49 protein-coding genes and 1 pseudogene (2 of these 50 running past the window's edge) are annotated in these 57,671 nt (G+C 49.2%); 11 read left to right on the top strand and 39 right to left on the bottom strand.

Features of this window, described 5'->3' with window-relative positions; translation table 11 throughout:
• The 3 genes in view from AR688_RS06475 to imuA are tightly spaced (at most 11 nt apart) and all read right to left on the bottom strand, a layout consistent with a single transcriptional unit that may run on beyond the window.
• Positions 1–1,780 carry the 5' portion of an error-prone DNA polymerase gene (locus AR688_RS06475; RefSeq protein ID WP_068230687.1) on the bottom strand. The gene continues 1,310 nt to the left of window position 1, outside the view, so the window shows 1,780 of its 3,090 coding nt (coding positions 1–1,780); its start codon is at positions 1,778–1,780; its stop codon lies beyond the left edge, outside the window.
• 11 nt (positions 1,781–1,791) lie between these two features.
• On the bottom strand, positions 1,792–3,189 hold the full coding sequence (locus tag AR688_RS06470) for a Y-family DNA polymerase (protein WP_068230684.1): 1,398 nt from the start codon (positions 3,187–3,189) through the stop codon (positions 1,792–1,794).
• A 1-nt stretch (position 3,190) separates the two neighbouring features.
• A complete protein-coding gene (imuA, locus tag AR688_RS06465) occupies positions 3,191–3,859 on the bottom strand; it encodes a translesion DNA synthesis-associated protein ImuA (protein WP_068230682.1) in 669 nt (222 codons plus the stop codon).
• A 139-nt stretch (positions 3,860–3,998) separates the two neighbouring features.
• On the opposite strand from imuA, the gene AR688_RS06460 reads away from it, so the two are divergent.
• Complete coding sequence (locus AR688_RS06460) at positions 3,999–4,310, top strand: hypothetical protein (RefSeq protein WP_068230679.1); 312 nt, start codon at positions 3,999–4,001, stop codon at positions 4,308–4,310.
• Here the strand turns inward: AR688_RS06460 and rlmC are convergent.
• The 3 genes from rlmC to AR688_RS06445 all read right to left on the bottom strand — a co-directional run bounded on the left by rlmC (position 4,307) and on the right by AR688_RS06445 (position 13,702).
• Positions 4,307–5,452, bottom strand: a complete 1,146-nt coding sequence (gene rlmC / locus AR688_RS06455; RefSeq protein WP_068230676.1) for a 23S rRNA (uracil(747)-C(5))-methyltransferase RlmC — start codon at positions 5,450–5,452, stop codon at positions 4,307–4,309. The two genes, AR688_RS06460 and rlmC, sit on opposite strands and share 4 nt — an antisense overlap.
• 63 nt (positions 5,453–5,515) lie before the next feature.
• Complete coding sequence (pbpC, locus tag AR688_RS06450; protein ID WP_231731978.1) at positions 5,516–7,804, bottom strand: penicillin-binding protein 1C; 2,289 nt, start codon at positions 7,802–7,804, stop codon at positions 5,516–5,518.
• 63 nt (positions 7,805–7,867) lie between these two features.
• Positions 7,868–13,702: an MG2 domain-containing protein gene (locus AR688_RS06445; RefSeq protein WP_068230674.1), complete on the bottom strand. Its 5,835-nt coding sequence runs from the start codon at positions 13,700–13,702 to the stop codon at positions 7,868–7,870.
• A 202-nt stretch (positions 13,703–13,904) separates the two neighbouring features.
• Here AR688_RS06445 and AR688_RS06440 point away from each other — a divergent pair, with 202 nt between their 5' ends.
• Positions 13,905–14,450 carry a GNAT family N-acetyltransferase gene (locus AR688_RS06440; RefSeq protein ID WP_068230673.1) on the top strand — a complete coding sequence of 182 codons (546 nt, stop codon included), beginning with the start codon at positions 13,905–13,907 and terminating at the stop codon, positions 14,448–14,450.
• Here the strand turns inward: AR688_RS06440 and thpR are convergent.
• On the bottom strand, positions 14,431–14,958 hold the full coding sequence (thpR, locus tag AR688_RS06435) for an RNA 2',3'-cyclic phosphodiesterase (RefSeq protein ID WP_068230671.1): 528 nt from the start codon (positions 14,956–14,958) through the stop codon (positions 14,431–14,433). The genes AR688_RS06440 and thpR overlap by 20 nt on opposite strands.
• Positions 14,959–15,061: 103 nt before the next feature.
• Here thpR and AR688_RS20595 point away from each other — a divergent pair.
• Positions 15,062–16,732 (top strand): annotated as a pseudogene (locus AR688_RS20595) (methyl-accepting chemotaxis protein); the annotation flags it as partial.
• 88 nt (positions 16,733–16,820) lie between these two features.
• Here the strand turns inward: AR688_RS20595 and AR688_RS06425 are convergent.
• The 11 genes from AR688_RS06425 to AR688_RS06375 all read right to left on the bottom strand — a co-directional run bounded on the left by AR688_RS06425 (position 16,821) and on the right by AR688_RS06375 (position 27,312).
• Entirely contained in the window at positions 16,821–19,052 is a 2,232-nt protein-coding gene (locus tag AR688_RS06425; protein WP_068230666.1) for a YgiQ family radical SAM protein, read from the bottom strand.
• 181 nt (positions 19,053–19,233) lie between these two features.
• Positions 19,234–19,887: a hypothetical protein gene (locus AR688_RS06420; protein WP_068230663.1), complete on the bottom strand. Its 654-nt coding sequence runs from the start codon at positions 19,885–19,887 to the stop codon at positions 19,234–19,236.
• Between the two features lie 205 nt (positions 19,888–20,092).
• Positions 20,093–20,971, bottom strand: a complete 879-nt coding sequence (locus AR688_RS06415; protein WP_068230660.1) for an SDR family NAD(P)-dependent oxidoreductase — start codon at positions 20,969–20,971, stop codon at positions 20,093–20,095.
• Positions 20,972–21,132: 161 nt separating this feature from the next.
• Entirely contained in the window at positions 21,133–21,879 is a 747-nt protein-coding gene (locus AR688_RS06410) for an esterase/lipase family protein (RefSeq protein WP_068230658.1), read from the bottom strand.
• Between the two features lie 86 nt (positions 21,880–21,965).
• Positions 21,966–22,898, bottom strand: coding sequence for a hypothetical protein (locus AR688_RS06405; protein ID WP_197412128.1), 933 nt, complete (start codon positions 22,896–22,898; stop codon positions 21,966–21,968).
• A 182-nt stretch (positions 22,899–23,080) separates the two neighbouring features.
• Complete coding sequence (locus AR688_RS06400) at positions 23,081–23,686, bottom strand: hypothetical protein (RefSeq protein WP_068230654.1); 606 nt, start codon at positions 23,684–23,686, stop codon at positions 23,081–23,083.
• Positions 23,677–24,594 carry a hypothetical protein gene (locus AR688_RS06395; RefSeq protein ID WP_068230651.1) on the bottom strand — a complete coding sequence of 306 codons (918 nt, stop codon included), beginning with the start codon at positions 24,592–24,594 and terminating at the stop codon, positions 23,677–23,679. Before AR688_RS06395 ends, AR688_RS06400 begins: the two co-directional genes overlap by 10 nt.
• A gap of 206 nt (positions 24,595–24,800) precedes the next feature.
• On the bottom strand, positions 24,801–25,382 hold the full coding sequence (locus AR688_RS06390; protein ID WP_068230649.1) for a HutD/Ves family protein: 582 nt from the start codon (positions 25,380–25,382) through the stop codon (positions 24,801–24,803).
• Positions 25,383–25,539: 157 nt separating this feature from the next.
• Entirely contained in the window at positions 25,540–25,734 is a 195-nt protein-coding gene (locus AR688_RS06385) for a hypothetical protein (RefSeq protein WP_068230646.1), read from the bottom strand.
• Between the two features lie 80 nt (positions 25,735–25,814).
• Positions 25,815–26,339 (bottom strand): cytochrome b, encoded by a 525-nt coding sequence (locus AR688_RS06380; protein WP_068230643.1) that lies wholly within the window; start codon positions 26,337–26,339, stop codon positions 25,815–25,817.
• On the bottom strand, positions 26,332–27,312 hold the full coding sequence (locus AR688_RS06375) for a catalase family peroxidase (protein ID WP_068230640.1): 981 nt from the start codon (positions 27,310–27,312) through the stop codon (positions 26,332–26,334). The genes AR688_RS06380 and AR688_RS06375 overlap by 8 nt, the downstream gene beginning before the upstream one ends.
• Positions 27,313–27,678: 366 nt before the next feature.
• On the opposite strand from AR688_RS06375, the gene AR688_RS06370 reads away from it, so the two are divergent.
• Complete coding sequence (locus tag AR688_RS06370) at positions 27,679–28,023, top strand: YajD family HNH nuclease (RefSeq protein WP_068230637.1); 345 nt, start codon at positions 27,679–27,681, stop codon at positions 28,021–28,023.
• 23 nt (positions 28,024–28,046) lie between these two features.
• Here AR688_RS06370 and AR688_RS06365 read toward each other — a convergent pair whose 3' ends face one another.
• The 5 genes from AR688_RS06365 to AR688_RS06345 all read right to left on the bottom strand — a co-directional run bounded on the left by AR688_RS06365 (position 28,047) and on the right by AR688_RS06345 (position 31,332).
• Positions 28,047–28,262, bottom strand: a complete 216-nt coding sequence (locus tag AR688_RS06365) for a hypothetical protein (RefSeq protein WP_068230634.1) — start codon at positions 28,260–28,262, stop codon at positions 28,047–28,049.
• Complete coding sequence (locus AR688_RS06360; RefSeq protein WP_068230633.1) at positions 28,256–28,798, bottom strand: RNA polymerase sigma factor; 543 nt, start codon at positions 28,796–28,798, stop codon at positions 28,256–28,258. Before AR688_RS06360 ends, AR688_RS06365 begins: the two co-directional genes overlap by 7 nt.
• A gap of 9 nt (positions 28,799–28,807) precedes the next feature.
• Positions 28,808–29,200: a DUF6249 domain-containing protein gene (locus tag AR688_RS06355; protein ID WP_068230632.1), complete on the bottom strand. Its 393-nt coding sequence runs from the start codon at positions 29,198–29,200 to the stop codon at positions 28,808–28,810.
• 10 nt (positions 29,201–29,210) lie between these two features.
• Positions 29,211–30,257: a serine hydrolase domain-containing protein gene (locus AR688_RS06350; protein WP_068230631.1), complete on the bottom strand. Its 1,047-nt coding sequence runs from the start codon at positions 30,255–30,257 to the stop codon at positions 29,211–29,213.
• A gap of 124 nt (positions 30,258–30,381) precedes the next feature.
• Complete coding sequence (locus AR688_RS06345) at positions 30,382–31,332, bottom strand: helix-turn-helix transcriptional regulator (RefSeq protein ID WP_068230629.1); 951 nt, start codon at positions 31,330–31,332, stop codon at positions 30,382–30,384.
• 173 nt (positions 31,333–31,505) lie between these two features.
• Here AR688_RS06345 and AR688_RS06340 point away from each other — a divergent pair, with 173 nt between their 5' ends.
• Positions 31,506–32,129 carry a glutathione S-transferase family protein gene (locus AR688_RS06340; RefSeq protein ID WP_068230626.1) on the top strand — a complete coding sequence of 208 codons (624 nt, stop codon included), beginning with the start codon at positions 31,506–31,508 and terminating at the stop codon, positions 32,127–32,129.
• Here AR688_RS06340 and AR688_RS06335 read toward each other — a convergent pair whose 3' ends face one another.
• Together AR688_RS06335 and AR688_RS06330 are read right to left on the bottom strand one after the other, a co-directional pair.
• Positions 32,130–32,504 carry a DUF1622 domain-containing protein gene (locus AR688_RS06335; RefSeq protein ID WP_068230624.1) on the bottom strand — a complete coding sequence of 125 codons (375 nt, stop codon included), beginning with the start codon at positions 32,502–32,504 and terminating at the stop codon, positions 32,130–32,132. It lies immediately after the preceding gene.
• Positions 32,505–32,543: 39 nt separating this feature from the next.
• Positions 32,544–33,023, bottom strand: coding sequence for an NYN domain-containing protein (locus AR688_RS06330; RefSeq protein WP_068230622.1), 480 nt, complete (start codon positions 33,021–33,023; stop codon positions 32,544–32,546).
• Positions 33,024–33,309: 286 nt separating this feature from the next.
• Between AR688_RS06330 and katG the strand changes: the two genes are divergently transcribed.
• The gene (gene katG / locus AR688_RS06325) at positions 33,310–35,535 is read left to right on the top strand and encodes a catalase/peroxidase HPI (RefSeq protein ID WP_068230617.1); all 2,226 of its coding nucleotides are present in this window, start codon (positions 33,310–33,312) and stop codon (positions 35,533–35,535) included.
• Between the two features lie 95 nt (positions 35,536–35,630).
• Here katG and AR688_RS06320 read toward each other — a convergent pair whose 3' ends face one another.
• Complete coding sequence (locus tag AR688_RS06320; protein ID WP_068230616.1) at positions 35,631–36,440, bottom strand: TlpA family protein disulfide reductase; 810 nt, start codon at positions 36,438–36,440, stop codon at positions 35,631–35,633.
• A 19-nt stretch (positions 36,441–36,459) separates the two neighbouring features.
• Positions 36,460–36,930: a Cys-tRNA(Pro) deacylase gene (ybaK, locus tag AR688_RS06315; RefSeq protein ID WP_068230615.1), complete on the bottom strand. Its 471-nt coding sequence runs from the start codon at positions 36,928–36,930 to the stop codon at positions 36,460–36,462.
• Between the two features lie 131 nt (positions 36,931–37,061).
• Between ybaK and AR688_RS06310 the strand changes: the two genes are divergently transcribed.
• On the top strand, positions 37,062–37,862 hold the full coding sequence (locus tag AR688_RS06310) for a DODA-type extradiol aromatic ring-opening family dioxygenase (protein ID WP_068230611.1): 801 nt from the start codon (positions 37,062–37,064) through the stop codon (positions 37,860–37,862).
• Here AR688_RS06310 and AR688_RS06305 read toward each other — a convergent pair.
• From AR688_RS06305 to AR688_RS06280, 6 genes are all read right to left on the bottom strand, one after another.
• Positions 37,816–38,706: a S1 family peptidase gene (locus AR688_RS06305; protein WP_068230609.1), complete on the bottom strand. Its 891-nt coding sequence runs from the start codon at positions 38,704–38,706 to the stop codon at positions 37,816–37,818. The two genes, AR688_RS06310 and AR688_RS06305, sit on opposite strands and share 47 nt — an antisense overlap.
• A gap of 236 nt (positions 38,707–38,942) precedes the next feature.
• The gene (locus AR688_RS06300; RefSeq protein WP_068230606.1) at positions 38,943–39,815 is read right to left on the bottom strand and encodes a PD40 domain-containing protein; all 873 of its coding nucleotides are present in this window, start codon (positions 39,813–39,815) and stop codon (positions 38,943–38,945) included.
• 42 nt (positions 39,816–39,857) lie between these two features.
• Complete coding sequence (locus tag AR688_RS06295) at positions 39,858–41,210, bottom strand: serine hydrolase domain-containing protein (RefSeq protein WP_156420218.1); 1,353 nt, start codon at positions 41,208–41,210, stop codon at positions 39,858–39,860.
• Between the two features lie 67 nt (positions 41,211–41,277).
• On the bottom strand, positions 41,278–42,489 hold the full coding sequence (locus AR688_RS06290) for a TonB family protein (RefSeq protein WP_068230601.1): 1,212 nt from the start codon (positions 42,487–42,489) through the stop codon (positions 41,278–41,280).
• The gene (locus AR688_RS06285; protein WP_068230598.1) at positions 42,482–42,856 is read right to left on the bottom strand and encodes a BlaI/MecI/CopY family transcriptional regulator; all 375 of its coding nucleotides are present in this window, start codon (positions 42,854–42,856) and stop codon (positions 42,482–42,484) included. Before AR688_RS06285 ends, AR688_RS06290 begins: the two co-directional genes overlap by 8 nt.
• Before the next feature lie 86 nt (positions 42,857–42,942).
• Positions 42,943–43,968: a GlxA family transcriptional regulator gene (locus AR688_RS06280; protein WP_068230595.1), complete on the bottom strand. Its 1,026-nt coding sequence runs from the start codon at positions 43,966–43,968 to the stop codon at positions 42,943–42,945.
• 122 nt (positions 43,969–44,090) lie between these two features.
• On the opposite strand from AR688_RS06280, the gene AR688_RS06275 reads away from it, so the two are divergent.
• Together AR688_RS06275 and AR688_RS06270 are read left to right on the top strand one after the other, a co-directional pair.
• A complete protein-coding gene (locus AR688_RS06275) occupies positions 44,091–44,282 on the top strand; it encodes a hypothetical protein (RefSeq protein ID WP_156420217.1) in 192 nt (63 codons plus the stop codon).
• Between the two features lie 53 nt (positions 44,283–44,335).
• A complete protein-coding gene (locus tag AR688_RS06270) occupies positions 44,336–44,983 on the top strand; it encodes an energy-coupling factor ABC transporter permease (RefSeq protein ID WP_068230590.1) in 648 nt (215 codons plus the stop codon).
• A 51-nt stretch (positions 44,984–45,034) separates the two neighbouring features.
• On the opposite strand, the gene AR688_RS06265 is transcribed toward AR688_RS06270, so the two are convergent.
• The 5 genes from AR688_RS06265 to AR688_RS06245 form a co-directional block, all read right to left on the bottom strand.
• Positions 45,035–45,385, bottom strand: a complete 351-nt coding sequence (locus tag AR688_RS06265) for a DUF4870 family protein (RefSeq protein ID WP_068230587.1) — start codon at positions 45,383–45,385, stop codon at positions 45,035–45,037.
• 141 nt (positions 45,386–45,526) lie between these two features.
• Complete coding sequence (locus tag AR688_RS06260; RefSeq protein WP_068230584.1) at positions 45,527–46,105, bottom strand: TMEM165/GDT1 family protein; 579 nt, start codon at positions 46,103–46,105, stop codon at positions 45,527–45,529.
• A 289-nt stretch (positions 46,106–46,394) separates the two neighbouring features.
• On the bottom strand, positions 46,395–49,448 hold the full coding sequence (locus AR688_RS06255; RefSeq protein WP_068230581.1) for an efflux RND transporter permease subunit: 3,054 nt from the start codon (positions 49,446–49,448) through the stop codon (positions 46,395–46,397).
• Positions 49,445–52,708 carry an efflux RND transporter permease subunit gene (locus AR688_RS06250; RefSeq protein ID WP_068230579.1) on the bottom strand — a complete coding sequence of 1,088 codons (3,264 nt, stop codon included), beginning with the start codon at positions 52,706–52,708 and terminating at the stop codon, positions 49,445–49,447. The genes AR688_RS06255 and AR688_RS06250 overlap by 4 nt, the downstream gene beginning before the upstream one ends.
• A gap of 220 nt (positions 52,709–52,928) precedes the next feature.
• Complete coding sequence (locus AR688_RS06245) at positions 52,929–53,999, bottom strand: efflux RND transporter periplasmic adaptor subunit (RefSeq protein WP_068230578.1); 1,071 nt, start codon at positions 53,997–53,999, stop codon at positions 52,929–52,931.
• Positions 54,000–54,283: 284 nt separating this feature from the next.
• Here AR688_RS06245 and AR688_RS06240 point away from each other — a divergent pair, with 284 nt between their 5' ends.
• On the top strand, positions 54,284–55,753 hold the full coding sequence (locus AR688_RS06240; protein ID WP_068230577.1) for an OmpP1/FadL family transporter: 1,470 nt from the start codon (positions 54,284–54,286) through the stop codon (positions 55,751–55,753).
• Positions 55,754–55,830: 77 nt separating this feature from the next.
• Here the strand turns inward: AR688_RS06240 and AR688_RS06235 are convergent, their stop codons facing one another.
• The gene (locus AR688_RS06235; RefSeq protein ID WP_068230574.1) at positions 55,831–57,144 is read right to left on the bottom strand and encodes a DUF4397 domain-containing protein; all 1,314 of its coding nucleotides are present in this window, start codon (positions 57,142–57,144) and stop codon (positions 55,831–55,833) included.
• Between the two features lie 236 nt (positions 57,145–57,380).
• Between AR688_RS06235 and AR688_RS06230 the strand changes: the two genes are divergently transcribed.
• A protein-coding gene (locus tag AR688_RS06230; RefSeq protein WP_068230571.1) for an alkaline phosphatase family protein crosses the window boundary here: on the top strand, positions 57,381–57,671 show its beginning. 966 nt of this gene lie beyond the right edge of the window; 291 of the gene's 1,257 nt are visible here — the first part of the coding sequence; its start codon is at positions 57,381–57,383; its stop codon lies off the right edge, out of view.

Here is a 57,671-nt window from a genome sequence, read left to right as displayed (position 1 = left end):
CGTAGTAACAGGCCGGGCGCAACCGCGGCAGCATGCTCATCTGGGCGCGCGACTCTATCTGAAACAGCCCGATAGTGTCGGCTTTTTGCATCATCTGATACACCGCCGCATCATCGCCCCGGGCGCTGATACCGGCAATACTTAACTCCTGTTGTTCATGCTGTTTTAGCAGCATAAAACACTTACGAATCGCGGTTAACATCCCCAGAGCCAGCACATCTACTTTTAACAGTTCCAGCGTTTCCAGATCGTCTTTATCCCACTGGATCACCGTTCTGTCGGCCATGGCGGCGTTTTCTACCGGCACCAGCTCGTACAAAGGCCCTTGCGAGATAACAAAGCCGCCGACATGCTGCGATAAATGCCTTGGGGTGCCACGCAGCTGCTCTACCAGTGTAACCAGTTGCTGTGTAGTTTGGCTGTTGCTATCCAGCCCCAGCGCCGCTAACTGTTGCTGCCAGCTTAAGTTTGGGTCACGCCGCTGAATATTTTTTATTAAAAAATCCAGCTGGCTCAGCGGTAACCCCAATGCCTTCCCTACATCACGCAGCGCACTTTTAAAGCGGTAGCTAATTACGGTGGCAGCCAGTGCAGCACGTTCACGGCCGTATTTCTGATACAGATACTGGATCACTTCTTCGCGGCGTTCATGTTCAAAATCAACGTCTATATCGGGCGGCTCTTTGCGTTCGCGCGATAAAAAACGCTCAAACAATACCTGAATTTTATCAGGATCAACGGCGGTTATCTCCAGGCAATAACACACTACCGAGTTAGCCGCCGAGCCACGGCCCTGATATAAAATGGCCTTACTTTTGGCAAACTGCACCAGATCGTAAATGGTCAGAAAAAAGTATTCGTAGTTAAGCTCAGTGATAAGCAGCATTTCTTTATCAATAATGGCCTGCACCCGCTTTGGCACCCCGGCAGGAAAACGCAATTTACTGCCCTGCACTACCAGCCTGGCTAAATAACCGGCCGCTGTTTCGCCTGCCGGCACCAGCTCGCTGGGGTACTGATATTTCAGCTCATCCAGTGAAAAGGTGCAGCGCGCGGCAATAACACAGCTTTGCTGTAATAAAGCGGCGCTAAAGAGTTTTTCCAGTTTGGCCAATGGCCGCAGCGCACGCTCGGCGTTACTTAATAATTGCCGGCCCAGTTCTGCAATTGGCTTACCGGCTTTAATGGCGCTAACACAGTGTTGCAGCGCCAGCCGCTGTGGCACATGCATTAACACGGCGCCACAGCACACCGCATTTAGCTGATATTGCCGCGCTAATTGCTGGCAATACGCCGTAAAGGCGGCTTCGTTATGACTAAGCTGACGCCGCATAGCCAGCCAAAGCCTGTCGCTGTGATATTTTTGCAGCCAATTGGCCCAGTAGCTATCACTTTCGCTATCATCCGCCGGTAACCACAACAGCAGGCAATGCTTTAATGACATTAAATCCCACTCGGTTAAGCAATATTCACCCTTACGGCTACGCCGTCGGGCATTAGTAATAATACGGCACAGCTCGGCGTAAGCGGCTTTATCCGGACACAGTAATACCAGCTCCAGTTTATCTAACTGAAAGTAACTACCGACAATCAGCTTAATATTCAGCGCTTGATCTTTAATCTGCCGGTAGGCCCGCACTATACCAGCCACCGAGCATTCATCCGTCAGGGCCAGCGCGTCATAACCCAGCGCAGCGGCTTGCTGCACCAGCTCCTCTGGGCTGGAGGCGCCGTGCAAAAAACTAAAATGGCTTTGGCAAAAAAGTTCGGCATAATTCATCGGCGCGCCCGTCAGCTAAAAATACCCTGCACAAACCACTGCTGCTGTGCCGTGCGGTACAACCACAACCACTGGCCTTTGCTGTTGCGGCCAATAAAGTAATCACGTTGGGCTTCCAGCGCCCAGCCGTCGGGGCATAGCCGCTCCGGGCCATGGTTTATTTCTACCGTTTCGGTTAACCGTTGTGGTTTTGCCAGTAAAAATGCAGGCCGAAGCGCTAAGGCTGTCACCGCTGTTTTGCCTGTCAGCAAAGGGAGTGGCCGCTGGCTGGCCTGCTCTGGCAGATGCTGGTTTTGTAATGTCAGGCCGCTGACGCAGTGATAACCTAAGCGGGCCTGTAGCAGTGAAACCAGCTGCAATGGCGATACCGCACCCGGCACCGGCTGAAACAGATCATCACTTTGGCTTTGTTGCGGTACAAAAGCAGTGACCTCCAGTTGCAGGCCTGACACCGGTTCAGTCAGTTTTAGTTTATCCAACTGTAACTGACATAATTTTAGCCAGTTAGCCGCGCGATACTCGCCCTGTACCGAGCCAATACTTAACCGGTGTGCTGGCATAGCACGAAACAACAAACTCAGCTGCAACTGATGGCAAGCCGCATTTATCCGCTGTAGTTGCTGCTCCAGCTGTTGCAACAGGGCATGCAGCGGCTTGCTAAGCACCTCGGTATCTATAATGTCGTACAGCAGTTCGACATAACGGCTAAAGCTGTGCTCTGGCTTGATATAGTGCAAGGCATGATAAAAGCTACCGCGTAAACGCCCCAGATAGCTGAGTAAACTGCTGTCAAAACGGCGGGCCAGCTCAGCCTGCGCTAGCGCCAGCAACTGGCCAAGCGTATTAATACCTAAACGCTGCAATTGCTGCTGGTTGTCAGTATCGAGCTCAGTAAAGCGAAGCGGGCTGTGATTTAGGGCCGTGGCAAGTGCATCTGGCTCCCCGGTCAGTAAATTTAACTGTTGCCGGGCCAGGCATTTGGCAGCAAAAGGGGTAGCGCCGCTGGCGTAATAATAACGATAAGGTAATAACTTCAGCTCCTGGCTCAGGGCCTGCCAGTAACCGGCTAAACCCTGATACAGCTGCAGCATATTGCACAGCCGGATATACAAGCCATCGGGCGGGTCCAGCGCTATATCAGCCGTTACCTGATACAACTGCTGCGCCACGTTTTGTAAAATGTTCAGCTGCAACTGCGGCTGATACGGCAACAACTGCAGGTTAGGACACAGCGCTGCAGCGGTACCCAGCGCCATATTCAGTGTAATACCACTCTGCCCCGCCACAGCGTTAAGCTGCACAATGCAATGTTGTTCATTCACCACTGCCACTGGCAGCTGTTGGGCTGCTGCACAGCCCAGGCTGTCGGGTTGCAGGGCCGGAAACTGTAAGTACAGATACAGCGCCATACTAGCTGGCCTTACGCCTGGCCTGCCAGTGTTGCTCAGTGGTAAAGCACAGCCCGGGCCAGCGGTTTTGCATATCTACCAGAAAAGGCGCAGCAGGCCAGCCGCCTTTGCGTTTTTGCACACTTAGCAGTACGCCCTGGCGGTGCGGTTGCAGTTTAACGCTTAAATTTACCGGTAAACTTAGCCCGTCCATTGGCCGGCGTATTAATATCACACTGGCAGCACCCTGCTCGGCCGCCAGTTGCAACCGCCTGGCCTGTGCCAGTTTCAGCGGTACCTGCCACAGCAATACCGAAGCACAGCAGCCGCTTTGCAGGCACTGCTCTGCTGCCCACAATGCATCTTTACTGGTTTTTGGTGTAACAATTACTAACTGTGACAACACTATACCGGCAGCACACAGCATATCGGCGCAGGGCTCAGCCGGAGGCGAAATAAGCACTAACAAGCGGCCACTGCTTTGTTGTTGCTGCAAATACGGTAACAGCAAACGCAGCTCACCAATGCCCTGCCCGGTTTGAATATCAATTAAGCCACTGGCCGGAAAGCCACCGGCCAATTGCTGATCTAACTCTGCATAACCAGACGACACCGCCTGATAGGCAGTGTGCTGGCTATTGCCCTGCCACAGCAACTGGCGACGGGTTAATTGTTCTAATAACGCTGACATAAGCCACCCAAACACTGTATTTAAATACAGTATATATTATCAAAAGCAGGAAGCAAGCACTGCCAAAGCAGCGGCTAGTTAAGCTGGCATTAAGCCGGGCCTGTTACAAAGGCAGCAAGCAAATAACGAGGTAGTTAACATGAAAACAGCCATTTTTGTTTTGTGCAGCGCCGCATTACTGTTTAGCCAGCTAGCGCATGCCAAGCCGGATCAGGATAAAGGCTTGCCACCAGGCCTGGCAAAGAAGCTGGATAAGGGCCAGCCACTGCCACCAGGCTGGCAGAAAAAACTGGCACCCGGCCAGTTGCTGGCAGAAGAATATTACCGGCGTGGACGAGTGATCAACCGCCCGAACACCGATGGCATCATCACTGTACAAATTGAAGGCACTATTATTGAGCTGTTTGAACACAGCCGTGAAATTGTCCGTATTCTTGACGGCAAACGTTAAGCATGTTTAACCAGCAATGTCAGCACTTCATAATGGTTGCTGTGGGCAAACATATCAAACAGTTGTACTTTTAAAAGCTTATAGTCTGGCAATGCCGTAAGGTCTTGCGCCAGCGTCTGGGCATTACAACTGGAGTAAATCAGCCAGTGTGGCGCTAAGCGCTGTATATCCTGACACAGTGCTTCGCCCAACCCCCGCCGTGGCGGGTTAACCACCAGTAAATCCGGTGCCTGTGCTGCCGCTTTTGCAAAAGCAGCAGAATCCAGCGCCTGAAACCGCACCTGGGTTAAACCCAGTTCATTAGCTGAGCGCTGTGCGCTGGCAATAGCTTTTTCTGCTATTTCAATCCCGTTTAGCTGTTGCGCTGCTGTCACGACATGCAGACCAAAGCCGCCCACGCCACAGAACAGATCCCAGATCTGCTTAAATTCGCCCTGCTGCTGTTGCAGTTGTGCAGCCCAATCTGCGGCTGTTTGGTACAACGCTGCAGCCATCACCGGCTGGGTTTGAAAAAAGCTTTGCGGGGTTAAATACAGCGGCACCTGGTTTAACTGCTCGGCCAACAGCATCTGCTCGGTGAGGATAATTTCTTCCTCCCCCTCCAGCAGCGCCGCAGGCTTGGGTTGCAGGTTAACCGAGCACACTTCAAGCTCTGGCCACTGCGCCAATAGCCAGGGCAGATGTTTTTTAATTGATGCCAGACAATTTTTTGAGCGCAGCACAAAACGCAGCATAAAACGGCCGCTGTGCAGGCTTTGGCTAAGCAGAATAAATTTCAGCTCACCACGGCGTGCACCAATATCGTAGGGGGTTAACTTTGCGCGTTGGATAAAAGCTTTACACAGCGCAAAGGCTGGCGCAAACGCCGGCGGATACAGCGGGCAATCAGCTAAATCAACCGTTTCGCCCTGAGCATTCACAATGCCCAGCACTGGCTGCTCTGCCGTACCCAGCGCCACCATTTTGGCTTTATAACGAAAGCCCTGCTCAGCCGATGCCACCGGCTCAAGCAGCTGTGCCGGTTTAAAGTCAGCCAGTAAGTCAGTTAACTGCTGCTGCTTTAATGCCAGTTGCGCCGGATAGGGTTTATCCAGCCAATGGCAAGACTGACAGCGCTTAGCTGCAAAATGAACACAATGCATGGGTTATCCGCGGCAGTGAAAAATCGGCGCCATTCTAGCGCAGACTGCCGCTAGAAGCACCCGCTACTGCACACGTAAACGCAGGCTGGCCACGCCACCCAAATCATCGACCACACGCAATTGAAACTCCCCCGCTTCGCCTTGCCAGAATAAGGTTTCACCCGGCGTTACCGAGCCTAGATAGCGGCTGTCAATAAACCAGTGCGCCTTGGTTACTGCGCCATCAAAGCTGGCTTGCAGCGCAATTTTTTGCTGCTCAGCTGTTTTACCTAACTGATAAGTTAACGCCTGCTGCGGTGAGCGGATTTGCGGTGCTTGTTGCGATGACTGTGGCAGGCCGGTGCAGGCCTGTTGATAAGCCGGCGGCGGGGTTAATACAATACCGGACAGCTGATAAGCGCGGGCAATATCCGATGGCCAGAATTCAAATACTTTCAGCGCTGTTTGTGGTGGTTGGTGGTTACAGGCACGCAGCCCGGTGTCGGTATACACTGGCACGGCGCGGTGCACATCGGATACTTTAATTGGTGATACGCCAGGAATAAACCAGCCAGACCGGGTTTGCGGGCAGTATTTATTTGGCAGCTCACCACTGCGGCTGCACAATGCCACTTGCTTAAGGTTTAGCTTACTGCCGGCGGTAAACAAACTGTGCTCCGCTTGTCTATCACGCGGCAACAGCGCCAGCAGTTCAAATAACAACGGGCCGGCCGCAGTGCGCCCCACCAGATTAGGGTTGCTGCTGCCATCAAAATTGCCCAGCCATACCGCCAGCACATAATCACCGCTAAGCGCAATGGACCAGGCATCACGAAACGCATAAGAGGTACCGGTTTTCCATGCTACCGGCGTGCTATCTGTCAGTTCGCTAAGTAAACCGGCCTGCGGTTTGGCATGCTGGCGTAACATGTCCAGCGTTAAAAACGCCGCTTCTGCGCTTAACAGCGGTTGGGGTGCCGCCACTGCGGGCTCAGCCTGCCACTGCAATGCTTGCCAGTTACCGCCATTGCCCAGCATGGCATACAGCTGCACCAGTTGCTGCATGCTCAGCTCCATACCACCCAGCACCAGTGCCAGGCCGTAATGCTCGGCGTTATGGGTTAATGGCACCTGCGCCTGTTTTAGCCAGTGGTAAAAATCTGGTTTGGTTAAACTGGCCTGTAACTGCACGGCCGGAACATTACGGCTGTTAATCAGCGCTTCAGTGGCATTAACCGGGCCGACAAACTGCCGGTCGAAGTTTTCCGGGTTAAAGCTGCCATAACGGCGCGGTAAATCGGTTAGCAGGCTTTGCGGATGAATAACACCCTGCTGCAGCGCCAGTGCATAAACAAACGGCTTTAGCGCTGAGCCCGGTGAGCGTAGCGCCGTCACCCCATCAACCTGACCAGAGATCGCCGCATTATAAAAATCGGCCGAGCCAATCCAGGCCTGCACCTGCATGGTGCTGCGTTTTACCAGCAAGACACTGGCGTTACTAAAGCCTTTATCGGCGTTACGGCGTAAATACGCGGTTACCAGTTGCTGCATACGCTGCTGTAAATGTGGTTGCAGGCTGGTGTAAAAGCGGCCCTGTGTCTGCCCCTGAGCGTGTAGCTGATTAATAAAATGCGGCGCAGCGTAGGCTAAATCGGCACGCTGGTAAAACTTCAGCGGTAAACTTAAACGCTGTGCTGCGCCTGGCTCAGCAGAGGGATAATATTGCAGCCACAGTGCGGCTAAGCGCTGGCGCGCCAGTTCTAATTGCTGCTCGCCTTTTGTACTTAGCGGGCTGCGCTGGTTCGGGTTTTGCGGAATAACACTTAGCGCTAAAGCTTCACCCAGCGTTAGCCGCTGCGCTTCTTTGCCAAAGTAAATCAGGCTGGCGGCGGCTACACCTTCAATATTGCCGCCATAAGGCGCGTAGTTAAAGTAGGCTTCTAAAATCTCGTCTTTGTTAAAATGCCGCTCCAGATAAAGCGCATACGCCAGTTGCTGCAACTTGCCGCTAAAGCTGCTGGTATTCAGATTAAAGCGCAGCCGCGCCAGTTGCATACTTAGGGTTGATGCGCCCTGACGCCGGCCACCTTTAACCACTCCTTGCCAGAACGCACGGCCAACCGCGCTGATATCAACGCCAAAATGGTTATAGAACTGCCGGTCTTCATACAACAATGTAGCTTGCTGTAGCGCCGGGGCAATATCGGCTAATGGCAGCCGCAGCCGGTAGCGCTGATCGGCTGCCAGCCGCAGGCTTAATAAGTCGCCATTGGCGGCAAAATAAGCACTGCTTTGCAGGTACTGGCTATAAAGCGCTGGCTTTGGCGATAACAGCAGCACTAATGCCGGTAGCAATAATATAACCGCTGCCACTGCCAGCACCCTGCTCAGCCGCTTTTTTAACATCCCGTGTTGCACTATAGCCCCGGCAAGGTGTTAATTTACAGCAGTTGCGGTTACCACAAAGCGCCCGGCCGCTGTGCTGGCATACACCGATAAATCGTACATTGATTGCGCCGACACCGTTGGCAGCACAAAATCACCGGCGGCGGTTACTTTTACCTGATACCGCAGCTCGGTCATTTGCGGGCCAAAACCGGCGTAGTACACCACGCGGTCCTCACGGATATCGACATAGTCGGCGCGCCAGGGCCCACTTTGGCGTGGTACTGAGCTGCGCACCACAGCAAAACCGGCCGGCAGTAAATCGACTACCGCCACATTGCTGTGCCAGCCGTCAGTTAAACTGCGCAGGCGCAGGCGCACGGTAAGCTCATCACCTTGTTTGGCAGTGTTCACCACTTTGCCCTCGGCATCAAGATAATCGCGCACTACCTCCAACTGCTGCGCTACGGCTTTAGCAGGCGCTGTTTTAGCAAAACCAGCTTCGCTTAGCGCATAAAACAGCTGCTGCTGGCTCTCTATCAGTATTTGCTCTGCTGCCGTGGTAAAAGCGGCACGCGGTATAGCACTTTGGTTATCCGCCGGTGTTAACGCGCTGCGCGCGCCTTTGCCATCCAGCTGATAAAACTGTGGTGGCGTGGCGGCTGCTTCCGTTTGCAACTGGCCATAGGCTGACAACGCCAGCACCGTATAGGCCGAGGCAATGGTGTTGTAATCGCCTTTAAACACCGGCTGCAATAACTGTAAAATGGCTTTGCCATCCAGCGCTTTGGCCTGCTCAGCAAAATGGCTGGACAATAAGTACACGTACTGCGCATCCAGGCTTAGCTGCGACTGAAACGCCGGATTAGCAAAAGGCGGCAGCGGTGTGGCAATACGCGCCAGATAACCGCTTTGCAGCGCTGAGGTTTTACCTAAACGGTAACCGGATAACAAACCGCGTGCCAGCTCTGGCTTTTGCAACAACTGATAACTGGCGGCAATATAAATAGCGGTAATATCAGCCTGCCAGGCTTGTTTATGCTGTTTTTCCAGCCGCTCGTGCAGTTCAACCAAATAGTTGGTTGTCACTTCGCCGCTGCGGGTTAACAGGTAAATTGCATTGGCGCGCAGGCGGGCCTGATACAAATTGGCCCCGCTTTGTCGCGCGACATTACGCAAATACTCCAGCCCCTGGCTGTACAGGTAATCCGGCACAGCCAGGCCTTGCTCGCGTGCGGCTAACAGGAAATGCATGACATAAATACTGGGGAAGTCAGCACTGCTGTAACCGCCGGGCCAGAAGCTAAAACCGCCATCGCTTTGCTGGCGCTCAGCCAGCTTCTGGATCAGCACGGCAAATTTTTCGTTCAGCATCGGCCACTGCGCCTGGTACGACGGTTGCTGCACTAACCCCACCCACGGGAACACCTGCGACACTACCTGCTCGGTACAACCGTGTGGATATTGCGCAAGATAATCGGTAAAGCTTTCTGCCAGCACCAGCGGGTTAGCCGAAGCAATAACATTCTGCTGGGCGAATTCAGCATACAGCGGATAACGGGTGTTAAGTGTAATCGGGCCTTTATCAGCAAAACCAGCCTGGAGCGTGGTGTGATAATGGCTGGCCGGGCGGATACTCAGGCTGATACTGCGGCTGGCCTGCTCGGTTAGCTCGCCCTGCTGATAGGTCGCGCTAAAGCTTAAGCTGGCCTCGCCTGGCACATCACCGGCTTTTAAGCGAAAACGCGCACTTTGCTCGCTATTTTCGCTAATGCTAAGCAGTTGCTCGGTTGCGCCCACGGCAATAAGGCTATCAGGTAAAGTAAGCTGCACGTTAATGGCGGCATCCGGGCCCGAGCCTTTTACGCCATTCGCTACCGACACGCTGATATCAAACTCATCGCCGGGAGCTGCACTGGTAAGTACATCCGGGGTTAACACAAAGGGGCCGCGCACACGTAAATCCTGGCTGACCGCAGACAGTGCTTCATCGCTTACCGCTACCGCCATCAGTTTTAAGTTGCCGCTAAAGCTGGCCGGTACTGTTACCTGCTGGGTAGCCAGTTCAGTACCTGCTTTTACCACGCCCAGCCAGAATACGCCCGGCTGCTCGGCCCTGCGGGCAAAGGGGTTTAAGTTGCTGTCCAGCATTGCTGCTGCCATAGCACGGCGTGCGCTGTCACCGCCTACACCTGCTAGCTGGCGTTTAAGCGCGCTAAATTCCGGCAGGATTAAATCGAGCATTTGCATACTGCGCACCTGCAAGGCGCGCTTTTGCAGGTAATGCGATAACGGATCGGGCAATTCGTAAGCAGCCACCTGCAAAATACCCTGATCCACGCCATACAGCAGTAAGTCGGCCGGGCGGTCGGTTTTATAGCCCAGCGTAAAGGCTTTACCGGGGCGTACTTCTTCCGGTGCTACCAGGCTAATATTCAGCTCGCGCTTGCTGCGGTCAATATTAAACGGTACCACGGCGTAACTTAGCGGGCTGACAAAAAGTGCATCGGAATCGGCGCCACGGACAAAGCTGACGTTAATATAAGCATTACCTTCAATGCCCTCTGGCAGCACTATATGCTGAATGCTGCTGGTGGTATCGGCGGTAAACCAGCTAAATGCATGCACTTTATCGCTTTCAATGCTGATTAAGCCACTGCCGGTATAAGGTGCCGTGATATTCAGTTCAATGCGCTCACCGGCTTTATAATCAGCTTTATCCAGCCGCACGTTAAGTGCAGCATTTTTCTCCAGCATAGCGCTGATATTACCGGCGCCTATTACGCTAAACGCCACTTTACCCAGTAGCTGTTCGCCTTTTAGCAGTTGCAGCTCAAAATCACCGGCCGTGTCAGTTGGCAACTGATATTCAGTACCCTCTGTGGCGATACTAAATGGCGTTTCGCTTACTGTTAGCTCCTGCACTATGCTCTGATACTGGTAGGTGCCATCGTTTTGTTTAACTAAGCTCGATAATGGCCGTTTTTCTACCAGTTTCAGCGTTAATTCATTCAGCGCTATCTGCGCTAAGCTGTTGTTAATGGCAATAAACTGCAAACTACGGCTTTGCTGTCTTTTCAGGTAGCTCAGCTCGCCATCGCTTTTTACCCCTATCAGCTCGTTTAACGGCGATACCAGCGCGCTGCGCCGGTTTTGCACACTTTTGCCACCACCGCCATCAAAGCCTTCGGTCGTTAACACCAGCCGGTAAGTACCGCCGCTGTATTGCTCAAGCGGCAGCATAAAACTGGCTTTACCGTCGGCATCGGTTTGTTGCTCGTCCAGGTTCTGCCGTACACTGTTGTTGTTAAGTTGCTGTTCCTGCGGGGCAATAAAGCGATAATCTTTATATTCACTAAAGCTAAAACCTGCCGGGATCAGTTCAAACCTGGCGGTTACCCGGCGCTGCTGTGCCGGGGTGCCAAACAAGTTATCCAGTTGCACCTGCGCCACTAAATTCTGTGGCGACAACCAGCCTTTGCCCTGCTGGTTAAAACTGCTGCTGATTTTCAGCGTATCGGGCTGAAATTCTTCCACTACAAAGCTAACCGAGCCTAAGTGCCGCTCGGTATTGCCCTTGCTGTCGAGCAGGCTGATGTTGGCATTATAATTACCGGTGTCACTATGTGGCTGGGTGTCCAGGCTAAAGGTGTGCATACCACGGCCACTTAAGCTGAAGTTTTGCTGCCAGAAAGTACTGCCACGCGGCCCCTGCACCTGTATTTTTAACGGCAGCTTTTGCTCGGCCAGCGACAAATCGTTATGGCGGATAATGGCAGCCAGTTGCACTTGCTCACCGGGCCGGTAAATACCCCGGTCGCTAAACATATAAGCACTTAATGCTTTAGCGCTGTTTTCATCCTGGTAACGGCCACTGGTATTAAATTTAGAATAATCCAGCTGGCGGCTATAGCGATCGTACGGAATAAAGCTGCTATCCGTTACGCCATTACTGCTGCGGCTAACCAGATATACCACCGGCTGGCGCTCGCGCACAAAACCGCTGGTTTTGTCTAAGTTTACGCTGCCCTGAGCGTTGGTGGTGCCGCTTAACACCGCGACACCATTTTTGCCCAGCAGCTCTACTTTAGCCCCGGCTACCGGTTTGCCATCGGCCACCGACATGACAAATACCTGCTGGCTGCTATCGCTATTGTGTTTTACCAGTAAGCCTAAATCGGTTACCAGCACCACCCGTTTATCCAGTTGCTGGCCTTCGCTTTTCGGCCGGGCCGGATCAAATTCAGTTAACTGAATAAAAAACACCCCCATGCCCGCTTCAGCCAGATACGGTTTTAACGCTAACGACAGGTAATTAGCCTGCTTGGCATGGCTGTTGGCCAGGGTAAAGGTTTTCTCGTAGCTGCTGCTGATATTGCTTTCATCGAAGTTATAGTTGTAAAAATATGGCTGGCTGATATCGCCGCCAGTCTGGCTGATAAAGTGGTTTAGCTCGCCCGGCAACAATTTATGCAATTTTACCCGCACGCCTTTAACACCACGGCTAAGCAACTGTAAGGTTTGCTCGCCGCTTAGCTTTAGCATGGCGCCTTCACCCACTATCCGCGCTTCTTTCGGATACTGTGGCGCCTGCACCACAGCGCGGTACTCACTGGCCAGGGTAAAATCGCTGGTCGATTGCAAGCCTTTAGGCACACTAACAAACAGGCTTTGGCCCGGTGGCACATCCAGCTTAATGCTAAAAGCACTGTCGTGCGGCTCTGGTGTCGGCATCAGCTCAAAGCTGTGCAGGCTGGCTTGTTGTAATACGCTGCTACTTACTTCGCCCGGCGCCCAATAGTTAGAATTACGTTGTGGGTGTTTTGGCAATACATACAGTTTCAGTTTGTTTTGCAGCTCGGTGCGACTGATGCGATCAGTAAAACTTAACAGCAGCATTTGCTCTGGTTCTTGCTCGAGCTGTTGCTCAGAGCCCCGGATAATGTCAGTGCGCAGCTCTTCTACTTTTAAAAAGCTGGTTTTATCCGGCACTAAAAGCTGTTGGCTGTTTTCCCGGCTGGTTTTGCCACTGCCGTTTTGTGCTTTTACCCCGGCTTTTAATAGCACAGTTAAATATTGCTCCCGCTCGGGTAGCGTTAACGCTGCCGATTGCAGATAGAGCTCACGGCCGGTTTTATCGGCACTCAGCGTAAAATCCAGTGGCCGACCTTTGCTGCGTACATCACCGCCATCGGGGCGCATGGTCATTGACAGCTGGCTTTGCACGCTATCGATATCTACCGGGTGGCTGAAATTTAACGTAGCGACTATTTGCCGGGTGGCTTGCTCGGTGGGGTGCTGATAAAAACGTAAGCGGTTAATAGCACCGGTAAGTGGCACAGTATCAAAACTGTATTGTTGTTCTGCCAGTAAGGTACCAGCTGCAAAAATACTTTTATCAAGCTTAAGCTGGTAACGTTGCCCGGCGGGCCAGGCCTGTTGTGGCGTAAAGGTTAAGGTGTTGTCGTCAAGCCACAGCCATTTGCCCGGTATGGCCGGGTTTAAACTGACACCTTCGCTTAATTCTTCACCAATTAAATCCAGCCGCGCGGCTGAAAGCTGCGGTACCGGTGCAATCCGCCCGGCCTGATCGCTCATATCATAGCTAAACTGCACGCGCAGTACGGTAGGCTGCTCAACGTTGTCCTGATAATGCCCCAATTCCGGGCTTTGCACAGTGGCCTTCACTTTTAGCGGTTTAGGTAATTGCTGATAGTAGTAATAACCGCCAACGGCCACGGAAATAAGCACTAATACCGCCACCACCGCCCCCCAGAACCTGGCTGGGCGTTGTTTTACATTATGGCAAAGCCGGTGTAACCAATCTGGTGCCGTCCAGTTTACCGAGCCGAAAATTTTACGTAAAAATGACGCTGAGGCAGGCATAACCAATCCTTGTTAACGGGGTATCGTTGTTCGGGTGTGTGGGCCGAGTATAAGCCGCATAAATTAATCAATGATGAACTATAGCAGTTTGTAGCGAAACATATAGTTAATATTGTAAACTTTCAGATACTTAACTGCTAGACCTGACAACAGCTGCTGGTATAAAGTAGCGATATAGTTTCCCTGGTATGCAGGAGCATCAATGCTTGAATTTCTTACTCCACGACTGCGTTTACGCCAAATTACCGCTGCAGACTGGCCATTATTTGTCCGGTTGCATCAGGAACAAGTTATTATCCGTTATGTATTTGATGAGCCTTCAATAGAAGAGATCGCTGCCAAATTCCGGGTTTTATTGCCCGCTTGGCAAGCAAGACCCAGGCAATGGTTATGCATGGTTGTTTGCTGTATAGAAAGTGGCACTCCGCTGGGAACTATGGCATTTATTATCACTGATGCTAAACATAGCAATGCTGAATTTGGCTATATGTTCTTACCTGAACACTTCGGTAAAGGCTATGCCACAGAAGCCTTATTAGCAGCAAAAAAGTTTGCTTTATCATTAGGTATCGCTCAGTTACAGGCAACAGTAACAGAGGGTAATGCAGGCTCTTGTCGTGTGTTGGAAAAATGTGGTTTCGTGCTGAGTAAACGCATTGAACAAGCTTATAGCATTAATAACATGTTGTATGACGATCTGATTTACACCTACCACAGCAACGAACCTGCTACGCCCGCAGCGGAATAACCTTCAGCGACAGGTATTGCAGGCGACGCTCAACCTGAGCCGACTGATACAGCGCAAACTCACTGACTTGCAGAGTTAACGGCGCTACCGGCTGCTTAAATTCCGCATCACAAACGGCATGCCGCGCCAGTGTAATATGTGGCCGGTAGTTATCGTGGCTATCGCTAAAGCCTTCTGCTTTACACAACGCCGCTACCTGCTGTTGTAACTGCCACAGTGCATCGGGTATTACCGAAGGCGCCAGATAAAGAATTTTCGGTTTGGCAAAACAAGCCAGATGATCCAGCGTCAGGCTAAAGGCCGATACATTAATTTGCTGTGCCGCTGTAACCAGCTGCTGTTGCTGGGCGCTATCCACCTGGCCTAAGAAAAACAGCGTTAAATGCAGATTGTCATTATCTACAGCCTTAGCACCAGGGCACACACTCAGCGCCTGCTGCTGATACGGCAGCAACTCTTGTTGCTGCGCGGCGGAAAATTTAAGGCTGAAAAATAACCTTTTTGACACTGCTCTCCCCCTGTAACTCGTACGTAAACAAAAAGCGACTTAATATATTGAATAGCTACCATTGCTAGCCTACATTCAAAGACCAGAATACAGAGGTGTTGCTATGTTCGGAATAAATTCTGCTGCTGACGATATTATATCTGCCATTAACAGTACTCAGGCTGTAATACAATTTGATCTTGATGGTCAGATTAAAACAGCCAATGCTAATTTCTTACAACTGATGGAATACAGTTTATCGGAAGTAACCGGGAAGCATCACAGCATGTTTTTAGAACCGCAGGACAGCCAAAGTACACAATATAAACAGTTCTGGCAACAATTACGCAATGGTATAGCACAAACAGCAGAGTTTAAACGCCGCACTAAAAGCGGCGGTACAGTATGGATCCAGGCATCTTATACGCCTATATTGCGGCGTGGCAAAGTAGAAAGGATTATTAAATTTGCCTCCGATATTACCCAGCAGGTTATGGCCCGATCCAAACTAGAATCACAAATTCAGGCCATACACCGGGCGCAAGCTGTTATTGCTTTTAATACCGACGGCATTATTGATGATGCCAATGATAACTTTCTGCAGCTAATGGGCTATTCTCTGGCTGAGATCCGCGGTAAACACCATAAAATTTTTGTCTCTGCGGATGAGGTAAACAGCCCTACGTATCAAAAGTTTTGGCAGAAGCTGCGTGAAGGGAGTTATCAAACCGCAGAGTACCGCCGTTATGGTAAAAATAGTAAAGAAGTGTGGATCCATGCCACCTACAACCCGATAAAATCTCCCGACGGCAAGGTTATACAAATTGTTAAGTTTGCCAGCGACATTACGCAGGAAATTAAACAACGTAACGAGTTTCAGCTATTGTCGCTGGTAGCCAACGAAACAGACAATGCCGTGCTCATTTCCAACAGCGATAGGCATATTCAATACGTTAACCGTGGTTTCGAGCGTATGACAGGGTTTAACGCTACCGAAGTATTTGGCCATAAAGCCAAAGAATTTCTGATAGGGTCCCGCACCAATGCCGACACCTATAGAAGAATGGAAGCAGAGCTTGAAGCACCCAATGCATTCTATGACGAAATTGAAATTCACTGTAAAAATGGCTCAAGCCTGTGGATTTCAGTAACCAGTAACCCGGTAATTAGTAAAGATGGCAAGCATACCGGTTATATCGCTATTTTGGCTGATATTACCAGCGTAAAAACCGCAGCGATGGAATCGGAAACCCGACTTAACACCATCGGACAATCACAATTACTTGTTGAATGGGATATGGCTGGCAAAGTAACTGAAGTAAATGATTATCCTAATAAAATTCCCGGCCTGTCTTTAACGCAATTTCGGGCGACAATACGCGGTTGGCAAGAATATTTATCTGAGGCCCAGCAGAAAGCCTTGTTGCAGGGTAACAGCATCAGTAAAGAGCAATGTTTTAATGTGCAGCAGAAGGAAATCTGGATCGGTTGTACTTATAGTGCAGTAAAAGATCCCTACAATACTTTTTCCAAAGTAATACTTTACGGTACCGATATCAGTGAACGGCTGCAAGTAGTACAGCAATCAGACCGAGTAATGGCTGAACTGGTTAAATCCGGTGCCAGTATTAACCAAATCGTATCCACCATTAACGCCATTGCAGACCAAACCAATTTACTGGCCTTAAATGCGGCGATAGAAGCAGCCCGTGCCGGTGAGGCCGGCCGTGGCTTTTCTGTCGTGGCCGACGAGGTAAGAAACCTGGCATCTAAAGCCAGTTCATCAGCCAGTGAAATTAACACTGTAGTTAGTAAGAACCAAACCCTGCTGCAAGATTTAGCCAATACCCTTAATACGCTAAACAGCAAAAGTAACTAGCAACTTAGTGTTGTTTAGTTACTGCTTTTTTGGCTTTGGGTATCGGTTTATTTGCTCCGGTGACCGGTTTACTAAATGGCTTTTTGCCCTGTTTCGCAATCGCCTTAGCCGCCGGGTTTAAACCGGTATGGCGACTAAGCGCCGGTTGGCCCCCTTTTTGTGGCTTTTTAAACTGCTCGTCTTTGCCCTCTTCCGGCACTAAACAGCCTTTGCTGCGGCCAATTAAGTGCTTTAAGCCCATTTTAATTAAGGCTTCACGAATTTGCGGCCAGCCTTTGGGGTCATGGTAGCGCAGTATGGCTTTATGTAAGCGGCGCTGGCGCTCGCCTTTGGGCACCGCCACCACTTCGTCATTGGCTTTGTTGATGTTTTTCAGCGAGTTCATTTCCGTGTGGTAAATGGTGGTCGCGTTCGCCATTGGGCTGGGGTAAAAGTTCTGTACCTGGTCCAGTTTAAATTCACGCTCTTTTAACCATAGCGCCAGGTTAACCATATCCATATCGGTGGTGCCCGGGTGGGCAGCAATAAAGTACGGAATTAAAAACTGCTCTTTACCGGCTTCTTTACTAAAGCGGTCGAACATTTCTTTAAACTTGTCATAGGCACCCATGCCCGGCTTCATCATCTTCGACAAAGGGCCGCTTTCGGTATGCTCCGGCGCGATTTTTAAATAACCGCCAACATGGTGCTGCACCAGCTCGCGTACGTAGTTCGGATCTTCCACCGCTAAGTCGTAACGCACGCCGGAGGCGACCAGCACCTTTTTAATACCGGGCAAATTGCGCGCTTCGCGGTACAGCTCTACCGTCGGGCTTTGATCGGTGTCCATATGCTCGCAGATGGTCGGGTACACGCAGCTGGGCCTACGGCAAGTTTGCTCGGCTTTGGGGTTTTTACAGTTTAAGCGGTACATATTGGCCGTTGGGCCGCCAAGATCGGATATCACGCCGGTAAAACCCGGTACTTTATCGCGAATATCCTTGATCTCCTGCATAATCGACTCTTTCGAGCGGCTTTGAATAATGCGGCCTTCATGCTCGGTAATAGAGCAGAACGAGCAGCCACCAAAGCAGCCGCGCATAATATTCACCGAGGTTTTAATCATCTCGTAGGCCGGAATTTTTTCCTTGCCATATACCGGATGCGGCACGCGCTGATATGGCAAGCCAAAGACTAAATCCATCTCTTCAGTACTAAGCGGAAATGCCGGTGGGTTTACCCAAATATGCCGATCGCCATGGCGCTGCATTATCGCACGGGCACAACCCGGGTTAGTTTCCTGGTGCAAAATGCGCGAGGCATGAGCATACAGCGGCTTATTCACGCTGACCTGCTCAAACGCCGGCAGCTTAACGTAGGTTTGCTCCCACGGTTTTTGCCGTGGCGGCTGTACTAAAATTGGCTTGGCTTCCACTTCAGCTGGCTTAGTTAAATCGATACCGGCTTTGGCATATTCCGAATAACTGCTGCAGCCAACATCATCAGCGCCGTAAGGGTTGGAGATAGGGTCTATTTTGCCGATTTTATCAATAGCAGTAGAATCGACACCGCGCCAGCCAGGCAGTGGCTCTTTACGAATAACCGCAGTGCCGCGCACATCCTGAATTTCGCTGATTGGCACGCCGTTGGCAATGCGGTGCGCCACTTCGACCAAAGGCCGCTCAGCATTGCCGTAAATAAGAATGTCGGCCTTGGCATCAAAAATTACCGAGCGGCGCACTTTTTCTGACCAGTAATCATAATGCGCAATACGGCGCAGGCTGGCTTCTATACCGCCAATAATTACCGGCACATCTTTATAGGCTTCTTTACAGCGTTGGGTATACACGGTAACTGCGCGGTCCGGCCGTTTGCCGCCAATATCACCGGCGGTATAAGCATCGTCATGGCGCAGCTTTTTATCGGCGGTGTAGCGGTTAATCATCGAGTCCATATTGCCGGCCGACACGCCGTAAAACAGGTTTGGCTTACCCAGGCGCATAAAGTCGTCTTTGCTGTGCCAATCCGGCTGGCAAATCAGGCCTACACGATAGCCCTGGGCTTCTAACATCCGCCCTACTACCGCCATACCAAAGCTGGGGTGGTCGACATAGGCATCGCCTACTACCAAAATAACATCGCAGCTGTCCCAGCCAAGTACATCCATTTCCTTGCGCGACATAGGTAAAAACGGCGCCGTGCCATAGCACTCAGCCCAATATTTCGGGTAGCTGAATAAATCACGCTCAGGCGCCATGCGTGCTACAGGGGCAGACTTGCGGGAAACGGTAGTAGCAACAGTGGACATAAATTAAGCTCCAGAGTGTATCAAGGGCGCGTATTATACAAGGTGTCGTGGGGAAAGGCGAATGGTGGTAAGTTCTAATTGGCGCGTAAATCCCTAAGGCAAAAATTCAATTTTCTACAATAGGTTGGACTTACACAAATACACCCAGTACTGCAGAATATAGAATCAGAAAAATTGACCAAGCCTGCATTGTATAGCCACCGACATGAATTTCCTTCACCTTACCCAGCACGTGGTCACTACGCTGCTCAATATCAGATTCAAGCCGTTTAACACTCTCATTAACGTGGCTTTCCAGCCGTCTTCTTTCATCAGCTTCTTTAGCGATAGCTTTTCTGTGTATCTCAAGCGATTTTTCAATCTCTGACAGTCGCTGATCGATTGAAAGATTCCCCTTTCTTAAGATAAATTCAACATTACACGCACTATGTAGATCAGGTAGCATTGATTCTGCGGTCAACTTGTAATGCTGCTTAAACCACAAACGCCACCACGCTTTTAGTTTGTTTAAAAAACATCCTACTAATTTAGTGCCCGTAAGCGAGTTCAATTTTTTATCTAAATCGAAGAGCAAAAACCCAATACCCAAAAACTGAGTAAAAGCTATTGCAACTTTCCAAACAAGCTCACTGGTATCTGAGGACATGCAAGCAAAATCGTAGTTTTCCCAGCAAGTTTGAGAATATCTAAAGTACAAAAAGGTGAACAATGAAATGGCCAGCATTGAGATGATGTGTATAGGGCCCCGGATCAAAGATTTCCAGCGTCCTTTCAAGTGCTTCATCTATATTTCCCTAATAAAAACCGAGTACATGATTTGCTCGGACTTGCCCTGTGCAATTAACAGCTTAGTTGACTTAAATTTGCAGTTACGTTTACCGAAAAACTGAACTTGGTCAAGGCTTTATTTGCTGCAAAAGCTAAGGGCGCAATAATGCGCTCTTACATTGATTTGGTGTACTGGCCAGCTTGTCGATATTGAATTGACGTCAACAATGCTCCCAAAACTTCTCATTCCACGGCCTTATATCAAGCTCACTGGTCCAGGCAGTCTTTGGTTGGCAGTGCAAAAACATTACAGAGTCAACTATGTCATTTGGATCTGCCTGAGGATGATTATCACTGGAATTATCCTCGCTCAAAATGTCTGCATCTATCATCATATGGCAGACATGGATACCTTTTGGCCATAACTCTCTGGAGAGGACTTGAGCTAACCCTCGCTGACCAAACCTGCCAGCAACTAAATTGAGATGCCCTTCACGACCAATTACAGATGAAGTCGAACCAATCAGAACTATAGTACCTCGGCCCAGAGGCACCATTAAATTTGCAGCTTCCTTTGAAACTAAAAATGCCCCCAAACAATTGTGCTTCCAACCGGCTTCGAATGCCGGTAACTCTATATTCATTGCTTCGCCTGAACCAAAGCTCTGAATACCATAAACGACTAAGCTTGGCGTACCATGATGCTTAACTATTTCATTAAAAGTTTTCTTTACCAGTAACTCAGAGGTGACATCACAGGTATAGGCAGCAACATCGCCACCTGCTACTCTAATTTCTTCCATAAGAAATTGTAATTTATTAACATCTCTCGAAACTAAAACTACTCTGAGACAATCTCGAGCAATGCGTCGGGCTAATGCATAGCCAAATCCAGGGCCCACCCCAAACACCACAGCCAAGTCAGTTTGTTGCTCCGAGGCAGGAAAGCTCTGATTTACGTAGGAAACCTGTTTCTTGCTACGTCTTAATTTTGTTTTTCTCAAAAAAGAAAATTCTAAGACTATAGGTCCTATTGGGACGCGTCGCCAGACCTTTAATTTTCGCCAAAGAGAGATCAATCGAGTTACTTTCTCAGTCATATTGCTTCCTTGTAGGTCTCAGCTCAGGATTCCTTTTGAGTGTACCTCAGGGTCGGGCCTTACCTTTGGCCTGCATCTTTCAAAAACCACAGAAACAGGTTAGTGAACCTTAAACTTATTGTTACATTTACCGAAAAAATAAACTTGGTCAAGGCTTTAAATCAACTTAACTTCGGTTTTAACTGCGCCGGGCAGCTAAACTGCTGTGCGTTGTCACCAAAAAAGCTGCCGCTGCGCAAAAAGTGCAGTACCTGGCTGATAACCTGCTGCCGTTTCATCAGAAACGGATGCGATACCGCTACCGTAACCAGCGCGCACATGCCTTGTACTTTGGTATTTTCAACTGACACCTTGCCATCATCCGGGTTGGGCAGAAAGTTTGACAATATCAGATTGATAGAACTGGTACCGGCAATGACACCCAGCTCAAAACTTACCGGCCCCAGCTGTTTGGGTATATCGTGCGCGCCAGTACCCAGCTGCATACCGGCCGGGCCGTTATACGCCTCAAAACCCGGCACGTCTTTTAAATTATCTACTACCTGGCTGCCCTGATTTGGCGGCCCCATCATGACTACGCGGCCTGAATCTGCGATAGTGTTATGCTGCGTATACTGGCGCAGCAAAATACCACCCATAGAATGGGTAACAAAATGAATAACACGGCTTTGCTTAGCCCGGCACTGCTCTAACGCCGGTGGAATAACCATTGACGCCAATACTTCAATGGCGTGTTCTCGTGAGGGGTAATCTACATTCACCGTATGATAACCCGCATCATCAAGCGCCTGCTGCATCGTATCCATCGCACCGGCGCTGCGGGCCAAACCATGCAACAGCACAACACAGTCTTTAGCCACACTGTTAAACGATATAAGCAGTAAAACAGCTGACAGTATTATTCGCATTGCATTCCTTAAATTACCCGAAGCTCAGTTATAGCCTTATTGCTACGCCTTTCAACGTCCATCGAAACAAGCAACCTAACGTTCAATTATTCGTTGTTATGTAAGTACAAAGTACCATTGGCCTGGATGATGCTTAACCATTGGTCAGACATCGCCATAGCTTGTTCAATTTCTTCCGGCGTAAATACTGACTGCGCCCGTTGCTGAAACCAGTTGTAGCGATTGTACAACTCGGTATCGTCGGTGAGTTCCATAATCATCTGGTTAAACGCATAGGCTTGTAAGCGGCCATCCTGGCCTACAGTTTGAGCATAATGCAGTTTCGACAGCTTTATCAGCGCTTTGATACTGCCATGCTGTGCAGCAGACGATAAAAAGTCGACTTGCTGCTGCACAAAGCTGCTGCGTTTGGCGACATAATCATTGCGTTCAAGCTTGGCATAACCTGCTGCATGCATATATTGCTCGGGCGTGATAAGTGCTATCGCCTCCTGCGCAGGTACATAACCATTGTCGGCAGCCATTGCCAGATAAGCATAAAACTGGTTACGCTGCTGTTTATCAACACCAAAACAAAAATCATAGCGCTCAGCATTTTCTGCTACCGCCACACCGTTGTCGTTAAATTGATAAGCTTGTTCTAGTCGCTCAGCCAGATGAGTGTCATCTTCTGGTGCAAAGTAGCAATTGTGCAGGTTCATACCCAGCACATAGGCCGCTTCAGTATCTCCTTGCTTTGCAGCCTGCTCTAATTGGCTAAAGTGAACCAACAAATTGCCATCCAGTGCCCAATCCGGCCTTGGCATAATGATCAGTTGGCCGTCATTATCTGTGGCTGTAATAGGCTTTTCGCTGCCCAGCATATCGTGCACGGTATAAGCATTCTCTGCTGGTTGATGTTCTATAGGACTATCTTGCAGGGATTGTGGCTTAACACTTTCAGCTGCAACAGGTGCTGTGCTGCTATATTTGTTTGCCAACCATATAGCGGCTAAAACCAGTAACAATAACGCTGCCAACAGCGTTTTCAGCTTAAACCTATTGGGAAAATTAACTTGGGCTGGCACAAACTACCTTATAAAAACGATGCTATTTTTGGCGGAAGATTACATTTACCGAAAAACCAAACTTGGTCAAGGCATTATTTGCTGCAAAAGCTAAGGGCGCAATAATGCGCCCTTACGGCTTATTTCATTTATTCTTACTGCGATTCAGCAGCCCTTTGCAGCCGCTGCTGTTTCAGTTGCTCTTCCTGCAACAAGAACTGCCGCCGTGCTTCTTGCTGTCTTTCCCGTTGCTGTAACATTTGTTCGACTTGCTCCGACTCGCCGCTAGAACCTCGCAACACAATCCTTTTAACGTCAGAGTCGTAACAAAGTGCAGGATTTAACGTCCAGGCACTGTAAGTAACACGGGTAAATAGTAGCGTACTTGCTGGACATTGCTCGTAGCCTTTAGCTGCCATCTTTGTTTGCCAGTACAAACTCATACCGTAGTAGCCTGTAAGCATTAGCACAAAGCTACCTATGATCAATCTGCCAAACAGTCTGTTTATCCTTTGTTCGTATACCTGCGCCTTAAAAGCTAGCCTTACAACTACCCAAATAATGAGTACTAAACAAAGAACACCTCCGCCAAATGCCAAGCCATGCATACTGCTGTGAATTATAAGCTGGCGACCACTTGCGATAGCCTGTGTATGGTATGACAGGTCAAACAACAACCCCCAAACAACAACTGGCAACAGCACCAGGCTTAAAAGCAGCAAGCCTAGTGCGGCCTTTTTTTGAGATTTAGTTAGAGCCATGGCAAAGGATTTCTTCGTAAGATTTGATTCATTTTTTCTATTGAGGCTTTGTAAAGCTGTCTTTTTACATATGTGGCGGATGAGGTCACAATATAGGCAATGCCATCATTCACCTTTTCTATGACTGAGCGCTCTTGATATTCAAACCAGCGGAGCAATGATTCCGTAATTTTAAAGTGATTATCGATTACATTTAAAAAATAACCTGTCAGTAAGGATATTGCGACACCAGCAATGATGGGAACAACAGCAACAACAGTTGCTCCCATTAGAGCTGCAACACCTACAGCTGCAAAATATCCAGCAGCGCTGGCTATGGTTATTTTAACTAAGTCGGTTGAGACGCCGGCTAACCAATTTGTCCAACGGTACTCGTCTTCAAACAACCACTGGATGCTATGTAACGTAACCGAGAAAACTACCGATACCAAAAAGCCGCTTTTGGCAGATTTTTTTAATCCCTCTGTACCTATTGCCATTTTCAACATCACGGTATTAGTGGCCAGATAACGTGTGCCCTTGATGATTAAGCGGGCCCGATGATTCCCTTTAAAAATAATATATGTCTGCCCGCCTTGTTTAACTGTCCGGTAGGTTTCAAAAAACCGGCTACCGCGTTTTAAGTCTGCTCCCAGCACAACGACAGTGGCTAAATCGTTACCAGCGGCCCCATAATCACGACCAGTGGCTAACAGTTGTTTCGCCAAATCTAAACCTGTCAAATCTTTGAACATCGCTTCAATTTGCGGCTGTGTCTTACCTTCATGCCGCTGCACAGTAAGCCAAAACTCTGTTAATTCACGCGCATTCAGTACATAAATATCAGCCTGACTTTCTGCCAAATCTTTTTCCAACTGCTGTTGAAACTGAATACGCTGCGCTTGCTGTTGTGCCAGATATGCCGTCATAAACATTCCTTGTATATAAAGAGAGAAGGTTATTTTAGAAAGGAACACAATAATTGCAACTTATTTGTTATTTTTTGGTGAAATTTAAAACCAACAGCTACTGAGGAACTGATAGGATGAAGCTATACCCCCTGCATTGGTTTAGCGTGAGTGATAGAGATACTACGCTGCCAGTAGATGATAAAAATCAGAGGTAGCCTGAATAGTTACGCCGACGGTCCAGACAAGCCAATGTAAACAACCTCTGCGCTATCGTCGCTGCTTAACTGTACAATGCCCGCTTCATTACTCAGGCTAAGTGTATGCTGCGCTTGCAGCGTTATGTGCTTTGCGCCCAGCACAGCATTTATGCTGCCGCTGGCAATATAGATAAGCGTTTGCGGGCTTAGCGGCAATGTTTGTACAGCACTGCCAATCGTCAGCACCTTCAACTGTGCCTGCACCGTATCACGGCGGGTCATCAGGTTAAAATCGCGCACTGCGCCCTTTAACAGCGTGCAGTGAATGGCAGTTTCACCGGCAAAGGAAAACGGCATAAGCGGCGCATCCAGCAGCTGCGGGTTATCACCCACGCCATGCAGGCTAAAGCCCTCGCCTGTCAGCAGTAAAATTATGCGATCGATATTATCAAAACAGGAAAACGGGCCATCACTGGCTACTTCGGCGATGGATAAACGCCATAAAAGCCCGTGCTCGTCATCCTGCCGGCACAGCTGATGGGTAATGCCACCACCGTTTTGCCAACGCTGGGTTTGCCACTGCGCTGGCGCTATCACTTCTAGACTCATATTGCCTCAATGAAAAAAACCTTACTGCCAGCGCAGGCATCAGCAGTTAGTTGCTGTGCAAATACAAAGTACCATTGGCCTGGATGATGCTTAACCATTGGTCAGACATCGCCATAGCCTGTTCAATTTCTTCTGTCGCAAATACTGACTGTGCCCGCTACTGAAACCAGTTGTAGCGATTGTACAAGTCGGTATCATCGGTGAGTTCCATAATCATCTGGTTAAACGCATAGGCTTGTAAGCGGCCATCTTCGCCTACAGTTTGCGCATAATGCAGTTGCGACAGCTTTATCAGCGCTTTGATACTGCCATGCTGTGCGGCAGACGATAAAAAGTCGACTTGCTGCTGCACAAAGCTGCCCCCATTTGAACCGGGTTATGCCTCTTAAACAGGGGCCCACATTTACTGAAAAAGTTACACTGGTCAAGCAGTTACAGCATACTTTTTAACACCTTGTCTTTTCGGATAATGTGATGGTGCAAGGCCGCGCCGATATGCAGTGCTATCAGGCAGATAAGCGCAATAGCAAATACGGAGTGCAACTCACGAAACAGTGCGTAATTGTAAATATTCACATTAAGTGCTGCAGGTAGGCGGAACCAGCCGAACACATCAATAGGCCTGGCGGCAAAGTATTGCATCAGGTATCCGGAAACCGGCATGGCAAACAATAAACCGTACAGTAACCAATGTGAAACCCGTGCCGACATTTTCTGCCAGTGGCTTAAATCATCTGGTAAGGCAGGTATAGGTTGGCGCAGGCGGTTTATAAGGCGCATACTTACCAGCAGTGCGGCAATAACACCAAACACTTTATGTGCAGTAAGTACCGTTAACTGCCAGCCATCCAATGATGCCACCATTAATAAACCCGCGGTTAGCATGGCAAAAATTAATGCCGCCATACCCCAGTGAAATAAGCGCATTGACAGTGAAAAACGCTCGGTGTTAGTCATTTTCTGGCTCCTTTAATGCACCTGTTAACTGTTCGGTTGCCCGACGGCGATAAGACTCTGCATAAGCTGAAGAGCGTGCACGTAAGATCGGATCTGCTGTTGCTTCAATGCCGGTTGGCAACACCAGTGGGTCAAAGTTAATGGCATGGCACCCGCCTTCCAACTGAGCCGTGGTATTGTTTATCACTATCTGGCCAGCCGTAATTTTTTGCCGGCTGTCGGGCCAGGCTTTAGTGGCATTGTTTTCATCATCAGCAGCATCGGCCAGGGTAAATACCCAGTCAAATACCACATTGCCCGCCGCAACCCGGTTAGCAATTTCATTTTGTAGTGCATCTACGTCTTGTGCGTCTGTTGTAGCTACAGTTACTGTCGGTTGCATAACCCAGCGCACCGCTTGTTTTTTGCCGTTCTGGTTTATCAGATAAAAAGCATTAATACTGTTATAGGTTTCAGACGCGAAACTGCCACTTGCCTTATATTGGGCGGCCCAAGCCAAAAATTCTTTGCTTTCAGGGTGTTCAGAAAAAAATTGTTTTATTGCCGCAGGTCCGGCCTGAATAGCCAGTATTTGCTGATAAAACGTATGCGGCTCGGCCACAGCCATTACCGGTGGTGTATTCATAGCAAGGCGCCATTGCTCGGTACTACTGATTGAAAAACTCAGCGCCAAACTGCGCACTGGAGCTTTTAAATCAGGTGCAGTAGGGTTGTTACCCGCAATAGATAACCGGCCAGTAAACGGCGTAACGCCAGGCTGAAACACCGGTGCTTTTGAATAATCACTTAGCTGACCATTCGAACGAAACTCACCACTGACACAAATACCTTTAGCATGCGCCCGGCGAAAGCCCGGATAAACAGCATTTCCTTGCTGTAAATCGACAAATTGTTGTGCGGTCACGTTAACAGGCACTTCCGTTGTCTGGCCAATTAACGGCGTTAACAGCAGCGCCCAGATTAATTTTTTCATACTGAAACGTCTCATCTTTTAATTTATTTTGATTTTAAGATATATGTTGTCTAAGCACTTTTAGCTTAGCCAAAATGCATAATTTAAAAAAATCAACCAGCAATGGGCAAAAGAAATACCCGGCTTTAATACATCAGGCATGCAACTTATAGGCAGGATCCAGATTGTGCCTCACCACAAGACCCGGGCAGTAAGCAATATATTTCGCCAACACGGCCTAACCGATGCGGGTTTAACGCTATGCCATGCAGTGATATATCAGCATCGGATACAAGGTTATTGCTGTAAAATGGTGCCCGGTGCCATAATTGCCTTCAGGCTAACCCGGCTACATATAAGCGGCAGTAATAATAAAAAAGGACAGTTATGAGCAAAACCAACAGCGGCGCCCAGGCTTATCAGCAACAAGAACAGGGTTATCGCGACAAGGCGTTAAAAATGTACCCCTGGGTATGCGGCCGTTGTGCCCGTGAGTTTGTACACTCTAATTTGCGTGAATTAACCGTGCATCATATCGACCACAACCACAGTAATAACCCAAGCGATGGCAGCAACTGGGAATTACTGTGTATTTACTGCCATGATAACGAGCACAATAAATTCCACGAATTTGTGCTGTATGGCGGTACTACCGAGCAAAAAGTGGCGGCGGCTACCCATAACCCTTTTGCCGATTTAAAAGCGTTGTTGAATAAACCTAAGACTAAATAGCCTGTTACATACTACCCTGCCCGCTAGTCGCTCAGAATAATAACCACTATTACAAGCAGCGCACCGGCGGCCAATTGCGCTAACGTCAGCAGCGGCAATAGCGCAGTGTCCGGCGTTAGCAAGCTGTTGTAGCCAAACAACAGTGCCGGTGCCGGCAGGCTAAACAGCATGATGACCAGGCTGCGCCGGTGCTGCCACAGCCAAAGCCTGATTTTTTGCCGTAATGTCAGTTTCAGCATGAGGCGTTACTCCTGTCCAGCGTATTGCGTGCCTGCATCATATAGGTTTTTACACTACCCAGCGGGATCTGTAGTTTAGCTGCGATTTCAGTTTGCGAATACCCATAAAACTCAGCATAAACAAAAACTTGCTGTTGAATAGTTGATAACGTCGCAATCAGCGTAGCGGCATCCAGATGCGCGGCGGTGTTGTCGGTATGGCTTAGCGCGTCGGGCTCTGCAGCGAACCAGCGATCTTTGAGCCTGGAGAAAATATTACCTGAGCGTTTAGCCTGCAGCATTTCATTGATAGCAATCCGCAGTAACCAGGTAGAAAACTGCGCTTGTTGTTGAAACTGCTGAATATTTAAAAAGGCTTTAACGTAAGTTTCCTGCACCAAATCATCGATGTCGTGACGCTGACCGGCAGATTTAAACGCCAGAAAGCCGCGCAACTTAGTGTCATAGCGGCTAAACAGCTCATTAAAGGCCGCCGTATCGCCCGACACCTGCACAAGGGCAACCAGTTGCTCAACCGATGCCTGTTTTAGCGACACAGCATGATCTTAATTCAGCCTTTGCCGATCAAGCCGGGCCAGCAGTAAAAACGCCAGCCCCAACAACGCCGGTAGAATGGCAATGCCGTTTAACGCGTCGTTTAAGTCCAGATTGCCATTTTGGCGAAAATCGGCAAAGTACGAAAACGCCAGAATACTGCCTGACAGCACCAACAAGAACACCCCTTTACGGGTATCGCGGTTGGCGGAAAAAAAGTGCAGCGCCACTTCACGGATCGTCTCTGGCGGCAAGGTTAGCTGCTGTTGTAGTGAGCGTTCCACCATCTGCAAAAACAGGCGCTTTTTCTTGTAGTTATACAGCAGTATTAGCCCCATCAGCGCGACCAGGGCGCTGAAGACGATAAGCGGCACCAAAATTTCTGCCCATTCTTGTCCATTCATACTTATATGCTTAGTTTCGTTGCCACAATTCTGCACCAAGGTACAACCGGGGCAGCAGCTGTTCAAGTACCGCTGTGGCATTATCACCATTCATAAAAATCACATAACCGTTTTGGCTTTGCGCTGAGAAGACGGCTAAGGTGGACACACCAGGGTCACGGCCGCTATGCAGTAGCAGCGACTCATCGCCGGCAAAGCCACTGAAAATCTCCCAGCCCAGACCAAAATAATGTTGTGGCCCGATGCTGACATGATGCGCTTGCATGTCCTGATACACCGCCGGCATTGCCTGCTGTTGTGCCATTACAAACAGCATAAACTTGCTGTAATCCTCTACCGTGCTGATCAAATTCGCGGCGGCATTTGCCTTGTAGTATTTTTCGATTGCAAACGCCTTGCCGCTACTGTCGTGGTTGCGGGCATAGCGGTGTTCATCAACCCCTTGTGACCACCAAAAATAGGTATCGGTCATACCTGCGGGTTCAAATACATATTGCTGTGCCAGGGCTTCGAGCGATTGGCCAAATTTGTGCTCCAGTGCGCGGCGTAAATATTCAAAGCCTTCACCGGAATACTGATGTTGCGTGCCTGGTTTAAATTGAAAACGCAATCTGTTGTCTGCTTCCAAATAACGCCAGTTGGCAAAGCCGGTCTGGTGCGTCAGCACAATCCGTGGTGTCAGCAATAAATGCTTCTGGTCGGCTTTAATATCCGGGTCAACCCAGTAGGCGGCAAGGGGTTCGTCAAGCTGCAGCTTGCCTGCTGCAACCAAGCGCAAAGTCAGCATGGTTACCACAGGTTTGGTTAACGAGGCCACTTTAAACAGGGTATTTTGTGGTGCCAGCGTACCCGGTGTCAGCTCGCCATACACCTGAGTGGACACCAGTTTGCCATGTTCAATAATGCCAAGGCCCAGCGCCGGCACCTTATGTTGTTGCAGCAAACTAACGATAGTGGTCGCTTCAGCCGGTAACTCCTTAGCTAACAGGCCTGTAGCAAAAAGAATGCTGCAACACAGTGCAGCACAGTGGCGAATTACATTTAGTTTAAGCGTCATAATAAGTTCCGGTGAGTTAATCTGAAACTTAGATGCACGCCGGATGCGCTTTGGATTTAATTCGGCAAAATATTTTTCCGCAGCCGGTTATCCAAGTGCAATGTTAAACATATATTCGCTTACTTTAGCGCCCGGCGATATGCAGTAAACGCTCAGCCTGCAGCTTTAGCGCCTGCTTTAGTTCCGGCGGTTCAATGATGCTGAAATCAAACGGCAGCTGGCTTAACCACTGTGCTAAGCAATAACAGCTGTCGGTGCGGGTGTTTAGCAATAAGCCCTCGGCCTGCGGCTTTAACATCGATGCCGTTTCCCCCATCGCCTGTGCAGCAGTGTGTTTATCGGTATGCAACATAACCTGCACATCTATATTGCCCGGCATGCCGTACAAGCTCTGGGTAAAATGTTCGGCCGAATCAAATTGAGCCGGCCGGTTAAAACTATGGTCCAGCAATTCTATATGTTGCAGGCGGTCGAGCCGGAAGGTACGCAGTTCTTGCCTCAGGTGACAATAGCCACTCATATACCAGCGTCCGCTGCGAAATAACAAACCATAAGGGTCAACTTGCCTGGCAACCGGCGCTTGTTGATAAGAGGCATAACGGATAGTAACCGAACGCTGCTGCTCCAGTGCATCTAATAACGGCGCTAAGTGCTGGCCGGCTGTTTCAGCGTCAGATGCCGGCAATATTAACTTAATAGTGTCGGCAATAGCGCGGGAGCGGGATTTCAACTTAGCCGGCATAACCCGCTCCAGCTTGGTCTGAACACTGCTGATAGCCGCTTGTGTATCGGCCAGATTAAGGTTGTGTGCGGCCAACAAGCCCAGCGACAGCGCCAGGGTTTCATCATTGGTAAACATCATTGGCGGCAATTTAAAGCCGGCCACCAGCATATAGCCGCCATCGCAGCCTTGCTCGGTAGTAACCGGAATACCTAACTGCTCCAGCGCCTGAATATAACGCCGCACTGTGCGTTTATCTACGCCCAGCCTTACAGCTAACTCGGTGCCGCTTAAACGGCCGTGTGATTGCAGCAGCTCAAGCAGGCTAAGCACACGGATAGTCGGGCCGCTCATTGGTATCTGCGCTTAAACATTGGCTATTCCTGTCGCTACTGTAAAACACAAATATAACCGACAATTAGGACGCATTCTGTCCTATTTTAGTTTTACAGTACCCCGGTAGCGAAAAAACCGCCAACAAACCACACTTATTAACCACGAAAAATAAGCAATAAGGAATAAATAAAATGAAACCAATCACTTTATATACCAACCCACAGTCACGTGGCCGCATTATCCGCTGGATGCTGGAAGAGCTAAATGTGCCTTACAACGTAGAGGTGCTGCAATATGGCCCTGAAATGAAATCGGCAGAATTTCTGGCACTAAACCCGATGGGCAAAGTACCGGTAATTACCCACGGCGATCTGGTGATTACCGAAGCGGCAGCCATTTGCGCCTATCTGGCCGATCACTTTGCCGACAAGCAACTGGCCCCGGCTTTAGATAGCCCACAGCGGGGCAGTTATTACCGCTGGCTGTTTTTTGCCGCCGGCCCGCTGGAAATGGCTACCACTGCCAAAGCATATAACTGGCGCCTTGATGCCGACAACGCAGCAGCCGTAGGTTGTGGCCTGTATCAGGATACGTTAAATGCGCTGGAAACTGCGTTAACACAGGGGCCGTATATTTGCGGTGAGCAATTTACTGCTGCCGATGTGTATGTGGGCAGCCATATTGAGTGGGGTATGATGTTTGATACACTGGAAAAACGGCCCGCGTTTACCGAATACGTACAGCGGTTGCAAGCACGGGAAGCTGCCATTAAGGCCAATCAACTGGATGATGCCCTGCTGACAAAGCCAGCGTAATTATTCTTTGCCGGAACGGCCCTGTTGCCAGGGCCATTTACCGGTTAATTCCAGCTCCAGCGTAAAGCTTAAAAAGGTACGGATTAACACCACCAGCGCCAGCACGCCCACCGTTTCAAATGTTAACTCTACGGCTACAGTATGAATAATGTCGGCCGCGATTAAAAATTCCAGCCCCAGCAGAATGCCGCGCCCCAGCTGCTGGCGCATCTGTTGCTGAATATCACTTAGCGAATCACCTTTGACCAGCCGCCGACCACCATGCGCCAGTGCATACAGCGCAATAATGCTGATAATAGCGATACCCAACAGCTCAATAGCAACAGCACATAATTCCGGCAAATTGCCGGCAATGTTAGTTATTCCGTCTGTCATATAAGCTTCCTTCTGTTAAACGGAAAACCCGGCTGGCGACTACTTTGGCAGTAGCAACGCCTCGTCAACCGCAATAAACCGCGTAGCGGCTTTTACCAGTGCGTGGGCAGTTAAGCCTTCTACACCGTATACCTCTACTTCGGTTTGGTACTTAGTGGTAAGTTTGTCTGCCAGCAGGCCGAAATCACCATCGCCAGAGGCTAGCACCAGTACATCGCTGTGCTGGCCGTACTCGATAGCATCCAGCGTTATACCCACATCCCAGTCACCTTTGGCGCTGCCATCAGCACGCTGAATAAACGGCTTTAGTTTTACCTCAAAACCGATGGCACGCAGGATGTTTTGAAACTGTCGCTGCTTTTCATCACCGCGGTCTATGGCATAAGCAATGGCTTTAACGACAGTACGACCGGCGGTTACCTGGCGCCAGAAAGCGTTATAGTCAAAATTGCGCTGCCAGACTTCACGGCTGGTGTAGTAGATGTTTTGTACATCTACCAGAATGGTAACACTGGTCATGGCTGGCCTCTGCTTGGTAAAGCCTGTAAGCTAACCGGCAAAGCAACAGGGCGCAACCCTTTTAACGCTACCACACCAAAGCTGTTTTATTTGAACCATCCTACACAACTACATACAAACCCACTGAAAATATTATCTAAATTTGTAATAGTCAATTCGAAAAAACGATTAGCACGATAGACAAAACTGGCTTTCGCAGTTAACCCTTCAGGTCTATAGTCAATGCATTATTAAAGCGGGTACATGCAGTAACCCTAAAGAAAGCACACGTTGCGAGGAGTAAAATATGGACAATAACAACAATGGCTCAGCCGGAAAATGCCCGGTGATGCACGGCGGTAACACCAAAGTTGGTGGCGCCGGTACCAAAAATATGGACTGGTGGCCAAACCAGCTTAACCTGAAAATTTTGCACCAGAACGACAAAAAATCGAACCCGCTGGGTGAAGATTTTAACTATGCAGAAGAGTTTAAAAAACTTGATCTGGCGGCAGTAAAAAAAGATCTTGAGCATGTAATGACCGACTCCCAAGACTGGTGGCCGGCAGATTACGGCCATTACGGGCCTTTAATGATCCGTATGGCCTGGCATGCCGCAGGCACCTACCGCACCGGTGATGGCCGTGGCGGCGCCTCTACCGGCAACCAGCGTTTTGCGCCGCTAAATAGCTGGCCGGACAACGGCAACCTGGATAAAGCCCGCCGCTTGCTATGGCCGGTGAAAAAAAAGTACGGCAACAAATTATCCTGGGCCGACTTATTTATTCTGGCCGGTAACGTCGCGCTGGAATCAATGGGCTTTAAAACCTTTGGTTATGGCGGTGGCCGGGTTGATATTTTTGAGCCGGAAGAAGATATTTACTGGGGCGCTGAAACTGAGTGGCTGGCCACCAGCGACAAGCCTAACAGCCGTTACTCCGGCGAGCGCGATTTGGAAAACCCGTTAGCGGCTGTGCAAATGGGCCTGATTTACGTTAACCCGGAAGGGCCGGATGGCAAACCTGATCCATTAGGCTCTGGCCGTGATGTACGTGAAACCTTCGCCCGTATGGCCATGAATGACTACGAAACCGTCGCTTTAACCGCCGGTGGTCACACCTTTGGTAAATCGCATGGTGCCGGTGATGCCGCCAATGTAGGCGCAGAGCCTGAAGCGGCACCCATTGAACAAATGGGCTTTGGCTGGAAAAACAGTTTTAAAAGCGGTAAAGGCCGCGACACTATTACCAGTGGTATTGAAGGCCCCTGGACGCCAACCCCCACCCGTTGGGATCACAGTTACTTTGGCGTATTGTTTGGTTATGACTGGCAGTTGGTTAAAAGCCCGGCCGGTGCGCATCAGTGGGCAGCAGTAAACCTTGCTGACAGAGATCATGCGCCGGATGTTGAAGATGCCAGCCAACGTACCGTCCTGGCGATGACAACTGCCGATATGGCCATGCGTGAAGACCCGGCTTACCGTAAAATTTCAGAGCATTTTCATAAAAACCCGGCCGAGTTTGCCGATGCCTTTGCCCGTGCCTGGTTTAAATTAACCCACCGCGATATGGGGCCAAAATCGCGTTATCTGGGGCCGGAAGTCCCAGCTGAAGATTTGATCTGGCAAGATCCGGTACCAAAGGTAGATCACGAGCTGGTTAATGATGCGGATATTGCTCAGCTAAAAACTACTATTCTGGCATCCGGTTTAAGCGTATCACAACTGGTATATACCGCCTGGTCGTCAGCTTCTACCTTTCGTGGTTCAGACTGCCGCGGTGGAGCCAACGGTGCCCGTATCCGCTTAGCGCCACAAAAAGACTGGCAGGTAAACCAACCGGCACAGTTACAACAGGTGCTTAGCGTGCTGGGCACTATTGTGCAAAACTTCAATGCTACGCAAAGCGGTAATAAAAAAGTGTCGCTGGCCGATATTATTGTGCTGGCAGGTGCAGCCGCAATAGAAAAAGCCGCAAATGATGCCGGTGTAACAGTGGCGGTGCCTTTTGCCCCTGGCCGCACCGATGCTACAGACGAGCAAACCGATGCAGAATCGTTTGATGTGCTGGAGCCGGTTGCAGATGGCTTCCGTAATTATATGAAAAAGGCTTACACCATATCGGCAGAAGAAATGCTGCTGGACAAAGCGCAACTGTTAACCTTAACCGCACCGGAAATGACAGTGTTAGTCGGTGGTATGCGGGTACTGGATGCGAACTACGGCCAGAGCAAACACGGTGTATTTACGGCAAAACCCGGCACGCTAAGCAATGACTTCTTTGTTAACCTGCTGGATATGAATACACAGTGGGCTCCGGTGTCAAAAGACGCGCAGCAGTTTGAAGGCACGGATCGTAAAACCGGTCAGGTAAAATGGACTGCCAGTCGCGTCGATCTGGTTTTTGGTTCTAATTCACAACTGCGCGCCATTGCCGAAGTGTATGGCGCCAGTGATGCGAAACAAAAGTTTGTCACAGACTTTGTAAAAGCCTGGACCAAAGTAATGCACGCCGATCGCTTTGATTTAAAATAATCACTGCCATAGATGGGTTATAAGCAACAAACGGGCGCCTACATAGCGCCCGTTTTTTTATAGCTACTTTTTTATAGCTACTTGTTTATGGGTACTTAAGGTGAACTGTTGCGCAGCTTACTGATAGCCGCCGCCAGGCTGGCATCAGATACCTCGCCCATATGGCTGTCTACCAATTGGCCCTGCGCATCAAAATACAGCGTTACCGGCAAGCCGAATGCGCCAAACTGCTGCGGCACCTGCCCGGTGGTATCCAGCAGTACCTGTGAAAACTGTAACGACATTTGCGCTAAAAACTGTTTTACCGTGTCGGCAGGTTCACGCTGGTTTATCAGCACAAAATTAATATCGGGGTTGTTTTGTTCTGCTTTAGCTAATACTGGCATTTCACGCCGGCATGGCGGACACCAGGTGGCCCAGAGATTAACAACGGTAAGCTGGTCTTTACTTTGCTGCAGGTTGACACTATCGCCATCTAACTGCGACAGCACGATATCGGGCAACTGCGCCTGTTGCCTGCCTGCCGTCACCACGGTTATCAATACTGCAAACAACGCTACGGCCGACAGCGCCCCGCTTAATAAGGCTTTGCGTTGTTTGGGATAACGCTTTATTTGCAGCATAAGCATTATCATGGCTGCCAGTAAGGTGGCAGAAAAATCAAAGCCGCGGTCGCGGATATCCAGCATTTGCCAGAACGAGTCATAACTTTGTATAAACCGCAGTACAAAAACAATACGGCCAAATAGCAGGCTTACCAGCAACACTGTTAGTAACTGATCAGTAACCGGGCTTTGCTGCCTTTTCGCCACCAGCGAGGCGACAATCAGGCCCACTACAACACTAAACAACAACAGCAACGGCGGCACCGGTAGCGCCAGCGGCCCTATATTAATGGCAATCATAACTCTCCGAATATGGCGGTTAACCCTGGCACAATGCCACAAACTGCGCGTTGAGTAACTGGCGTAAATCTGCTGCGCTTAGCTCAATTTCCAGCCCGCGCCGCCCGGCGCTGACGTAAATAGTGGCAAACTGTTGCGCCGAGCTGTCTATAACGGTAGGTAACAGCTTTTTTTGCCCCAGCGGGCTTACACCTCCTAATACGTAACCGGTGCTGCGCATCACATCAGCCGCATTAGCCATATCGGCTTTTTTTGCCCCCAACGCTTTGGCAAGCTGTTTCATGCTGAGCAGCTGATCTACCGGCAATATTGCCACCGCCAGTTGTTTGCTATCCAGACTTAACACCAGAGTTTTAAATACCTGCTGCGGCAATAGGCCAAGCTTTTCAGCGGCTTCCAGCCCGTATGAAGCTGCTGCCGGATCATGCTGATACTGATGCACCTGATGCGCAATACCGCGCTGTTTTGCCAATTCTATTGCCGGGGTCATACAGCGCTCCTTTTGCATATTATTCGATTTTACCTGTTAAAAGTTGAGTTATTTCGCAACTTTTAATCTATTGCATAGCACGGTTAGCAAGCGTAGCCTGAACATATTATTTTGCCAACGAGCACAGCGCAATGACCCCAACTCTGGCACCTGTATTGTATTTACCCCACGGCGGCGGGCCCTTACCTTTACTTGGCGACCCAAACCACCATACGCTAACCCAATTTATTAGCGGGCTTGGCCATAAACTGGCTACACCTGCCGCCATACTGGTAATTAGCGCACACTGGGAAACTGCCCAACCTAGCCTCACTGCAGCTGACAACCCGGCATTGTTATTTGATTACTCCGGCTTTCCGGCGCAAAGCTATCAGCTTAGCTACCCGGCCCCGGGCGCACCCCAACTGGCAGCCGAAATAGCAGAAAAGCTGCAGCAAGCCGGTTTTAGCCCACAGCTAAATACCAGCCGTGGCTGGGATCATGGTGTTTTTGTGCCGCTACTTATGCTGCGCCCGCAAGCTGATATTCCTGTGCTGCAGTTATCATTGCTAAAAGGCCTTGATGCCAAAACGCATATTGCGCTGGGTGAAGCAATTAGCTTTTTACGCGCGCAAAACGTGCTGATCATTGGCTCGGGTATGAGCTTTCATAATATGCAGGCGTTTTTTAATACCAACCTGGTTAGCGATGCGCAGTTAGAGGCGTTTAATCAGTATTTTATCGACAGCCTGCAACCACAGTACAGTTATGCTGAACAGGCGAAGCGGCTGATTAACTGGCAGCAGGCACCTGACGCCCGGCTAATGCACCCGCGCGAAGAGCACCTGCTGCCGCTGCACGTTTGCTTTGGCGCGGCCAAAGCGACACCGCAAGCCACAGTGTTGTTTAACGATAAGGTACTAAATAAAGCTGTACTGGCGCTGGAATGGTAATAGCTTGATTTGGTTTCAAAGCTATATCGTTACATACTGCTGGCAAGATCTCTTTATTAAGTCCTGCTGGTAACTGTTTTAACTCAGGTAGCGATAAGCCACGGCGCACCTCTTCTGTCCCTTCAATGATTTGCTTAATCCAGGGGACGAAAAAAGAAGTTCTTGTATAAATTTCACTCACACCATATTTACCAAGAGTGCCGCTTTCTACCCTGGAACTGATACCAAGCAGAAAATACCCCTCTGTATCCTTAATAAAAGCCGGGCCACCGCTATCGCCACTACCTGACACCCCCTCCAGCGGCAGGGCATTATCTCCACTATCGAATATAAACCTCAGGTAAGCATCTTGCGCTGAAACAACTTTATTTTGGGCTTTGCGCAACACGCCGCCATTTTCGTAGTTGTCTGCCGTTTGGCCTGCTTCGCCGGTCCCCGTCCCGCCAATACCAATAAACCAGACATTGCTCCCTGCTTCATTTGTATCTTTATAGAGTTTTGCCGGCTCAATGTTCCTGACCTTTTCTGTCAACTCAACCAGTGCAATGTCATGACTTATACCGGGTTGATATTCGTTATGAATGTAGGCTCTTTTCACTTCATAGAGCCCATCTCCAACTTTTACAAACCGTCCGGCATCAACACAAAAAGTGGCATGGGCAGCGGTGATTATCCACTCGGGTTTGATCAGGGTTCCATGTGCCCCATCCAGATAAAATGTAGCCAACGGCGGAAAATCTGCAAAGCTGGCTATGTACTTTGTATCATCTACATCATGCCGGATCACAATAGCATCCGCAGCAGCACAGGCAATAGCAACAAGTAGCAGCAATATTGTACGCATAGTATTCCCAGCCAATTGGTATTAGAGCATGTTATCGGTTAGTTATTGGTTCACAGGCAAATGCTTAATCAACCAATCCTTGAAATATTGCACATTGGTGTAGTAATCAATTGCACCCTAAAAGCCCTCTTGCCAGTCTGTGGCTTCGGTATTTTGCCACGAACTTACACCAATAATGGAAATTGAATGTAACGCACGCAGAAGGCGCGTCGCTCTTGCTGCGTTTGTCATATGGTTTACTGCTTGGGTCTAAGAGTTTCAATAAATTGTGCGTCTACCCAGAATATGTCTACGTTTTCATGGTTGCCCGGAGTCAAATTCCTATTGAAAAAAAGATATTTACCATCCGATGTTACACTGGCCATTGCTTCCCAGCCTTCGGTATTTATTTTGTCGCCTAAATTAATGGGTTCCCCCAATGTATCATCTTGCTGTCGATAGCTGATATAAAGATCTGAGTCGCCATAACCCCCTTCTCTTTTACTATCAAATATCAGATAAGATTCATCTGCGGCTATGAAGGGATGAAAACTTTTTCCACTATTGATCTCTTTCCCCAGCAGCTTGGGTTCTTCATATTTGCCATCTACCAATCGTGAATACCGGATATCTCCGGTAAAATCTCTTTTGAATTCATCAAAATAGTAAGTCCCTTTTGAAGATACAGATAGTCGCATGATAGGCAATTTGTCGAAAGGAGCACCCAGTGTTTTCACTTCAGACCAACCAGTCTCGATGCGCTCCTTGTAACGCTTCCCCAAATGCATGGTTTTACCATCTGGCGCGATCAAAGGGGTTCCCACCCTTGGCGAAACAACTGATTCATGCCACCGACTATTGGTATTTATAAAAACAACCATTTCTTGCTTTTCGCTGTCCTTGCTATCTCGAACGAAATAAAACTCATTGAGTTCAGGCGTGAACACCCCATTAACTTCCCAACCTTCAGTAGAAACAATGCCAGGTGCAAAAATTTCTGGCGTTGAACCGGGGGGCTTTTGCCCAAGGTAAGGGCCTATTAGCACTGGAGATTCGTTTTCTGCATAACTTTCGCCAACGACAAATAAAGCTGAAAACACCAGAGCCGCTGACATATAAATACGCTTCATAATTTATCCTTATTAAAATGTGGTTGATATAGCGCTCGGCGCTTATATTTCCACTCGCACTAAAGGTGTTTGTTCACCGCTGTAAATACTGACAGGAACCAGTAGTTGCTTACCAAGCAGCTCTCGCAGTTCAAAGTAGTCCTCTGTGCACTCATAAGAAAATGAATTATTCTCCCGAAACAGCAATTTTCGTGTATCACCCTTGCCTGATTTAGCATAGAGCTGCCCATTATCGAAAGTAACAGTCATAACCGTATCGTCTGCTCCTTTGTATTTACCAATTAACGCTTTGGCTCGCTCTGCAATACTTTCATTAGTTATAGGTGCGGGTGAAAAGCGCAACTGCCTTGCAATCAGATCCAACAAAGCCGGACCAGGATGAACAGTGTCCTTGTTACTAAATGCTGTTGCAAATAAGTCACTTTTGGGAAAATAGATAGACCATGCCATAAAACCCGGCACTTGCCCTTGATGGCTGTATGATGGTTGATTGCTTATTGGGTAAACATCAAAGCCAAACCCATAATTTACTGTTTCCCCAGTGTTTAATTTAGCTTTTGTTGTCATCAGCTGATAATTTTCCGCCGAAATTACTTTTCCTGAAATTAAAGCCTGATGCCAACGGCTCATATCTTTGAGTGTTGATGCGACAGCACCTGCAGCATAGATCCAACTGCGATCAACGACCTCTGGGTTGCTGTTTTCACTGGGATTTCTGCTGGCGGCAGTATAGCCTTTGACGATTTTGTCTGTGGTTTCCCCGTCAGTGATCACAAATGAATTCACCATACCCAAGGGAGAAAAAATGTGCTGCTGTAAATACCCGCTGTATGTCAAACCAGAGGCAACTTCAATGACTTTACCCAGCAGCAAATACCCGGTATTTGAATATAAGTAAGCTGAACCTGGCTCTGCCAGCAGTGGCATCTTACTCACACTTGTGATTACCTCGTTAATGGGTTTAAATTTTCCCCATTGCTGTCTGACCCTTGCATCAGTATTGTAATTTGGCAGCCCGGAAGTATGGCTTAAAACGCTTTCAATGGTGAGCATCGAGTATTCGGATGGAATACCAGGAATAAAATCACCAAGCGTGTTTTGTAATGATAACTTGTTATTTTCCCAAAGCTGCAGAATTGCAGCAGCCGTGAACTGCTTTGTCACCGAGCCGATTTGGAAAATATGTTCAACCTTTAATGGATCACGGGATTTAATATCGGCAATACCTATGGCGCCACTAAAAATAAGCTCGCCCGATTGCTCAATCCTTACTGCAAGCCCTGGCTCATTTGAGGATGCATGGCAGGCCAACATGGACTGAAAATCGTGTTGCTTTGCATTCACGCAAGTGACAAAAAAGAAAGAAACTATTAGTAACTTTTTTTGCATTAGCATCAGTTAACACTCCGTCGTACAGAAATATAACAGCGTTATCTGAAGACACTGCTGTTCGCTGATTAAACTAATCAGTGCTCTGGTTATGCTTTTTCTGCGACGGTACTACATTAATCCGCTCCATATCTGCGGGAGTGGTATCCGGTTCGAAATCCAGCTGAACCCGTTGAGCCTTATGCAGCTGGCCTGTGGCGGTATATTTCCATTGTTGCACCGCAAACAACGCCTCTTTAACAAATATCTTTTCAGGCATCGCTTTAATAACATCGGCATTGATCACATTACCCTGTGCATCAACATCAAACTGGATCTGCACATAACCGGTAATTCCCTGCTGAGCTGCCGCCAGCGGATAACGCGGTTCAACCCGTGATACGGCAGTAAGCTGAGTGGCTTTGTCTGCACCGGCCTGCGCAGGTTGTTGCAGCATCAGTGTCGTAGCGATAACCAGCGCCAGCGCAGTTAATACGGCTGTTTTACTGAAACCTTGCTGTTGTTGCAGCAGCTTAATACGTTGTTTCATAGTATTAAAGTCTCCGTAATGATGAGTAAGCGGCCACCAGTTTACTGATGACTGCTGTGTACTGCTTAGTAAGGCATAACCATAAGCAATTCTTTCTGCCTTGCTGGCATATTTTGTTACCACTGCATCGCAGGCCAGCTCCTGGGCGTTGCGGTATTGCCGATACGCCAGCCACACCAACGGGTTAAACCAAAACAGGCTAACCAAGACCAGCGCCAGGTAATTCAGATGTAAGTCGCCCCGGCGCCAGTGTGTCAGCTCATGCTGCAAAATAAGCTGCTGCTGGGTGGCATCAAAGCGGGTAAAAAAATCATGCGGCAGCACAATTCGTGGTGTAATTAAACCGGTGATATAAGGACCGCTGCTGTTATCTGCCTGACGACAGTAAGCTGGAATATTATTGCCACTAAGCGGCGTTGCACGGTTAAACTGAGCGCGGCCGCTGATATAACTAAGCAACAAAAAACTGCTGCACAGCATTACCCCGGCCAGCCATAACCCAAACAGCCAGTTAAAGCTGTCTGCCGCCGCCGTGAGTTGCTGTATTCCTACCTGATAGTGCTTAATGGCGCCCGCTTCAACAACCTGCGGCAGTAACGGGGTAATAGAAGCGCAAAGCAGCAGAAGTGGCACTGCAGCCCACAGGGCATATAGGGTGCGAGCCCCGAGGGGCTTAAGCAGATATTGCTGTGTTAACAGCAAAGCGATGAGCAGTAGCGATAACGGCACCGACACGTGCAGCAGATAATCAGTCATGGTGCTGCTCCCAATCAGCAATCAATTGCTTTAGCTGCTGCACATCATCGGCGTTGAGTTTATTCTGGCTGGCAAAGCCCGCAACCAGCGGCGCGACACGGCCGGCAAATATACGCTCGACAAAAGAGCGGCCCTGCTGCAACTGATAATCCTGCTCGGCAATAAGCGGGTAATATAAATAGGCCCTGCCATCTTTATCAAAGCCCAGTGCACCTTTACTTACCAGCCGGTTCAGCAGTGTTTTTACGGTTTTCTCGTGCCAGTCTTTGTCATTGCCCAGCGCCGCAACCACGTCGTTGGCGCTTAGCGGCTGACGCTGCCACAACACCTGCATTACGCTAAGTTCGGCATTGCTTATTTCGATCATATAAAAACACCTTATAGATTACATCTGTAATACACTTAATATTACAGATGTAATCTATAGGCGCAAGCTGTTGCTAAAATTATTTTTCAGCTATCTGCAACTAGGCGCTCTGTCGGGCAGCAGTTAAAGGTGTCACCCAGCATAAATTTTTGCCGGTATTGGCTGGGGGTCAGTTCGGTGTAGTTAAGAAATAACTTGCGAAATGAGCTGACATCTTCATAGCCCACTTGCAATACAATTTGCTCTATTGGCTGGTTAGTGGTTTCCAGCAAACGCTTAGCTTGCTCTACCCGTAAGCGCTGCAAATAATTCAGTGGCGTGTCATTCAACGCGGTTTTAAAGCGGCGCAGCAAGGTGCGCTTGGTCAGATGAAACTGCTCTGCTAACTGATCCAATACAAAAGGCTGCGCCAAATGCTGGTTAAGGTAGGCTTGTATTTGCACAATTAACGAGTCGTTGTGCTGCAAACCGATGGATAAATCCATATAGGGTACCTGCGAGGTGCGGTTGGGATCGGTCAGCATAATTTTTGCCATCTGCCGGGCAAACTGCTCGCCGGCTAACTGTTCGGTTAGCGCCAGGCATAAATTAATATAAGAGGTAGTAGCTCCGGCAGTTAGCAGGTTGCCGTCCTGCACCAGCAGTTTATTCAGTTGCAAATGCACATTGGGATACAGGCTGCGGAATATTTCTTTAAAAAACCAGCTGCTGGTGGCATTGCGATGATCCAGCAAGCCGCTACCCGCCAGGATATAAGTACCGGTACAACTGGCCGCAATTAAACTGCCCCGCTCTGCCGCCTGGTGTAAACCACTGTAATAGGCTGCTGATTGCGAGGCCAGTGCTGCCAGCTCGGCACGCCGGTAAGCATAAGCTGGCGGTAAAATCAGGGCATCAGCCTGTTGCCACGGGTGTGGCTGAACAGCTAATTCGACACCTGGCTTTAGTTTAAGCGCCATACCGTCTGGCGACACCGGATAGCAATGAAACAACGGCGTTACTGTTTGATGCTGCAACGCCCAAAGCACATTGCAATATTCAAAATAGTCCAGCAGCGCAAATACATCGCTGCTGATGCTGTTGTGGTTAGCCAGTATAGCAATCTGTTTCATCTGTTTATCCTGCGCAGGCAACTTGTCACTATTCACCTTATTTTTATCAATAGTGACACTGCATTATTGCAAAGGCAAGGCCTAGAATAGCCGGGAACTTAACAATACCGATGGGAGGCAGTATGAACAGCTTTACAACAAAATGGCTGAGCATAGCCGCATGGCTGGTGAGCTGGCTGGTTATTTTCTGGATCAACTTTGCCGCAGAGTTATCACTGATGATGCATTTTTTTGCTATACCGGTGTTGCTGATCAGCACAGCATTGGGTGCTGGCCGCTATCTGGAGCACTCTGATCACAACAGCGATGACTGAGCAGTAAACAGCCGTTACAATCAGACAATATTATGACGGCGGAATAGCACAGAATGACCAGTTGGCAAATTGCAGGCGCCTTTAGTGCATTGGCGGTTTTACTGTACTTTTATCCACGCGAGTTTTTACCCAAACTCAAGGCAGAGCCAGGTTACCAGCATTTTGTTTTAGCCTCTGCTGTAGTGCTGAGTTTATTGTGGAGTGTGCAGGCCGGTATTCAACCAGGGCTGAACTTGCATTTTTTGCTGCTAACTACGCTGGTGCTATGTCATGGCTGGCGTATTGCAAACTGGATTTGCCTGCTGCCGATGCTGTTACTGATAGCTTTTGGCAAACTGCACTGGGCTGATGCCGGCTTATATGCGCTAAGCAGTTTTATTCTGCCGGGTTTATTTAGCTATACGTTGTTTTTGGCCAGCTACCGTTACTTAACCCGTCACCTGTTTGTTTATATTTTTGTCGCTGGTTTTCTTACTGCGGCACTAACGATAGTACTGCAAATCAGCCTGACATCGCTATGGTTTGGTCTGGAAGGGCGTTACAGCTGGCATATTATAACCAATGATTACTGGCTGTTAGCGCTGCTGATCTGGTTTCCCGAAGCACTGCTTAATGGCAGTGCAATAACACTGATGGCCATTTACCGGCCACACTGGCTGCGCACCTTTTATGATCGGGAATATTTATCACCCGAGCGTTAAAATCAGCACAAAAAAGCGAAGCACCTGGCTTCGCTTTTTAATGTCGGATGCTTAAAACATCCAGGTTTGCTCATCCAGTACTGGCTCTTGTTTTTCCAGCTGTTTTAGCCCTTTAACACTGCGGATAATTAACCACACCAACCAGAATAATAAAACTAACCAACCTATCAGGACTACAGACAACACCGTACCTGCAATCAAAAATACCAGCCCCATCCAGAAAGTACGGATTTGAAAACGATAATGGCTTTGCAGCCATTCCGGGCCATCTTCTTTATTAACATAAGCAATAATAACGCCGATAATACCGGTAATACCAAACACCAGGCCTACCAGATACAAAATATACACCAGCTTTGCTGTTGACGAATTGACTGCTGGTACCGCATTAAAGTCATTCATGACCTACTCTCCTTTACTTCAGCTATTGTTTTTTTAATAAAACCAGCGTCAACCTCATGTTAAGCTGACTCAACAGTTTCGTTAAGCAACATATCCGTAAATACAAGATTATTCAATGGCTTCAATGTGCTAAACGACTATTTACCCCAACATCATAAGCTGGTCAGAGCAGATAATATAAAACCCAAGCAGCATAAATACGGCACAAGCAGCACGGCGGGCCCAGTCCAGAGAGATTTTCTGCAACAACCAGCTACCTGCATACACTACCGGTACATTGGCAGCCAACATACCCAGCGTAGTACCCACAATCACCATCCACACGGCATCTTCAAAACTGGCAGCCAATATTACCGTCGCGATCTGGGTTTTATCGCCAATTTCAGCCAGAAAAAATAATATACAGCTGGCAGCAAAAGCACCAAAACGCAGTACGCTGGTATCACCGCTGTCGTCTTTGTCCGGAATTAACAGCCATAGCGCTACCGCAATAAAAGAGCTGCCCAGCAGCCAGTTGTGCCAGCCTTGCGGAATAAACTGCGCCACCCAGACACCCAGCCAGGCCGATGCGGCATGGTTCAGCAACGTTGCCACTAAGATACCGGCGATAATCGCACTTTTAGAGCGAAACCTGGCAGCAAGAAACAAGGAGAGTAACTGGGTTTTATCGCCAATTTCAGCAATAGCTACGGCGGTAAAAGAGGATAAAAAGGCTTCCATCAACTGCACCTTAGCGGGATATAAACATAAGACACAGCACCGGCTCCCGCTTTGGGCCAGTGGTGTGTCTTAAGTCTCATCAATTCAAAGCAGGCTTTGAACGATACGGCCATGTGCAGGTGGCACAAGTATGTTGACCGTAGCGCAACCGTATAATACGGCTGCAGATTACTCCCTTAAGGCAGCGCGCATTCTATTGAGTTTGCACGCGGCTGTAAAGCGCTAATCAGCGCCCTTCGCATGTCACGGATAACGCAGTTTGCTCGCATCAACACGCCATACATCATTCTCAGGCCCAGACTTTATCAGCCCAGCGTTTGGCATTGGCGCGCCAGCTGGCCCAGCCACCGATCAGGTTAACCAGCCCCCAGTAGGTCAGTGGCACCAGCACTAAACTGGTCAAGGTAGAAAACAGCAAACCACCAATAATAGCAATGGCCATTGGCGCGTAGCTTGGGCCGTCACCGCCTATTTGGGTGCCACCCATAGCCAGCGGTAATAAACCCAAAACGGTGGTAGATACTGTCATCAGTATTGGCCGCAACCGTGATTCACTGGCACTGATAATCAGTTCACGTAGTGTTGCTTCTGGCTGTTCCTGCCTGTCCTGATTAATTCTGTCTACCAGCACTATGCCATTGTTTACCACTATACCCATTAGCACCAGCATGCCTATCATACCCATAATGCCCATAGTGGTACCGGTAAACATAAAGGTCCAGAACACGCCGACCAGCGAAAACAATAACGAGCCTATTACTGCTGTGGGTAACAGCAAGGATTCAAATAACGCCGCCATTACCAGGTAGATCATGGCAACAGCCAGCAACATATTGACCATCATCACCTGCTGCGATTCGTCCTGCTGCTGAAAACTGCCCTGAAACGACCAGCGATAGCCCGGCGGCAACGCCAGTTTATCCATCACCTTTTTAATGTCTTCGCGCGCGGTGTCCATGGTGTAGTCTTTGGCCAGGTTCATTCTGATGGCGATACCGGTTTGGCGGTCAAAACGGCTAATTTGATCCAGCCTTGGTGCCATCGTCAGCACAGCCAGCTGTTGCAGGCTTATCACCACGCCGTCTTTGTTCAGTATTGGCAACGCCGACAGCTCGGCCAGTGAATGGCTTATCTTTTCATCGTACAGCACGCGCATTAACAGCTCGCCCTGCTCGGCACTTCTGAAAGTGCGCAGGTTGGTGCCGCGCAGTGCCAGCGATACGGCATTGGCTACCTGCTGCGCATTTAAACCATGGCGCTGCAGTTGGTCGAGCTTTAACGTGATCTGAATTTCCTGCTGGCCGTGAGCAATTTCAGAGCTAACATCCTCAAGTCCGGTAACGCCAGCCAGCATCGGCTCAATATCAGCAGCCAGTTTTAGCAGTACCTCAGTAGAGCTGCCCAGTAAATGCACCTGTAAACCACCATTATTGCCCCAGCCAAAAGACGGTTTAGACCTTACCAGCGCAGGCCAGTCTTGGCGGATAGCCTCTTTTAACTGTGGCAGAGGCTGGCTTAGCTCTGGTTTTAAAATAATGATCGAATTGGCTTGCCCAGCGCGGTAGTAGCTGTATACCGACTCAATATCGAACTTGTCTTTGTTGGCATACAAGTAGGCTTCCATAATGCTGACTTCCGCTTCTACTTCGCCCAGCGCATAGTTACCCTGCACATTGTAATTTAAGAAGATACGGTCGCTGCCTTCGTTATCGTCGTCACCGCCAGATACGGCCCCCATCGGTATAACAATGCTGCCCAGTAATAACAACGCGATAAATGCCGACCAGCGCGGGTGATACATTACCCAGCCCAGTACTTTACGGTACTTTGCTTCAAAGGCGCCTGCCTGTTGATCTTTTACCGGCTGCACATTTAAACGGGTAGTTAACAATGGGATCAGTGTTAATGCCATTAGCAGGCTTACCGCAAGGCATAAACAAATGGCAATAGCTACGTGCTCTAAAAAGATGGTCAGTTCCATTTTTTGACCAACAATATTGGGTAAAAAGACGATGGCGGTAGTAGCAGTACCGGCCACTACTGCCAGGCTTACCCGGCGCACACCGCGTGCAGTGGCGGCTTTTACATCACCACCGGCGGCACGTTCGCGAAAAATGCTTTCCGTTACCACTACCGCGTTATCTACCAGCATGCCCACGGCCAGCATCAGCCCCATCATGCTTAATATATTTAAGCTGTAGTCAAGAAAATACATAATGCCCAGCGCAATGCAGATAGATACCGGCACCGCCAGCACCACCACCATAGTGGTGCCAATATGGCGCAAAAATAAATACAGCACAGCAAAAGATAACAGCGCCCCTACGCCACCGGCGCTGAGTAAATCGGCCAGCGAGGTTGTTACGCCTTTGGCGGTATCGTCCATAATATACAGGCTGATCCCGTTAAACGCCGGGTCGTCATCAGCGGCCTGCACCACTGCCAACGCAGCTTTGGCCACTTCAACCAGATTAGCGCCCGACTCTTTATATACATTCATGCCCACGGCGTAGGTTTGATCAAGATGGCGGCCATCTTCACGTTTTGGCAGCTCCAGCTGCACTGTGGCCACTTCACGTAAACTTAAGCCGGGGCGTAGCGGTAACGAGGCAATTTCTTCCAGCTCACGGTACTCGCCTACCGGTTTTACCAGAATACTGTTGTTAATATTGCGCAGCTCACCGGCTGTCATGGCAAAGTTATAGCCCTGTAGCGTGCTTACCAGCTCGGCGGCATCAATATTCAGCGCCCGCATTTTGTCGGGGTTAAGCCGAATCACCACCTGGCGTTTTTCTACGCCGTATAGCTCAACTTTAGATACGCCCTGCACCCGCTCTAATGGCCGTTTGATCTGCCGCTCCAGCAAGTCGTACGCCATCGCCAGATCGCGCTCACTGGAAATACGCAGCTGAAATATCGGCATATCGTTGGTGTTAAACTGAAACACCAGCACACGTTCAACATCTTTGGGCAGCAAATGGCGGATGCTGTCTAAGCGTTCGCGCACCTCTATGCTTTTGCTGTTAATGTTTTCTTCCCACTTAAATTCCAGCGACACCTCAGCGCTGTTTTCATTTGACCAGGAGCGCATTTGCTTAATGCCGGTTACCGTGGCCAGCGCTTCTTCCAGCGGCCGGGTAATCAGGCGCTCTATTTCAGTCGGCGTGGCGTTGTTGTAAGGCACATTAATAAAAATTTGTGGAATATCAATACCGGGGAATTTTTCCAGCGGCAACATACGGCTGGCAAGAATGCCAAATACCAGCATCGATAAAAATATCATGCAAATGGTAACCGGCCGTGTCAGCGCAAAGCGGGTTATAGCAAGCGGTTGCTGGCTCATACGCTGATCTCCTGATTACGGTTTTCCTGTATGACCGGGGCATCACGGCTAACCAGCGCATATAACACCGGAATAAACAGCAATGTCAGCATGGTGGCAAGTGCCAAACCAAAGATCACGGTAATCGCCATAGGCGCGCGGATTTCACTGCCATCACCAGTGCCCAGCGCCATCGGCAACAAGCCCAGAATGGTGGTTAAAGTAGTCATTAATACCGGCCGTAAACGGCTGGCACCGGCCTCAATAATGGCTTGCTGCAGTGCAACGCCTTCACCGCGCAACTGGTTAATGCGGTCAATCAGTACAATGGCGTTATTGACCACTATACCGGCCAGCATTATAAGGCCGATAAATACGATAACAGACAGCCGGGTATCGGTAAGCCACAACCCCAAAATGGCACCGGCACCGGCCAGCGGCACAGTAAACAGGATCAGCAGCGGCTGCAGCAGGTTTTCAAATTGCGATGCCATCACCAGATATACTAAAAATACTGCCAGTAACAGCGCCATGGTCAGTGAAGTATAAGCACGCTGCATTTCTTCGCTTTGGCCCATTACCGCCGCAGTTACACCGTAAGGCAGACGCTGCGCGGCTAAAATAGCAGCCGCACTTTGGGTAGCTTGCTCTAAATCACCAAAGGCCAGGTTAGCACTTACCACGGCAACCCTTTGCTGGCCAATGCGGGTAATTTCGCTGGGGCCGGTTTCGCGCTCGATACGCGCAACAGCAGATAATGGCAACGGCTTGGCACTGCCGGGGTTAATAATAAGCTGTGCCAGTTGCTGCTCGGTTTGGCGGTATTGCTCGGCTAACCGCACGCGGATATCCACTTTACGATCATTAACTGAATACTGTCCGGCCAGTTCACCGCCAACATAGGCAGCCACTCTTTTGGCGACTTCGTGCGATGTCATGCCCAGTTGCGACAGCAAACCATGGTTAAAGTACAGCGTAATTTCAGGCTGGCCGGGGCGCAGGCTGGTTTTTACATCAGTAAAGCGCGCGTCGGCTTCCAGCGCGGCAACCAGGTTGTCGGCTGCAGTTTTCAGCTCTGGCAGCTCATAGCCGGATAATTCAACCTCCAGCGGTGTGCTAAAGCTAAACAGCTGTGGCCGGTCTATTTTCACGGTAACGTCAGGCAATTGCGCCAGATAATCACGTAAAGTGGCTATTACCTGTTGCTCTTGCTGTGCATCAGTACCGTTTTGCAGCACTATATTCAAACGGCCCCAATGGCTACCGCCAATGCTGGGATCGACCGTCATTTGTGCACCGGTGCCGGCCTGGGCATAGCTGCGTTTTACCGCGCTTTGCTCAGCTGCAATTGCCGCCAGGCGCACTAATACTTTGTCGGTTTGATCAATAGAGCTGCCTACCGGCAGTTGTACTTCAACATAAAACTCGCCCTGGCTCATGGCGGGAATAACATCAGCACCCAACCGTGGTAACAGCGCAAAACAGGCTCCGGCCACTGCCAGCGTAACCACTATGGTTACGCCTTTTAGCGCCAGCGCACCTTGCAGTGCGTATCGGTAAAACGCTTCCAGCCGGTTAAGCAGCCACTGTACCGCCCAAAGCAGAGGTTTAAATAACAGCGCCAGAGTGCGGCTAATCAGACGCAATACTAAGGTTAGCGCCGCAACCAGCAACAACATTAAACCGCGCAGCGCCCGACCCAGCATACGCAACGGCCAGGTTGGCCAGTAATACCAGCGACGGATTTGTGGCGCTGTATCTGGCTCTGACGCCGGTACCTGTGCAGCGGCTTTTGCTTTGCCTTCACGTGCTGCCATAGTAGGAATAAGGGTTAACGCCACCACTAACGAGGCCAGTAAGGCGAAGGTGACCGTTAATGCCTGATCACGAAACAGCTGCCCGGCGATACCTTCAACAAATACCAGCGGGAAAAACACCGCCACGGTAGTTAATGTAGAGGCCGTAATGGCCATCGCCACTTCACGGGTGCCGGTCTTAGCGGCAGTAAAAGCATCTTTGCCCTGCTCTTTGTGCCGGGCAATGTTCTCCAGCACCACTATGGCATTATCTACCAGCAAACCTACGGCCAGTGCGATACCGCCCAGGCTCATCATATTTAGCGTAATACCCTGACCGTACATCAGATTAAAGGTTGCGATAACCGATACCGGTATCGATACCGAGATAATCAGCGTGGCCCAGACATTGCGTAAAAACAGATACAGCACCAGCATTGCCAGCAAACCACCGATGACGGCGGAGGATTTCACCTCATCAATGGCCTGTTTAATAAATTCAGACTGGTCATACACCAGCGTTAAGCGGTAACCGGCAGGCAGGGATTTTTCCAGTTGGGGTAACTGCGCCAGCAAGGTTTTAGCTACCTGCACGGTATTGGCATCGCCCTCTTTGTAAATAGCGACTTCTATCGCTTCTTTGCCATCGATATAGGTAATGCTTTGGCGGTCAACAAAGCTGTCGCGCACTTCGGCAATATCCGATAGGCGGATCTGGCTGCCGGCTACTTCTGCCACATATAAATTTTCAATTTGCTGCAGGTTGGCAAACTGGTTAATGGTACGCACCAGATAGTCGTAGCTGGGCGTTTCTAACCGGCCACCGGCCTGATTAAGGTTTTCCTGGCGTAAACGCTCGGTGATCTGGCTGATATCCAGTTGCAACTGGCTGAGCTTTTCCGGATTAAGCAAAATTTGGATTTCCTGGCTTAAACCACCATCGGGCCGCACAGCGGCTACGCCGGGTAATGATTCCAGCGCACGGCGTAAATCTTCTTCGGCAAAGGTCCGCAGGCTTACCAGTTGCGCCGGGCTTAGCGCCTCTCCGGCATTATCACGGCTTAATGCCAGCCGCACTATCGGATCAAGGTTAGGGTTAAAGCGCAGTAATAAGGGCTTTTCAATTTCCAGCGGCAGCAGTAGTACGTCGAGTTTTTCCCGTACTTCCAGCGCGGCCAGATCCATATCGGTGCCCCAGTCAAACTCCATTACCACATCAGAGCGGCCTGAACGCGAAACCGACTGTACTTTGCGTACGCCTTTAACAATACCGACAGATTCTTCAATCGGTTTACTCACCAGCTGCTCTACTTCGGCCGGTGCAGCACCAACAAATTCGGTACGTACGGTTAACGACGGATAAGATAAATCCGGTAGTAAATTTACGGCCAGGCGGCCGGCGGCCACCAAACCAAAGAGTAAAATACCCAGTGTAAACATCCAGATAGTAACGGGGCGGGTTACAGCTATATCAACCAGCTTCATGGCATCAGGTCCTGTGTGCTTATATTATTGTTTTATTTTTAGAAAGAAGCTGCGGGCCTGAATTTATCACCTGAGGGAGAATCGATTTACCCTAAGCCGACCGTTGGAGCCCTGGACGGGCGGAATCGAGCCCCCAGGGATGGGTTTACGGCGTGTTGGCGTGGGTAAACCGGTTCGGATTAAATATCAGGTTTTTGTATCCGGCATCAGCTCTTAGTGATCAAAACTCGCGTACGGTTACCACATTTACCAGCGCATCATCTTTCAAGGCTGATTGCCCGGCAATCACCACCTGATCACCCAGCGCCAGGCCAGACAATATTTCTACAGTATTATCAGCCTGATACCCCAGGTGCACCTGCTTACGGCTAACTTTGTTTTCACTGTCAATAACAAACACAGTCTGGCTGTTGTCGGTGTTCATCAACGCACGTTTGGGCAGTAATAACGCATCGGTTTTAACATCAAACTGCAACTGCACCTGGGCAAACATGCCTGGTTTTAACTGCTGCTGTTCGTTGGCCACTTTTAACACCGCCCGCACCGTACCTGAGCCGGCATCCACTACCGGGGAAATACGCACCAGCTCAGCGCTTACCGGTGTCATACCGGCAAATTGCAGCAGTGCAGTTTGGCCTACGCGGGCCTGCGCCAGTTGTTGCTCGGGCAAATGCACTACCGCTTCTAACTGCTGGTTAGACACAATATGAAACAATGACTGAGTAACATGCTGATTTACCAGCTGGCCGGTTTTAACATAACGACGCGATACCACACCGCTTATCGGCGCGCGAATTTCGGTTTCTTTCAACGCCAGCTCAGCCAGGTTTACCGTGGCCTGCAGTGCATCGTGTTGCCACTGCAGTTTTTCAAATACGTCGGCACTGATCAGCTTGCGCTGGTGCATTTCATCCATCCGTTTTAACTCGCTGCTCAGGCGGTTTAATTCGGCTTTTTCTTTGTTCAGGCTGTATTGCTGGCGCTCGTTGTCCAGTACCGCCAGTAACTGGCCGGCGCTGACTTCGCCACCCTCTTCCACCAGAATACGTTGCACTATGCCAACGGCTTTGCTGATTACCTCTGCCTCTGCCCGCGCTTCCAGCGTGGCTGTGGTACGGTAGCTGCTGCTGATTTCGCCGTTACGGGTAACAGAGGCTTCAACCGGCACCGCGATAACAGCCTCAGCCGTCGTGGCGGCCGTTGAGCTGTTGGCTTGATTGCAGCCGGTTAACAGAACACTGGCCAAAATGGCAGCAGCAGCGGTTAGTTTAAAACTGTGTGACGTTTTCATGATTCATCCTTTGGAAAACAAAAAACTGAGCAAGTTAACACAGCTAATGCAGAGGCCATGCCAGCACCAAAAACAATAAATTCATTAATATTTTCAACGATATAAAAAACATTCATGCTGTTCTCCATTCTTGATGCCAGTTTTACTTGGTTAAAAACACTATTTTTTAGTCATTAACATCACGTTCAGCACGACCAAACTACAATTACGTGAGAGCTAGAGCCTGTACTCTAAGGTCTGACCTCTTTATACTGCGCTCTTTTTCACGTTCAACAGGTGTATATATGATTAGAAAATCTGCCGTTTCTTTAGCCGTTCTTTCCGCCCTTGTCAGTGTGTCGGCCCACGCTGAAGGTTATAAATTATTCGAACAATCGGTCAGCAGCATGGGTAATGCTTATGCTGGCCGTGGCGCACAAATTACTGATGCCACTCTGGTTTACTCTAACCCTGCAGCCTTAACACAACTGGACGGTGCGCAGCTTTCTGGCGGCCTTAACCTGATTAGCGCTAAAACCAATTACCGCAATGCTCAGGCGCAAAGTGCTAATGGTCAGTCTGTTGTTGGTCGTACAGACGGTGAAAATAGTTTGAATGAACTGGTCCCTTTTGTGTTTTACAGCGATAAAGTGTCAGATTCATTAAGCTGGGGTATTGGTTTTTATGTGCCCTTTGGTTTGTCATCTGATTACGATGATGATTTTGTTGGCCGATACTTTGCTGATGAAACGGCGGTACAGGTATTAAGCCTGCAGCCGGCCATTGGTTATAAGCTAAATGAGCAATGGTCTATTGGTGGCGGTATTTCTATTAACCGCGCTGAAGGTACTTTATCTAAATTTAAAGATCACAGCGGCTTGTGTGAGCTGGGTGAGCAAACGACTAACGCCATGTTTGGCGCACCGGTATACAACGATGCTTATTGCAACAGCCATTACGAAGTAGAAGGCGACGATATTGCCTTTGGTTATACACTGGGTATTCATGGTGAACCGGTTGCCGGCACCCGCCTGGCACTAACCTACCACTCAGCAGTGCGCTTTACTTTAAAGGGTGATTCAGATATTACCAATACGCCTATTACCGGCGCTAACGTGGTGGGCAACCCTAACTATATAGTAGTAGCACCAAACCTGCCGGCTATTGATTTATCTACCGGCAAACTGGCAGCAAACAGCCGCCTGACTGAAGCCAGCAAACTGGCGTTAACCACCCCGGCCAGCGCGGCTTTTAGCTTGGATCAGCAGGTAACTAAAGCCCTGTCACTGCAATTTAGTGCCGCCTGGACCCAGTGGAGCGAGTTTCAAAGCATTGATATTGTCAGCGACGATGCTAATCCCAGTATTTCATTAAACACGCAATCAGCGACAAACCTGAATGCCGAAGGTTATATTGGTTATATCCCGGAATACTGGCAAAACAGCTGGTCGTTTGCTGTGGGCGCTACCTATGTTTATCAAAGCGATTTAACCTTAAAAGCCGGTGTGGCCTTTGATGAAAACCCCATCAGCGTAGAGCATAAAACCGCGCGTATACCAACCGATGACCGGGTATGGGTAACAGTGGGCGCTAACTGGCAACTGGCCGACAACCTGAGCCTAGATGTTGCTTACGGGTATCTGTTTACCGGCGATGTCAGTGTAAACGAGCGTGAGTATAATGTGCAGGACCAGGCCTTATATAACAGCGGTTATCAGGGCGATTACAGCAATAAAGGCCAGTTATTTGCCGTTCAGGCTAATTACCGCTTTTAACTTAGCAAACTAAGCAACGTAAAAAGGCGATCATCGGATCGCCTTTTTATTATCTGCTGTTTTTATCTGCTGCTAAATTAATGCACCAGCTTTAACTTATAGCCTGACGGTGCAGCGTCGTCTTGCTCAGCCAACACCATATAGTGCTCGCCCGGCGTTAACTGCATGCTGTCGGTTTTATCCAGCAAGGTGGTACTGCCGTTTTCTGCTACCTGCACCAGCGCTATGGCATAGTAATCTTTAGGCAGATTCAGGCTTTGCTGCTTTTTAAACGCCAGGTTTTTAACGTTGTATCTGGCATTGGCAATGGTTTCATTTTCACGGACAAAATAAAACTGCAGCTGAGTAAAATCGGCTACCAGGTTAGCCACTACCACATCATGCGCCTGCACCTGCGGGCTATCCGGCTCAGTAACGCTTAACGCTTCTACCTGTTGTTGCTCGTTTGCATATAACAGCACTGCTTTGCTATCACCGGCAGCCACACTTAACAGGGCACTGTTTAACAACAAAGCACCATCGCTGTCACGGGCCGATAAGCTATAGTCACCTTTTACCAGCGGTAAATAACCACTTAACTGGCCACTGGTTACACTGGCGACACTCTGGTTGTCCAGTGCTACATTAATATCCTGCGACAGGCTGTTATATAAACGGAACTGCGCACTGGCATCAGTGTGATCATAAGCCGTCACAGTGGAGGAATTCAGCACCACATCGACGGACAATTGCCCGGCTAACGGGCCAAACTTGTCACGTATAATCAGTACATAGTTGCTGGTATAGGCAAAATTAACGCCTTTGGCGACAAAAACAGGCGTGTCTTCACCGGCTTCGGTCAGGTAAAGGTTAAACTTACCCAGCTCTTTGCCTTCAGCAACTGAACTGATTTCCTGAAAAGATAACGAATCAACCAGCTCAGCATCAGCAAAGCCTTTGCTTTCGGCGCTTAAGTGAATATCCATCGCCGGATATTGTTCAGATAAATTGGCCAAATGCAGTTTAAATTGTTTATCCAGGCTTTCGTCACGCTTAAAACTCAGGCTCAGGTAATCAAACTGTTCGTCTTTCTGCGTCAGAATAAACAGGGTTTTATTGCCCTCTGCCAGTGGCATATCTTCACTGAGTAATTCTTCCGTACTGGCCACATCGGTAAGCTCCAGTGTATAAGAATCTGGCGCTACGGCAACCAACGCACTGACATCGCCATAAGTGGCTGTACCAATGGCCGTGTCACCGGCTTTTAACGATGTATTGCCAGCACTGGCCGCACCATTATAAAACTGCAGATAAGTCTCTGCTGCGGCACTATCATCACTGCCGCCGCCACAGCCAGCCAAGCCCAGCAAGGCACCAAACGCCAGTAGCCGTAAAGAATAAACTGATTTCATGTAAATCTTCCTGAGGGTAATGTAACAACGGCTCAGAGTAAGGATTTACCGCAACGAACGCTATGGCGCTTTACTATTAAAAACAGTTGGTTACGCTTAGTTACAAACTGGCTTTTTAACGCTGCTTATTTTGTACTGCCTTTTATAGCGTTTAGCTGGCATTTTATCGGATCTGTCATCTTAGTTTGTTATTCAGATCGTACACTGCAGGCCGTTTTTATGGGAAAACCTTAGCTATGATTTTGTTGCGTATTGTACAAATAACCCTGCTGTTTAGCCTGTTTGGTGCCACTGCGGTAAAAGCACAGCAAGACGACAGCCTGCTGCTGATCTCAATAGATGGCTTTGCCAGCCAGTATCTGCAGCAATACCCTGCCGCCAATATAAAGAAACTGGCGCAGGAAGGGTTAACAGCAGACAGCATGCAGCCGGTGTTCCCCAGCAAAACCTTTCCTAATCACTACAGCATTGTTACCGGCCTGTATCCGGCTAACCACGGTATTGTAGAAAACAATATATTTGATGCT

The sequence above is a fragment of the Rheinheimera sp. EpRS3 genome, assembly GCF_001513785.1.
Taxonomy (GTDB): Bacteria; Pseudomonadota; Gammaproteobacteria; order Enterobacterales; family Alteromonadaceae; genus Alishewanella.
This window is presented reverse-complemented; position numbering and strand designations above follow the sequence as displayed.

What these genes read in the sequence shown, in the direction of transcription:
- AR688_RS06470 (WP_068230684.1), bottom strand. Translation starts at nt 3,189, where the DNA reads ATGGCGCTGTATCTGTACTTACAGTTTCCGGCCCTGCAACCCGACAGC.
- imuA (WP_068230682.1), bottom strand. Translation starts at nt 3,859, where the DNA reads ATGTCAGCGTTATTAGAACAATTAACCCGTCGCCAGTTGCTGTGGCAG.
- AR688_RS06460 (WP_068230679.1), top strand. Translation starts at nt 3,999, where the DNA reads ATGAAAACAGCCATTTTTGTTTTGTGCAGCGCCGCATTACTGTTTAGC.
- rlmC (WP_068230676.1), bottom strand. Translation starts at nt 5,452, where the DNA reads ATGCATTGTGTTCATTTTGCAGCTAAGCGCTGTCAGTCTTGCCATTGG.
- AR688_RS06445 (WP_068230674.1), bottom strand. Translation starts at nt 13,702, where the DNA reads ATGCCTGCCTCAGCGTCATTTTTACGTAAAATTTTCGGCTCGGTAAAC.
- AR688_RS06440 (WP_068230673.1), top strand. Translation starts at nt 13,905, where the DNA reads ATGCTTGAATTTCTTACTCCACGACTGCGTTTACGCCAAATTACCGCT.
- AR688_RS06425 (WP_068230666.1), bottom strand. Translation starts at nt 19,052, where the DNA reads ATGGCGCCTGAGCGTGATTTATTCAGCTACCCGAAATATTGGGCTGAG.
- AR688_RS06420 (WP_068230663.1), bottom strand. Translation starts at nt 19,887, where the DNA reads ATGAAGCACTTGAAAGGACGCTGGAAATCTTTGATCCGGGGCCCTATA.
- AR688_RS06415 (WP_068230660.1), bottom strand. Translation starts at nt 20,971, where the DNA reads ATGACTGAGAAAGTAACTCGATTGATCTCTCTTTGGCGAAAATTAAAG.
- AR688_RS06410 (WP_068230658.1), bottom strand. Translation starts at nt 21,879, where the DNA reads ATGCGAATAATACTGTCAGCTGTTTTACTGCTTATATCGTTTAACAGT.
- AR688_RS06400 (WP_068230654.1), bottom strand. Translation starts at nt 23,686, where the DNA reads ATGGCTCTAACTAAATCTCAAAAAAAGGCCGCACTAGGCTTGCTGCTT.
- AR688_RS06395 (WP_068230651.1), bottom strand. Translation starts at nt 24,594, where the DNA reads ATGACGGCATATCTGGCACAACAGCAAGCGCAGCGTATTCAGTTTCAA.
- AR688_RS06390 (WP_068230649.1), bottom strand. Translation starts at nt 25,382, where the DNA reads ATGAGTCTAGAAGTGATAGCGCCAGCGCAGTGGCAAACCCAGCGTTGG.
- AR688_RS06380 (WP_068230643.1), bottom strand. Translation starts at nt 26,339, where the DNA reads ATGACTAACACCGAGCGTTTTTCACTGTCAATGCGCTTATTTCACTGG.
- AR688_RS06375 (WP_068230640.1), bottom strand. Translation starts at nt 27,312, where the DNA reads ATGAAAAAATTAATCTGGGCGCTGCTGTTAACGCCGTTAATTGGCCAG.
- AR688_RS06370 (WP_068230637.1), top strand. Translation starts at nt 27,679, where the DNA reads ATGAGCAAAACCAACAGCGGCGCCCAGGCTTATCAGCAACAAGAACAG.
- AR688_RS06365 (WP_068230634.1), bottom strand. Translation starts at nt 28,262, where the DNA reads ATGCTGAAACTGACATTACGGCAAAAAATCAGGCTTTGGCTGTGGCAG.
- AR688_RS06355 (WP_068230632.1), bottom strand. Translation starts at nt 29,200, where the DNA reads ATGAATGGACAAGAATGGGCAGAAATTTTGGTGCCGCTTATCGTCTTC.
- AR688_RS06350 (WP_068230631.1), bottom strand. Translation starts at nt 30,257, where the DNA reads ATGACGCTTAAACTAAATGTAATTCGCCACTGTGCTGCACTGTGTTGC.
- AR688_RS06345 (WP_068230629.1), bottom strand. Translation starts at nt 31,332, where the DNA reads ATGAGCGGCCCGACTATCCGTGTGCTTAGCCTGCTTGAGCTGCTGCAA.
- AR688_RS06340 (WP_068230626.1), top strand. Translation starts at nt 31,506, where the DNA reads ATGAAACCAATCACTTTATATACCAACCCACAGTCACGTGGCCGCATT.
- AR688_RS06335 (WP_068230624.1), bottom strand. Translation starts at nt 32,504, where the DNA reads ATGACAGACGGAATAACTAACATTGCCGGCAATTTGCCGGAATTATGT.
- AR688_RS06330 (WP_068230622.1), bottom strand. Translation starts at nt 33,023, where the DNA reads ATGACCAGTGTTACCATTCTGGTAGATGTACAAAACATCTACTACACC.
- katG (WP_068230617.1), top strand. Translation starts at nt 33,310, where the DNA reads ATGGACAATAACAACAATGGCTCAGCCGGAAAATGCCCGGTGATGCAC.
- AR688_RS06320 (WP_068230616.1), bottom strand. Translation starts at nt 36,440, where the DNA reads ATGATTGCCATTAATATAGGGCCGCTGGCGCTACCGGTGCCGCCGTTG.
- ybaK (WP_068230615.1), bottom strand. Translation starts at nt 36,930, where the DNA reads ATGACCCCGGCAATAGAATTGGCAAAACAGCGCGGTATTGCGCATCAG.
- AR688_RS06310 (WP_068230611.1), top strand. Translation starts at nt 37,062, where the DNA reads ATGACCCCAACTCTGGCACCTGTATTGTATTTACCCCACGGCGGCGGG.
- AR688_RS06305 (WP_068230609.1), bottom strand. Translation starts at nt 38,706, where the DNA reads ATGCGTACAATATTGCTGCTACTTGTTGCTATTGCCTGTGCTGCTGCG.
- AR688_RS06300 (WP_068230606.1), bottom strand. Translation starts at nt 39,815, where the DNA reads ATGAAGCGTATTTATATGTCAGCGGCTCTGGTGTTTTCAGCTTTATTT.
- AR688_RS06295 (WP_156420218.1), bottom strand. Translation starts at nt 41,210, where the DNA reads ATGCTAATGCAAAAAAAGTTACTAATAGTTTCTTTCTTTTTTGTCACT.
- AR688_RS06290 (WP_068230601.1), bottom strand. Translation starts at nt 42,489, where the DNA reads ATGACTGATTATCTGCTGCACGTGTCGGTGCCGTTATCGCTACTGCTC.
- AR688_RS06285 (WP_068230598.1), bottom strand. Translation starts at nt 42,856, where the DNA reads ATGATCGAAATAAGCAATGCCGAACTTAGCGTAATGCAGGTGTTGTGG.
- AR688_RS06280 (WP_068230595.1), bottom strand. Translation starts at nt 43,968, where the DNA reads ATGAAACAGATTGCTATACTGGCTAACCACAACAGCATCAGCAGCGAT.
- AR688_RS06275 (WP_156420217.1), top strand. Translation starts at nt 44,091, where the DNA reads ATGAACAGCTTTACAACAAAATGGCTGAGCATAGCCGCATGGCTGGTG.
- AR688_RS06270 (WP_068230590.1), top strand. Translation starts at nt 44,336, where the DNA reads ATGACCAGTTGGCAAATTGCAGGCGCCTTTAGTGCATTGGCGGTTTTA.
- AR688_RS06265 (WP_068230587.1), bottom strand. Translation starts at nt 45,385, where the DNA reads ATGAATGACTTTAATGCGGTACCAGCAGTCAATTCGTCAACAGCAAAG.
- AR688_RS06260 (WP_068230584.1), bottom strand. Translation starts at nt 46,105, where the DNA reads ATGGAAGCCTTTTTATCCTCTTTTACCGCCGTAGCTATTGCTGAAATT.
- AR688_RS06255 (WP_068230581.1), bottom strand. Translation starts at nt 49,448, where the DNA reads ATGAGCCAGCAACCGCTTGCTATAACCCGCTTTGCGCTGACACGGCCG.
- AR688_RS06250 (WP_068230579.1), bottom strand. Translation starts at nt 52,708, where the DNA reads ATGAAGCTGGTTGATATAGCTGTAACCCGCCCCGTTACTATCTGGATG.
- AR688_RS06245 (WP_068230578.1), bottom strand. Translation starts at nt 53,999, where the DNA reads ATGAAAACGTCACACAGTTTTAAACTAACCGCTGCTGCTGCCATTTTG.
- AR688_RS06240 (WP_068230577.1), top strand. Translation starts at nt 54,284, where the DNA reads ATGATTAGAAAATCTGCCGTTTCTTTAGCCGTTCTTTCCGCCCTTGTC.
- AR688_RS06235 (WP_068230574.1), bottom strand. Translation starts at nt 57,144, where the DNA reads ATGAAATCAGTTTATTCTTTACGGCTACTGGCGTTTGGTGCCTTGCTG.